Consider the following 57017-nt stretch of genomic DNA (forward strand, 5'->3'; position numbering starts at 1 on the left):
GCGGAGTGGCCACGTCTGACATGAAAGCACACCGGCGCGACGGCACGGATCGGCGCGGGAACGGCCGCGCCGGGCGGGGGCCCCCCCCCCCCCCCCCCCCCCCCCGGTCCCGGTCCCCGCGGACGCGGGGAGAACGCCGTCCACGTCCCTCACGGGCGTGGGGAGATCGCCGTTCCCGCCCTTCACGGGCGTGAGGGTGGTTCCGGCCCTCGCTCACACCAAGGGCTGACCCTGGTCCTCACGACCATGAGGATGGTTCCAGTCCTTGCTCACACCGAGGGCTGACCCTGGTCCTCACGACCATGAGGATGGTTCCAGTCCTTGCTCACACCGAGGGCTGGTTCCGGCCCTCACGGGCGTGGGGGTCGTTCAGGCGGGGGACCGGTCCCCCGCCTGAACGAGGGAAGGGCCGGGCCAGGGTCAGGGGCGCTTCTCCGGGCTCACGGTCTTGGAGGGGTCGCGCTCGACGACCGGGCCGAGAACGTCGTCGATCTTCTTCAGCACCTCGGCGTCCAGCTTCACGCCGGAGGCCTTGACGTTGTCGCGGACCTGCCCGGGCCTGCTGGCGCCCACGATGGCCGAGGAGACGTTCGGGTTCTGCAGCACCCAGGCCACCGCGAGCTGGGCCATGCTCAGCCCCAGGTCGGCGGCGATCGGCTGCAGGTCCTGGACACGGGTGAGCACGTCGTCCGTGAGCACCCGGGAGATGAAGGTGCCGCCCGAGGGGTCGGTGGCGCGGGAGCCCTCCGGGGGCGGCTGTCCCGGCAGGTACTTGCCGGTGAGGACGCCCTGGGCGATCGGCGAGAAGACGACCTGCCCGACCCCCTCCTTCTCGCTCAGCGGCACGACCTCGGCCTCGATGACCCGCCACAGCATGGAGTACTGGGGCTGGTTGGAGACCAGGCGGTCGAGGCCCATCTCGTCGGCGATCTTCAGCGCCCGGCCGATCTGCTCGGCGGTCCACTCGCTGACCCCGACGTAGAGGACCTTGCCCTGGCGTACCAGGTCGTCGAACGTCTTGAGGGTCTCCTCCAGCGGCGTCTCGTAGTCGAAGCGGTGCGCCTGGTAGAGGTCGACGTAGTCGGTCTGCAGGCGTCGCAGTGAGCCGTGCAGGGACTCGGTGATGTGCTTGCGGGACAGGCCGCGGTCGTTGGGGCCCTTGCCGGTCGGCCAGTAGACCTTGGTGAAGATCTCCAGGGATTCACGGCGGACGCCCTGCAGGGCGCGGCCGAGGACCTCCTCAGCCTTGGTGCCCGCGTACACGTCGGCGGTGTCGAAGGTGGTGATCCCCTCGTCGAGGGCCGCCTGTACGCACTGCTTGGCGGCGTCCTCCTCTACCTGAGAACCGTGGGTGATCCAGTTGCCGTAGCTGATCTCGCTGACCATGAGACCGCTGCGGCCAAGGTGACGGAATTCCATGGTCCGACACTAACCGGCCCGATGATTCACTAACCGGTGCGGTGATTCTCCATGATCCGGGATGCCCCGCCGGGCGTGCCGGAATCGGCGAGACGCCGTTCCCGGGGGGGACGGCCCGGTGTGTGGGAAGTCCCTGAGGTCGCCGTTCCCGGACGGCGGTGCCCGGCCCCGGACATGAGCCCGGCCCCTGGACCCCTGGGACACGAGGAGCCCCGCCCCCGGGGGTGGGGGACGGGGCTCGGAGGGCCGGTCTCCCGCGTCGTCGGCGGGAGCGGCCGTCAGTTCTTCGGCGGGACGGGCTTGCCGCCCGGCAGCACGGCGGGTGGCGGGAAGCGCAGCTTGCGGATCTGCAGCGCACGCATGGCGGCGTAGAAGCCGACACCCTTGAGGTTCTCGCCCGGGAACTTCTCGGCGGCGAGCTTCTTGACCTTCCACGACACCCAGATCGAGGTGAGCAGCACGCCGATCATCATGAGCGGCCAGCCGATCGTGATCACCGCGACGTAGACGTACCCCCGCACGCTCGCCGGGAAGGGGATCCAGGTCAGCAGCAGGATCAGGATGGAGAACGGCAGGAAGTACTGGCTCACGATGCGCCGGGAGTCGACCCAGTCGCGCGCGAACTTCCTGGCGGGCCCCTTGTCGCGGACGGGGAAGTAGCGCTCGTCGCCGCGCAGCATGCCCTCGCGCGCCTTGACGCGCTCGTTGGACTGCCGCTCGCGAAGCTGCCGGTAGGCCTCTTTGCGGTTCTGGGGCGCGTTCACCGGCTGACGGCGACGGCCTTCGGCGTCCCGCCGCTTGGGTGTGGGACGCCCCTTGCCCGCAGGCTTAGGATCGTTGGCGGAGGCGGGGGAGTCGTCCGCGGTGGTCTGGGTACGTCGGAACACAACGTCAGCCTACCGGGACTGCAACTTAGTGACGCCCCCGCGCGTTATGCGTAGGGTGAACCCTATGGTGGCTCCGGTGCTTTTCGGGGGCCGGGATCACTGGGTGGGCCCGAAGCGCACTTGAAGAAGGGGACGGCCGACGCGCATGAGCGTGATGAAGAGACTTTCGCTGATCTTCAGGTCCAAGGCGAACAACGCGTTGGACAAGATGGAAGATCCTCGCGAGACCCTGGACTACTCATATCAGCGCCAGCTGGAGTTGTTGCAGAAGGTGCGCCGGGGCGTGGCGGACGTCGCCACCTCCCGTAAGCGTGTGGAACTTCAGATCAACCAGATCGAGGCGCAGTCGCGCAAGCTTGAGGAGCAGGGCCGCAAGGCCCTCGGTGTCGGCCGTGAGGATCTGGCCCGCGAGGCGCTGACCCGCCGTGGCGGCCTGCAGACCCAGATCGCCGACCTGCGCGTGCAGCACGACAACCTCCAGGCCGAGGAGGAGAAGCTCACCACGGCCTCCCACCGCCTGCAGGCCAAGGTCGACTCCTTCCGTACGAGGAAGGAGACGATCAAGGCGACCTACACCGCGGCCGAGGCGCAGACGCGGATCAACGAGGCGTTCTCCGGCATCTCCGAGGAGATGGGCGACGTCGGCCTGGCGATCCAGCGCGCCGAGGACAAGACGGCCTCCATGCAGGCCCGCGCGGGCGCCATCGACGAGCTGCTGGCCAGCGGCGCGCTCGACGACTTCAGCGGCCAGCGCGGCGACGACATCCAGGCCGAGCTCGACCGCATGGGCGGCGGGCACGACGTGGAGCTGGAGATCGCGCGGATGAAGGCCGAGCTCGGCCAGGGCAGCGGCCCGCAGGGCGCGATCACGTCCGGCCAGGGCCAGCAGCACCCGCAGCAGCAGCCCCAGCACCCGCAGCAGCAGGCCCAGCAGTATCCGCCCCAGCAGCAGGACAACCAGACCCAGCAGCTGCGCCAGCCGGGGGAGGGCCAGTGATCGTCCGCATCATGGGTGAGGGGCAGATCGACATCGCCTCGGCCGACCTCGACGTGCTCAACACGCTGGACGCCGAGCTGGAGTCCGCCATCGAGGCCGGCGAGGAGGAGGCCTTCCGCACGCGGCTGCACGCCCTGCTCGACAAGGTCCGCCACGTCGGCAGGGCGCTGCCCGACGACAGCCTGGAGTCCTCGGAGCTGATTTTGCCGCCGGCCGACGCTTCCATGGATGAAGTGCGGGAGATGCTCGGTAATGAGGGGCTGATCCCCGGCTAGCGTGGGCGTATGGCACAGACCCGGTTCGCCCCGGACCGGGGACTGACCAGGCGCATGGTGGTGACCATGTTCCTGCTCGGACTGCTCTACGTGATCTTCGTGGCCGTGCTGGTCGCGTCGGGCGTCCGGGCCGTCCTGGTGCTGCTGATCGCCGGTGGCTTCCTGCTGACGCAGTATTTCATGTCCGACCGGCTCGCGCTGTTCGCGATGCACGGGCGTGTGGTCACCCCGCAGGAGGCCCCCGAGCTGCACGGCATGGTCGACCGGTTGTGCGCGCTGGCCGACATGCCCAAGCCGCGGGTGGCGATCGCCGACTCCGACGTGCCCAACGCGTTCGCCACCGGCCGCAACCGTAAGAACTCCGTGGTCTGCGTGACCACGGGGTTGCTGCGCCGCCTGGACGCCGGTGAGCTGGAGGGCGTGCTCGCCCACGAGATGTCCCACGTCGCCCACCGCGACGTCGCGGTCATGACGATCGCCTCCTTCCTCGGCGTGGTGGCCGGGCTCATGACCAGGGTGGCCCTCTACGGGGGCCTGGGCGGGCGCGGGCGCGACGACCGGGGCGGCCTGCCGATCGGCATGATCATCCTGCTCGTCTCGGCCCTGGTGTACGGGCTCGGCTTCCTGCTGACCAGGGCGTTGTCGCGCTACCGGGAGCTGGCCGCGGACCGGGCGGGGGCCCTGCTCACCCAGCGTCCCTCGGTCCTGGCCGGCGCCCTCGTCAAGATCAGCGGTGAGATGGCCCGCATCCCGACCAGGGACCTGCGCGAGGCCGAGCCGTTCAACGCCTTCTTCCTCGTGCCCGCCCTGTCCGGCAAGGCGGGCCTGTCCGCGCTCTTCGCGACCCACCCGCCGCTGGAACGGCGCCTGGAGCAGCTCGGCAGGATCTCCGCCCAGCTCGGCCGGGGCGGATGAGCCGGGTGGGCCGGACACGCTGGTGGGACAGGCTGCTGGGCCGCTCGGAGGTGGCCAGGCCCGACCTGGACGCGCTGTTCGCGCTTCCCTCGGCCGCGGTGACCCTGCGGGCGGCGACCGGGCTGGCGCCGACGGGACTGGGGGCGGTCTGCTTCCGCGCGGCCGAGGGTGCGGCCTTCGCCGAACTGGAGCGCGACGTCACCGGACTCCTGGACGCCGGGGGAGGGCCGCCGGTGCGGGTGTCCACGGACTCCTTCGGCTACACCTGGCTCCTGGTACGCCGCACGGGCGGTTCCTCCGGCGACCCGCTCGACGCCCCTTCCGGGGTCCTTCCCGGTGACGGTTCCCGGCGCCCCGCGGCCGGGTCTCCCGCCGACCCTTCCGAGGCCCCTCCCGGTGATCGGTCCGAGGTCCCTGCCGGTGACCCGTTCGACGGCTCCCCGGGCGACCCGCTCAGCGATCTCGTCACCGACCTGCACGCGGTCAACTCCTCCCTGGAGGCGGCCGGATTCGGTCCCTCGCTGCTGTGCTCGCTGGTCTCCTTCGCCGCTCCCGGCCCCGCCGCCTCCGATCCCGCCGTTTTCAACCCCGCCGCTCCCGCTCCTGCCGCCCCCGTCCCCGCCGCTCCCGACGGCCGCCGGCTCGCCCTGGTCTACCTCTACAAGCAGGGCACCTTCTACCCGTTCGCCCCGCTGCCCGACCGGGCGGCCGGAACCGGAACGGCGGCCGGAACCGGAGCGGGCGGTCCCGGCCGGCGCAGGGACAACGCGCTGGAGTTGCAGGTACGCGCCGCCCTCGGCGGTGAGCTCCGGATCGAGCAGGACCTGGGCCGCTGGTTCCCCCTCTGGGACGCCCCCGGCCTCTGAGCCGGGTCCCGCTCCCGCCCGCGACCCGGCGCGGACCGAGGCCCGTGACCCCGCGCGGACCGAGGCCCGTGACCCCGCGCGGACCGAGGCCCGCGACCCCGCCGTGCCGGGTCCCGCTGCCGCCCGTAACCCCGTGCGGGCCTGGGCTCACGGGCCCGGTGGAACGCGCCACAGCGGTCCGTCCGGCTTGCGGTTTGATGTACGTCCTGTGACCCTTTGCCCCCACAATGGGACCCTGAAGTCCATACGGGAGAAGGGTGTGACCATGGCGGACCTCGCGTCCTTGCGGCCCGGGGATCCCGAGCGGGTACGGGAGTACCGGCTCACCGCCCGCCTCGGCGAGGGTGGTCAGGGAACGGTCTACCTGGGCGAATCCCCCACGGGAGTCCGGGTCGCGGTCAAACTGCTCCGCGCCGACCTCACGCAGGACGAGGAGGCGATGGAGCGTTTCGTCCGCGAGGTCAGCACGACCCGGCGGGTCGCGCCGTTCTGCACCGCCGCCGTGATCGACACCGGCGTGGAGGCGCACCGCCCGTATATCATCAGCGAGTACGTCGACGGTCCCACCCTGGACGCGGTGGTGAGCGACGAGGGCCCCCGCGAGGGCGCGGCCCTGCACCGCCTGGCGATCGGCACGGTCACCGCGCTGGTCGCGATCCACCAGGCCGGGATCGTGCACCGCGACTTCAAGCCGTCCAACGTGCTGCTGGCCCCGGACGGCCCCCGCGTGATCGACTTCGGCATCGCCAAGGCCCTCGACCGCACCTCCACGCTGACCGCGATGGCGATCGGCACCCCCTCCTACATGACCCCCGAGCAGCTGGCCGGGGAGAACGCGGGATCCCCGGCGGACATGTTCGCCTGGGGGTGCACCATGGTCTTCGCCGCCACCGGGCAACCGCCGTTCGGCACCGACAGCCTCCCCGCGATCTTCAACCGGATCATGAACGCGGAGCCCGACCTGTCGGCGATCACCGATCCGGCCCTGCGCGACCTGGTCGGGCAGTGCCTGTCCAAGGACGCGGCCCAGAGACCCACGGCGGGCGAGGCGCTGCTGCGGCTGCTCGGTCACGCCGGCGGCCAGGCCGGCGCCCCGGCGCCCACCGCGCCCCGGGGCATCCTGGCCGAGGGCTCCGCCGCCGCGGCCCAGCGGACCGGCCCCGGCCCCGGCGGGTACGCGGCCGGCGACGAGCCCGGGCTCGCCGGACACGGGGGACCCCGCTCCACGGGCGGCGACCACACCTGGCAGGCGGACCAGGACCGGCAGGCGCTCGCCTGGCAGAGCGGCCCCGGCGGGGGCTACCCCGTCCAGGACCCGCGGAACTCCGACCCGCGGGGTTACCCGGGAGGCTCCGGCCCGGCCGGCCGGCCGGCCGGGCCAGGACCCGCGCAGACCTCCGACCCGCGCGGGTACGCGGGATGGTCCGGGCCGCAGGGACCCGCCCATCAGTCGGGCCCGCAGAACTCCCACGCCCACCCGGGCGCGCAGAACTCCCACGCCCATCCGGGCCAGTCCGGCCCGCAGCCCTACGCGGCGCAGTGGTCCGCCCCGCAGGGGTACGCCCAGCAGCCCGGCCCCGCCCAGAACTCACACGCCCACCCGGGGCAGTCGGGCCCGCAGGCCTACGCGCAGCAGTCCGGCCCGCAGGCGTACGCGCAGCGGCCGGGCCTGCCGCAGAATCCCGACCCGCGAGGCCGTCCGCAGGGCCCCGAGGCGCACGGCCACGCCTGGCAGCAGGGCGCCCCCGCGACCGGCCCCGGCGGGTACCCGGTCCAGGGGGGACATCCCCAGGACCCGCGGCAGCCGCACCAGGCGTACCGGGCCGAGCCCGGGGGCCCGGCGTACGGCGCCCCCGCGACCCGTCCCTCCGGCGCCCCCCCGTACCGGGGACAGGGCGTGCCGGCCCACCCCGGGCAGGCCGTGCCGGCCAGGAGCCGGCGCGGGACGTGGCTCGCGGTCGGGGGCGCCCTGCTGGCCACCGCCCTGGTGGCCGGTGGCATCGTGCTGGCCACGCGCGACGGCACCGACCCCGGTACCGGCGGGACGGTGGCCACCCGGACGGACGGCACGCCGACCCCGGACGTCTCCGCCACCCCGACGCCCGAGGCCCCCGAGGTGCCGCAGGACACCACCTCGATCAAGCTCCCCGGCAGCGCGCTCACCCTCCACGAGAGCGACCGGGACCCGATCAAGCTGAGCTCGTACAGCCTGGAGTGGGACAAGAACCTCTACGTCCGCAGGGCCGGGACCGGCCGGTTCCTCAAGAACGACAAGTACTTCCAGTACACGGTCAACGCGGCGGGCACCCAGGCGCTGGGCACCGACCGGGTGTACGACGCGCAGAGCTACTCGATCGTCTCGGTCGTCGACCACCGCACCGGCGCCGCGAGCAGGATCAGGGTCACCAAGGCGCCGGTCTACCCGACGCTGCCGCAGTGGTCGCCGGACGGCAGGCGCGGCCTGGTGACGCTCTACGAGGCCGTCGGCGACACCAGCAAGGCGTACGGCTTCGCGATCGTCGACGTGGCCGCCAAGAAGGCGAGGATCGTCCGGATCAAGGAGAGGGACGCCGGGAAGTGGAGCTACTTCTGGCGGGGCGACGGCCGCGCCGTGGGCACCTGGGCGCTGGACGGCAAGACCCAGCGCATCCGCTTCTACGACCTGCGGGGCACCGTGCTGCAGACCCTGCTGGACGTGGGCACCCCGATCACCGTCGAGGGTGACGACCTCTCGCCGTCCGGCTCGTCGCTGCTGACGTACTGCAAGAAGACCGAGCAGGAGATCTGCGTCTGGTCGACGGTGGCCGACGGCCCGCCGCAGGTGCGCATCCCGTTCCCGACGGAACGGCTGATCGGCTGGTACGACGATCGGCACATCGCGGGCTGGCGGCGCAAGGGCTCCGGCTACGAGGCCGTGGTGTTCGACTTCAAGGGCGAGGTGAGGCGGGTGCTGGCCACCACCACCGACGCCAAGGAGTACGAGAAGCAGTTCATGCGATTCACCCGGGGAGAATGACATGCGCGAGTGGACCCACGCCGAGCACGCCGAGGCCGTCGGGACGGAGATCGGCCGCATGGCCGGGGTCGTGCGGGGCCGCGACCTGTCGGTCCCGGTGGCGACCTGCCCCGGCTGGGACCTGGCGAAGCTCGTCGAGCACGCCGGCGGCGCGCACCGCTGGGCGGCCGCGATGGTACGGGACCTCACCCAGCGGCCCTACGGTCCCGACGAGATCGAGATGAACCTGCCCGCCGGCGTGGACGACCGCCCGGACTGGCTCGACGAGGGGGGCGCCCTGCTGTCGGGGATCCTGCTCTCCCGCCAGGGCGATGCGCCGATGTGGTCCTGGGCCGACGACCGGCGGGTGCGGTTCTGGTCGAGGCGGATGCTGCACGAGACGGTCGTGCACCGGATCGACGCCGAACTCGCGCTGGGCGTCCCGGTCTCGGTCGACGAGGACGTGGCGGCCGACGGGGTCCAGGAGTTCCTCGACCTGCTGCGGCACGTGCCCTGGCAGCCGGGCGTGACCGAGCTGAGGGGCGGCGGCGAGACGATCTCCCTGCAGGCCGACACCGGGGCGGGATGGGTGGTCACCCTCGATCCCGACCGCTTCCACCACCGGCGGTCCGCGCAGCCGGGGGACGTGACCGTCCGCGCCGCCACCTCGGCCGACCTGCTCCAGGTGCTGTGGGGGCGGCGCGGCGCCGACGACTACGCCGTCGAGGGCGACGCCGCGCTGCTGACCTGGTGGCGGGAGCTCACCCGGATCTGACCCGCGGACCCGGCCCGTCCGGCCTGTCCCGCGGACCCGGCCCGTCCGACCTGTCCCGCGGACCCGGCCCGTCCGGCCTGTCCCGGGGATCCGGCCCGTCCGGCCTGATCTGCGGATCCGGCCCGTCCGGCCCGTCCGGCCTGATCTGCCCGATCCTGCACGTCCGGTCGCCGGATCCCGCCCGTCCGCGTCCGGGTAAACATCCGGGCGGGATCCGGCCAGGACATGACAGAGCCGCGGCGGGCGCGGCGCCGTGGCCCGTGGCTCCGTGGTGGCATGATCCTATGATCAAGATGTCACAGGCGGTGGTCTCGGCCGTCCTGGCCTCCGCCGGGCTGTTCGGCGGTACCGCGCTCGCCGACTCCGAGCCCGTCGAGCCCGCAGGCTCCGGGCGCGTCACGGCCGCCGTGGTGGACCGGCCACAGATCGCGGTGATGGGAGAGGGTGTGATATCGGTCACCCCCGACGTCATGCGACTCGACACCGGCGTGGAGGTGCGCCGTCCCACCGCGAGCGAGGCGTTCACCGCCGCCCGCACCGCCGCCGACGCCCTGACGCGGGCGCTGCTCGCGGCCGGGGTCGCGGCCAGGGACCTGAGGACCGACGAGCTCTCCCTCGGCCCCGAGTACAAGGAATATCCCACGGTCTCCGGTTACCGGGCCGCGCAGGGTGTCGAGGCCATCATCAGGAACATCGACTCCGCGGACGACGTGGTCGACGCGGTGGCCGCGGTCGGCGAGGCCGTACGGCTGAACGGGGTCTCCTTCGAGGTCTCCGACAACCGCGTGCCGCTCAAGGCGGCCCGCGAGATCGCCTTCAGGGACGCCCAGCTCCGTGCCGTGCAGTACGCCAGGCTCGCCGGCCGCAGGCTCGGCATCCCCCTGGAGATCAGCGAGCAGAGCGTCACCCCGCCGACGCCGCGCTTCAGCGCCGCGAGCGCGGACAAGGCCTCGATCAGCCCCGGCCGCCGGAACGTCTCGGTCAGCGTCAAGCTGGTCTACGAGCTGGAGTAGGCCCGCCCGGGCCGCTCCCCGATCCCGGGTACGCGACAGGTTCCCGGCACACGACGGGCCCCGGCGGGTGACCACCCGCCGGGGCCCGTCCGCGCGACCGCGTGCCCACCCGCCCGGACCGGCCCCGCCTCGCTCGAAGCGGGGCCGTGGCGTGATCCAGGACCGGATCGGAGCCGGATCACAGCAGGGCAGGGCAGGATCAGGTCCGGATCAGGGCAGGGCCAGCATCCGGTCCAGCGCGACCCCGGCCCAGCGGGCGGTCTCCTCGTCCACGGTGATCTGGTTGACGACCTGGCCGGCCGCGAGCGACTCCAGCGCCCAGACCAGGTGCGGCAGGTCGATCCGGTTCATCGTCGAGCAGTAGCAGACGGTCCTGTCCAGGAACGTCACGTGCTTGTCGGGGAACATGGCGCCGAGCCGCTTGACCAGGTTCAGCTCGGTGCCCACCGCCCAGGAGGACCCGGCCGGGGCCTGCTCGATCTTCTTGATGATGTACTCGGTCGAGCCGACGTGGTCGGCCTTGGTCACCACCTCGTGCCGGCACTCGGGGTGGACCAGCACGTTGACCCCGGGGATGCGGGCGCGGACGTCGTCCACGCACTGCGCGCTGAAGCGGCCGTGCACCGAGCAGTGGCCCTTCCACAGGATCACCGTGGCCGCGGCCAGCCGCTCGGGCGTCAGGCCGCCGTTCGGCCGGTGCGGGTCGTAGACGACGCAGTCGTCCAGGCTCAGCCCCATCTCCAGCACCGCGGTGTTGCGGCCCAGGTGCTGGTCGGGCAGGAAGAGCACCTTCTCGCCGCGCTGGAAGGCCCACTCCAGGGCCTTCCTCGCGTTGGAGGAGGTGCACACGGCGCCGCCGTTGCGCCCGCAGAACGCCTTGATGTCGGCGCTGGAGTTCATGTAGGTGACCGGGACGGTGACGTCCGCGATCCCGGCGTCCTGGAGCACCTCCCAGCACTCCTCGACCTGGTCGAAGGTGGCCATGTCGGCCATCGAGCACCCGGCCGCGAGGTCGGGCAGCACGACCTTCTGCGAGGCGGAGGTCAGGATGTCGGCGGACTCGGCCATGAAGTGCACGCCGCAGAAGACGATGTACTCCGCGTCCGGGCGGGCCGCTGCCTCCCTGGCGAGCTTGAACGAGTCGCCGGTCACGTCGGCGAACTCGATGACCTCGTCGCGCTGGTAGTGGTGGCCCAGGACGAAGACCCGCTCGCCGAGCGCCGCCTTGGCCCGCCGGGCGCGCTCCACCAGCGCCGGGTCGGACGCCGCGGGCAGCTCACCGGGACAGTCGACGCCGCGCTCGCTGTGCGGGTCGACACCCCTGCCGAGGACGAAGAGCGGAAGCCCGGTCTCGGTGGTCGTCACGGCCACACCCCCTTATCGTCGAAGTGACGACTAATGATGACACACCCCTCACGGGTCCCGTTCGCCGGGAGGGGGTTTCCGGATCCGGGACGGAAGCGTGCGGCTTCCGAGGAATGTGTGCACCGGGACAGGTGTTGGTAGCGTCTGAGAAGGACGTCATTCACAGACAGCCGTTCCCGGGGAGCGGCCGACGCAGACGCGGGAGTCACCACATGTCGGTTGAGAGCAGCGAGACCACGGCGCAGGGCCTGATCCTCAGTTCCGCGGCCGCGGCGAAGGTCAAGAGCCTGCTGGAGCAGCAGGGCGAGGAGGGTCTCCAGCTGCGCGTGGCCGTGCAGCCCGGTGGCTGTTCCGGCCTGCGCTACCAGCTCTTCTTCGACGACCGTTCGATGGACGGCGACGTCGTCTCCGACTTCGACGGCGTGAGCGTGGTCACCGACCGGATGAGCGCCCCCTACCTCGTGGGCGCCACCGTCGACTTCGTCGACACGATCGAGAAGCAGGGCTTCACGATCGACAACCCGAACGCCACGGGCTCCTGCGCCTGCGGCGACTCGTTCAACTAGATCGGGTAGCACAGCCGGTCCGGACGGGGCGGCCCGTCCGCAGGGACGAGGTCGCGAAGGCCCCGCGAGATCAACGCGAGATGAAATTACTCGCCTCGCGGGGCCTTCGCGCGCCCGCGAGGTCGCGTATTCTTGCGAGGCTCGACGCCCACGTTCCCCGAGATGCCGACGACGAGGAGAAGAACCCCGTGCGCATCGCCGTCACCGGCTCCATCGCGACCGACCACCTGATGACCTTCCCCGGGCGCTTCGGCGACCTGTTCATCGCCGAGAAGCTCGACCGGGTGTCCCTGTCGTTCCTGGTGGACGACCTGCAGATCCGCCGCGGCGGCTGCGCGGCCAACATCTCCTTCGGCATGGGCTGCCTGGGACTGCGGCCCGTCCTGGTCGGCGCGGTCGGCGCGGACTTCGCCGACTACCGGTCCTGGCTGGAGCGTCACGGCGTCGACTGCGACTCCGTGCACGTCTCCGAGGTCCACCACACGGCCCGGTTCCTGTGCACCACCGACGAGGACCACAACCAGATCGCGTCGCTGTACACCGGCGCGATGTCCGAGGCCCGCCTCATCGAGCTGCGCCCGGTCGCCGACCGGGTCGGCGGCCTGGACCTGGTGGTGATCAGCCCCAACGACCCCGAGGCGATGCTCCGGCACACCGCCGAGGCGATCGAGCGGGGCATCCCGTTCGCGGCCGACCCCTCCCAGCAGCTCGCCCGCATGCCCGGGGACCAGATCCGCCAGCTCGTCGACGGTGCCGCCTACCTGTTCGGCAACGACTACGAGAAGGGCATCATCGAGCAGAAGACCGGCTGGAGCGACGAGGAGATCCTCGACCGGGTCGGCGTCCGCGTCACCACGCTCGGCCCCAAGGGCGTCGTCATCGACCGCAAGGGCGAGCCGTCCCTGCACGTCCCCGCCGCGCCCGAGCTCGGCAAGGCCGACCCCACCGGGGTGGGCGACGCCTTCCGCGCCGGTTTCCTGGCCGCCCTGGCCTGGGAGCTGCCCCTGGAGCGCTGCGGCCAGGTCGGCAACCTCGTCGCCACCCACGTCCTGGAGTGCGTCGGCGGCCAGGAGTACGAGCTCGGCCAGAAGGTCTTCCTGGAGCGCCTCGCCGGTGCCTACGGCGCCGACGCCGCCGCGGACGTGTCGGGCTTCCTGAAGTCCCACTACGCCTGACCGCGCCGCCGCACCGCCACGACCCCGCCGGGGCCACGCCTCGCCGTCCTTCGGGCGGGCCCCGGCGCGGCCCTGTCGCGGGCATGGCACCCGATGTGGCGTGGCCTCCGTCGGGGAAGAGCGGGCCGTCAGCCGCCCGCGTAGACGCGGTGCACGAACTCGGCCATCTTGTCGTCGGGCAGGTGCCTGGCCAGGTCGGCCTCGCTGATCATGCCGATGATGCGGCCGTTCTCGATCACCGGCAGCCGCCGGATCTGGTTCTGCTCCATCTTGGCCAGCGCCTCCGCGACATCGGCGTCCGCCGAGACCCAGACCAGGCCCGTGGCGAGATCCCCGGCGGTGATCTTGGAGGGGTCCTGGCCGTGGGCCACGCACTTCACCACGATGTCGCGGTCGGTGATGATCCCCTTGAGCCGGTCGTCGCTGCCGCAGATGGGCAGGGCGCCCACGTTCATGTCGCGCATCATCTGCGCAGCCCGGTCGAGCGTCTCGTGCGCCTCGACGCACCGCACCCCGGCGTGCATCAGATCTCTGGCGGTCTCACCGCTCATGTCGTCCCCCCGGATCACTGGTCGGATTGTCCAATGAGGACATACCCGACTTATAGCCAGATCAGTGATGAAAAGGGGCGGATCAGTAATTACGTCGCACGTGGATGGCCCAGCCCCGCTGCGGGAGCTCGTAGCTGGCCACGTGGCGGTGCGACTTCAGCCGGCACCAGGCGGGGATGTCGGTGAAGGCGGCGGGGTCGTCGGCCAGCACCTCGACGATCGCGTTGAGCGGGACGTAGTTGATCTGCTCGGCCAGCATGATGATGGGGATCGGGCACTTCCTGCCCAGCGCGTCGATCGTCAGGGCAGGGGGCTGGGCGGCACCCGCCGAGGTGGCCTGGCTGGACGTCATGACCTCTTCACTCCCCGAATGTTGATCACAGTTTTACCCCCGCCTCCTCCCGGATACGGCGCACCGCCTCCGGCAGGACCGACAGGAATCGGTCGACATCCGTCGCCGAGGCGCCCCGGGGGAGCGACACCCGCACGTTCCCGTGGGTGAGCACGCCCATGGCCTCCAAAACATGCGACGGACGAAGCGTACTCGCCGTGCACGAGCTGCCGGAGGATACCGAGAACCCCGCTCTGTCCAGTTCGGTCAGAAGTGCCTCACCTTCCACGTAAAGACACGAAAAGGTGACGATGTGTGGTGCCCGCGCCACCGGGTCGCCGATCACCTCGACATCCGGGACGCTCCGGGCCACCTCGGTCCTGATCCGGTCCACGAGCGCGGCGAGCCGGGCCGACTCGATGGCCGACTCGGCCACCGTGGCCCGCAGCGCCGCCGCCGCCGCGACGATCGCCGGGACGTTCTCGAAGCCCGGCACCCGCCGGCGCTCGCGGTCGTCGTCGGGCAGCGGGCTGCGCCAGCGGGTGCCCTTGCGCACCACCAGCACCCCCACCCCGGCCGGGCCGCCCCACTTGTGCGCGCTCGCGGCCAGCACCGACCAGCCGCCGGGCAGCGCCGTCCTGCCCGCGGTCTGGGCGGCGTCCACCAGCAGCGGCACCCCCGCCTCCGCGCAGGCCTCCGCGACCTCGGCCACCGGCTGCAGGGTGCCGACCTCGTGGTTGGCGCTCTGCAGGCAGGCCAGGGCCGTGCCCTCGACGCGCACCGCCTCGGCGAACGCGCCCGCCTCGACCGCGCCCGTGATGCCGACGCCGACCGTCTCGACCGCGCCGCCGTCGCGCTCGTGGATGCCCGCGGCGTGCAGCACGCTGGAGTGCTCCACCGCCGAGGTCACCAGGCGCCGCCCGGCCCGCCGCCGCCCGTGCAGGGTGCCCAGCACGCCCAGGTGCACCGCCTGGGTGCCCGAGGAGGTGAACGAGACCTCGTCGGGCCTGGCGCCCAGCGCCTCGGCCACCTCGGTCCTGGCCTGTTCCAGTAACATTCCGGCTCGCCGGGCCGAGCCGTACAGTCTCGCGGGATCGGCCCAGCCGACGTCCAGGGCCGCGATCAGAGCCTCGCGGGCCTGGGGGTGCAGCGGCTCCGTGGAGGCCGCGTCGAAGTACGCCACGCCCCCAATCGTCGCACCACGCGCGGTGCGGGCGGGGGCTGGGAGGGAGGGCGGCCCTTGGTCGCGCTAATGTGTCCCCCAGCGTGAAGCTACTGACTACGAAAACCTGAACGTGAACAAACGACCTCCCAGGAGCGACTCCTGGGCTTCATCTGTGGGGTAGGCGATCCGTGAGTCCGACCCGCCGTTCTGCACGGCGTCCGTTGGCACGCCGCCGGGTGCCACGCGCCGCCGCTCTGGCGCTGTCGCTGGTTTCCCTGACGGCGTGCAGCGCCCAAGACTGGTCGCGAGGCGGCCTGCCCGAGGGCATCACCGAGCAGTCCAATGCCGTCCAGAGTCTGTGGAACGGATCGTGGATCGCGGCCCTCGGCACCGGTGTGGTCGTGTGGGGGCTGATCCTGTGGTCCGTCGCCTTCCACCGCAAGAGGAAGAACTCCCCGGACGAGCTGCCGCCCCAGGTGCGGTACAACCTGCCGATCGAGATCCTCTACACGGTGATCCCGATCATCATGGTCGGTGTCTTCTTCTTCTTCACCGCGCGTGACCAGAACTACATCACCACGATGTCCGGCAAGCCTGACGTGACGGTCAAGGTGGAGGGCTTCCAGTGGAGCTGGCGCTTCACCACCGAGGCCGGCGGCAAGACCGTCCAGGTGGCGGGCATGCCGGCGGAGAACTACCTGAAGGGCCCGCAGCTCGTGCTGCCGACCGGCAAGAACATCAAGTTCGAGCTCGACTCGCCCGACGTCATCCACTCCTTCTGGGTCCCGGCGTTCCACTTCAAGCTGGACGTGATCCCGGGCGTGGACAACAGGTTCGAGGTCCGGACCCTGGACAAGCCCGGCGTCTACGCCGGACGCTGCGCCGAGCTGTGCGGCGTGGACCACAGCCGGATGCTCTTCTCGGTGAAGCTCGTGCCCGCCGCCGAGTTCGACCAGTACATCGCCAGTCAGGCCGGTGCCCAGTGACAGCGCTCAACGATCCCCTCGTCATCTCCCCGTCCCCGGTGACGCCGACCCGCAAGGGCTCGATCGTCACCAAGTGGGCCTCGTCCACCGATCACAAGATCATCGGACACCTGTACCTCATCACCTCGTTCGTCTTCTTCCTGATCGGCGGCGTGATGGCGCTGGTCATGAGGGCGGAGCTGGCCCAGCCGGGTCTCCAGATGATCAGCAACGAGCAGTTCAACCAGCTGTTCACCATGCACGGCACGATCATGCTGCTGATGTTCGCGACCCCGCTGTTCGCCGGGTTCGCCAACGAGCTGATGCCGCTGCAGATCGGCGCCCCCGACGTCGCCTTCCCGCGGCTGAACATGGTCAGCTACTGGCTGTTCGCCTTCGGCAGCACGATCGCGCTGGTGGGGTTCATCACCCCGGGCGGCGCGGCGAGCTTCGGCTGGACCGCCTACGCCCCGCTGTCGGACGCGATCTTCTCTCCCGGCATCGGCGCCGACCTGTGGATCGTCGGCCTGACCATCAGCGGTCTGGGCACGATCCTCGGCTCGGTGAACTTCATCACCACGATCGTCTGCATGCGCGCGCCCGGAATGACCATGTTCCGGATGCCGATGTTCACCTGGAACGTCCTGCTCACCTCGATCCTGGTGCTGATGGCCTTCCCGGTGCTGGCCGCCGCGCTGCTGGCGCTGGAGGCCGACCGCAAGCTCGGCACGCACATCTTCGACCCCCAGAACGGCGGCGCGCTGCTGTGGCAGCACCTGTTCTGGTTCTTCGGTCACCCCGAGGTGTACATCATCGCGCTGCCGTTCTTCGGCATCATCACCGAGGTCATCCCGGTCTTCAGCCGTAAGCCGCTGTTCGGCTACATCAGCCTGGTCGGCGCCACCATCGCCATCGCGGGCCTGTCGATCACGGTGTGGGCGCACCACATGTTCGCCACCGGCCAGGTGCTGCTGCCGTTCTTCTCCTTCATGACGTTCCTCATCGCGGTGCCCACCGGGGTGAAGTTCTTCAACTGGATCGGCACCATGTGGCGCGGCCACCTGTCGTTCGAGTCGCCGATGCTGTTCTCGATCGGCTTCCTGGTGACGTTCCTGTTCGGCGGCCTGACCGGCGTCATCCTGGCCTCCCCGCCGCTGGACTTCCACGTGGCCGACTCCTACTTCGTGGTCGCGCACTTCCACTACGTGGTCTTCGGCACCGTGGTGTTCGCGATGTTCGCCGGGTTCTACTTCTGGTGGCCCAAGTTCACCGGCAAGATGCTGGACGACCGGCTGGGCAAGATCCACTTCTGGACGCTGTTCATCGGCTTCCACACCACCTTCCTGGTCCAGCACTGGCTGGGCGCGCAGGGCTTCCCGCGCCGGTACGCCGACTACAGCCCGATCGACGGCTTCACCGACCTGAACATGGTCTCGTCGGTGGGCGCGTTCCTGCTGGGCGCCTCGACGCTGCCGTTCCTGTACAACGTGTGGAAGACCGCCAGGACCGCGCCGCAGGTCACGGTGGACGACCCGTGGGGTTACGGCAACTCCCTGGAGTGGGCGACCTCCTGCCCGCCGCCGCGGCACAACTTCACCTCGCTTCCCCGCATCAGGTCCGAGCGCCCCGCGTTCGACCTCAAGCGACCGTACAAGCCGGCCCCCCGTGAGCTGGAGGAGAACGAATGAAGGTTCAGGGCTGGCTCTTCATCCTCTGCGGCGTCTTCTTCGCCGCCGTGGACGTCGTCTACTGGTACTGGTCCAAGGAGCCGGTCGGCACGACCGCGATGGCCATCTCGGTGGGCTTCGCGTTCATGATCGGCTACTACCTGATGTACACGGCCCGCCGCATCGGCGACCAGCCGGAGGACGACAAGCAGGGCGAGATCAGCGACGGCGCAGGGGAGCTCGGCTTCTTCAGCCCGCACAGCTGGTGGCCGCTGTTCGTCTGCCTGGCGGTCGCGCTCACCGCGGTCGGCCTGGTCATCGGCTGGTGGCTGTTCCTGATCGGCGTCTTCGCGGTCCTGATGGCCACGATCGGCTTCGTCTTCGAGTACTACCGGGGCCACTTCTCGCACTGACCCCCTCCCGGAACCCCCGGGCACCCGCGCGGGACCGGCCCCACCGGCTCGCGCCGCACTCCCGGCAGGCGGACCACGGAAATCTTCCGTGGTCCGCTTTTTGGTTTTTATTGGACGCTCCGGGTGGATGTCGCCTGTGGTGGACCGCTTACACCGGGTAATAACTGAATCAGTGGTTCGTTCCGGACAGGGGAGTTCATGTGGGGCACGCGATCCGTGGTTCGAGCCGGGGGGCCGGACTGCTGGCCCTCGCCCTGGTGACGGCCTCCTGCTCGACGAGCACCGCTCCGCCCGCCGGCTCGGCGGGATCGACGGGGCCCGCGGGGTCCGCGACGGCCTCGCCCGCGACGGCGGCCGTCGTGACGGTGGTGCCCCTGAACGGGGCGGCCGGCGTCCCCACCGACGTGCCGATCGTGGTCGCCGCGCAGGGCGGCACGCTGAAACAGGTCAGCGTCATAGCCCTGAAGGGCTCCAGGAAGCCCCTGACGGGCGTTCTCAGCGCCGACGGCACCCAATGGCGCAGCCGGGGCACGGCGGCTCCAGGGGCCGCCTACGAGGTCAGGGCGACGGCCACCGACGCGGCGGGCACCGAGACCCGCACCATCACGTCCTTCTCCACGGTGAAGGCCCGCGAGACGTACGCGATCCAGAACTTCATGCCGAGCCGCTACGACACCGGCCTGACCGTCGGCGTCGGCATGCCGATCATGATCACCTTCGACCGGGCCGTCACCGACCGGGTCTCGATCGAGCGCAACCTGACCGTCAGGACCTCCACGCCGGTCCTGGGCGCCTGGCACTGGTTCGACGACCGCAACGTGCACTTCCGCCCGAAGAAATTCTGGCCCGCCGGCACCAGGGTCCGCGTACAGGCCCGCCTCGCGGGGGTGCGCGGCGGCCCCGGCCTGTACGGCGCGGCGAACCGGACCGTCGACTTCAAGGTCGGCCGCTCGCAGATCACCCGCGGCAGCGTCCTGTCCCACCACCTCACCGTGCGGCGCAACGGCAGGGTCGTCCGTGAGATGCCGATGAGCGCCGGTCAGGGGGGCGTCTGGAAGTACCACACGACCAGCGGCGTGCACCTGGCCATGTCCCGGGAGAACGTCACGGTCATGGTCTCGCCCGGGATCGGGCCCGGCTCGTCGGGCTACTACCGGCTGACCGTCTACGACACCGTCCGCATCTCCAACAGCGGCGAGTACATCCACAGCGCCCCGTGGTCGGTCGGCTCCCAGGGGTACTCCAACGTCAGCCACGGCTGCGTCAACGTCAGCCCGTCCAACGCCAAGTGGTTCCTGGACAACACCCTGATCGGGGACCCGATCGTGATCACCGGCTCGCCCCGCGTCCTGGAGCCGACCAACGGCTGGGGGCACTGGCAGGAGAGCTGGCGGCAGTGGCTGAAGTGGAGCAGCCTCAAGCACTTCACCACCGACGACGTCTGAGCGCGGGGCGGCCCGGGCGTCCTCCGGGAGGTGGCGGGGTCAGGGAGGCGGGGTCCGGGAGAGCGGTGCGCACGAGCCCGCGAGGGCCGGGACGCACGACGAGGGGGCCCGGACACCGATGTGGTGTCCGGGCCCCCTCGTCGTTCCGCGTGGCCTCCGGCGGCCCCTCAGCCCCTTCGGGGGCCCGCCCGGCGGACCGGGCGGGGAGCCCCGGGGGATCGGGGACCGTGTCAGCGGGTCAGGGACCTGTCGTCGTCGCCCTGGCCACTCTGGCCGCCCTGGCCGATGGCCGCGTGCTCGCCGTGGCCGAGAGCGTGACCGTCGTCGTGGCCGTCTCCGTGACCGGCCTCCAGCGGGATCTTCTCGCCGCCGTAGGCCCGGCTCATCTTGAGACGGAGCCTGCCCAGCGGGCCGCGCATCGCCTTGGACGGGATGCCGTCCCGGCCCGCCGCGCCCCGGTCGGAGATGACCGGGACGATCTCCCTGTTGCGCATGTGGGCCTCGATGGCCTCGTGCGGCGGGACGTGCACCTCGATGTACTCGCCGTGGGGGAGGCGCTTGATCACGCCGGACTCCACGCCGTGGCCGAGGACGGCCGCGTCACCGCGCTGCAGCCCCAGGCAGACCCGGTAGGTGATCATGTAGGTCGCCACCGGGGCAGCGATGATCAGGAATCGGCCGATGTAGGTCGTCCAGTTCAGCGACACCTGGAAGAACGCGGCGATCTCGTCGTTGGCGCCGAGCAGCCACAGGACCCCGTAGAAGGAGACCGCGGCCATGCCGATCGAGGTGCGGTGGGGGTTGTTGCGGGGACGCTCGGCGATGTGGTGCTCGCGCCGGTCCCCGGTGACCCACTGCTCGATGAACGGGTAGAGCGCCAGCCCCGTCATGATGATGCCCATCGGCAACAGGGCGGGGATCAGCACGCTCATCGCGAGCGTCCCCCCGGACTGGCCGAAGAGGTTGAGCTCCCAGGCGGGCATCAGGCGGAGCGAGCCCTCCAGGAAGCCCATGTAGAAGTCGGGCTGCGAACCGGCCGAGATGTCGGCCGGGGTGTAGGGGCCGAACAGCCAGATCGGGTTGATCTGGGCGAAGGTCCCCAGCAGCGCGATGACCCCGAACGTGAACATGAAGTAGGCGCCGGCCTTGATCATGAAGGCCGGGTAGAACGGCGAGCCCACCACGTTCTCGTTCGTGCGTCCCTTGCCCGGCATCTGCGTGTGCTTCTGCACCCACATCAGGATCATGTGGGCGCTGATCAGCGCCAGCAGGATGCCCGGGATCAGCAGGATGTGCAGCGAGTAGAACCGGGAGACGACGTCCTCGCCCGGGTACTCGCCGCCGAAGAGGAAGAAGGTGATCCAGGTGCCGACCAGCGGCAGCGAGATCGCCACGCCCTCGGTGATCCGCAGGCCCGCGCCGGAGAGCAGGTCGTCGGGGAGGGAGTAGCCGGTCAGGCCCTCGGCCAGCGCCAGCGTCAGCAGCAGTACGCCGATGATCCAGTTGAGCTCGCGCGGCTTGCGGTAGGCGCCGGTGAAGAACACCCGCAGCGCGTGCACCATCATGCCGCCGATGAACAGCAGGGCCGCCCAGTGGTGCATCTGGCGCATCAGCAGGCCGCCGCGCACGTCGAAGCTGATCTCCAGCGTCGACGCGTAGGCCTCGGACATCGTGACGCCGTAGAGCGCCTTGTAGGAGCCGAGATACTCCACGTGGGCCATGCTGGGCTTGAAGAAGAGGGTCAGGAACGTGCCGGTCAGCAGGAGGATGATGAAGGAGTAGAGAGCGATCTCACCGAGGAGGAACGACCAGTGGTCGGGGAAGACCTTGCGCAGGTTGCGCCGGAGGAAGTTTCCCGCCCCGATCCGGTCGTCGACGAAGTTACCCGCGCCCACGATGGGCTTGGGAACGCTTTCGACACTCATTTTTGTGTGGCTCCGTTCTCACGGGCCTCGGCCTCGGCGTCGCCACGCTCCCAGAAGCTGGGACCGACAGGGACGGCGAAGTCCGCCGTAGCAACGAGGTACCCCTCATTATCCACGGCGATGGGCAGCTGGGGCAAAGGCCGGGCGGCCGGGCCGAAGATGACCTTGGCGCCGTCGGCGGCGTCGAAGGTCGACTGGTGGCACGGGCACAGGATGTGGTGGGTGGTCTGCTCGTACAGGGCCGCGGGGCAGCCGACGTGCGTGCAGATCTTGGAGTAGGCCACGATCCCGTTGCTCGTCCAGTTCTTGTTGACCCCGGACTTGAGCTCCTCGGGCCGGAACTTGATCAGGATCAGCGTGGCCTTGGCCAGCGCGTTCAGGTCGTGCTCGTAGCCGTCGGGCACGACCGACAGGATGCCGCCGGGGGAGTTGAAGTCGGCCGCCCTGATGGGGTCGCCGGTTCCCTCGACGAGCAGCCTGCGGGGCTTGCCGTCCTTGGTCTTCTCCCCCCAGACGGTGTGCCGCAGCTTCCCGGGGAAGTTCGTGTGGCTCGGGCCGAGGTCGCGCAGCAGCACCAGCGGGGCCAGGCCCAGCGGGGCGGCGGCGAGGAGCAGGCTGCGGCGCAGCAGCGGGCGCTTGGTGATCCCGCTCTCGGCCGCGCCCTGCATGAAGGTCTCGCCGACGTAGGACCTGGTCGCCGGGTCGGAGGCCATCGGGTGGCGCTCCTGGACCATGCTGTACTTCGGCATGACCATGCGGACCCAGGTCACCATGCCCGCGGCCAGCGCGAGCAGCGCCAGGGTCAGCGTGCCGCCCAGCGCGAGGTTGGAGACCTGCGTCTTGGCGATGTCGCCGACCTGGAAGACCACGTACGAGACGACGAAGCCGAGACCCGCCAGGGCGGCGACGGCGAAGCAGAGGGCGGAGTAGCGCTCGCCCTTCTTCGCGGTCGCCTCGTCCTGCGGGACCACTCCGGGCACCTGGACGTCCGCGGCGGTCCCGGCGGACGGGGCCGCCGTGGCGTCGCGGCCGGTGCCGAGCAGCGAGCCGCTCGTCGCGGGCGAGGGGGTGCCGATGACGCGCTTGGGCGCGCGCTCCTCGGGCTGTTCGGTGTCGTGATTGTTCTCAGTCATTTGGTGGCCTGTCGCCTCTTCGCGGTGATCCAGATGGCGGCCAGGGAGAGCAGGCTGAGGCCGACGACCCAGGCCACCAGCCCCTCGGTGACCGGGCCGATACGGCCGAGACCCGAGCCGCCCGGGTCGGGCTCGTTGCGCACGCCCACGATGTAGGCGATCATGTCGCGCTTCTGCTCGGGCGTGATGATGCTGTCGTTGAAGACCGGCATGGCCTGCGGGCCGGTGACCATGGCCTCGTAGATCTGCCGCTCGGTGGCCTGGTTCAGCGACGGGGCGTACTTGCCCTGGGTGAGGGCGCCGCCCGCGCCGACGAAGTTGTGGCACTGGATGCAGTTGGCCCGGAAGAGCTCACCGCCCTTGACCGGGTCGCCCTTGCTCGCGTCGACCGTCTCGGCGTCCGGCGTGGTCGGACCGCCGCCCAGGGACTGGACGTAGGCGCCGAGCTGCCGCAGGGTGTCCTTGGTGACCCAGGGGGCCACGGGCTTGCGCGGGGCCTGCGACGAGGGGTTGGCCAGGGGCATGCGGCCGCTGCCGACCTGGAAGTCGACGGAGGCCGAGCCCACGCCGACCAGCGTCGGTCCCTGGCCGGTGCCCTCGGCGTTCTGCCCGTGGCAGCTGGAGCAGCTGCGCTCGAAGAGCTTCTTGCCCTCGGCCACGTCGTCGGCCCTGCCGGAGGCGATGGCCGCGTCGGCCTGCCGCGGGGAGGAGGCCGCCAGGGCGACGGTGTAGAGCCCGCCGATCAGCCCCAGCGCCATGAGCAGGACGGCGTATCTCGCGAGGGGATGCCGCCGCCCAGCGGTGATCCTATTCACAGAGATCCCCGATTCCTTATTGAATTCCATAGATGGTCACGAAAAGGCCGATCCAGACCACGTCCACGAAGTGCCAGTAGTAGGACACGACGATCGCGCTGGTCGCCTGCTCACGGGTGAAGCGCTTCGCGGCGTACGTGCGTCCCAGCATGAGCAGGAACGCGATCAGCCCACCGGTCACGTGCAGGCCGTGGAAACCCGTGGTCAGGTAGAACACCGAGTCGTACGCGGAGTGCGACAGCGTGTGCCCCTCGTGGACCAGCTGGCTGTACTCGAACAGCTGGCCGCCGACGAAGACGGCGCCCATCAGGAAGCTGACGATGTACCAGAAGCGCAGCTTGGCGACCTGGCCCTTCTCGGCCGCCCACACGCCCAGCTGGCAGGTCACACTCGACAGGACCAGGATGATCGTGTTGGCCAGGGAGAACGGGACGTTCAGGTGAGCCTCGGGCCAGGGTTGCCCCTGGCCGATGGTCACCGACCGGATGGTGAAGTACATCGCGAACAGCGCCGCGAAGAACATGAGCTCGGAGGACAGCCAGACGATCGTCCCCACGCTGACCAGATCGGGCCGGCGGGACGAATGTGCTGTCGTCGTCGTTGAGATTGCGGATGCTGTCGCCACGGGCAGCATTATTGCGGCTCTCCTGCTCGGGTCGCCGCACGACCCCCCGATAGGGGGCCCGTACGTCCCCTCAAAGGGGATCTATAGGGCAATTCGCCCGGCAACGGCTCCGGCCTGGGTGCCGGGGGCGGCCGACCGGTAGCATCCCAGGTGACCATACATCGACGTGCGAGGGACAGTGAGCGCGACCGTGAGCACCGGCGAGAGCACCGACGACACGATGAGGATCCTCGTCTACAGCGACGACGCGAGCACCCGCGAGAAGGTCCGGCAGGCCATCGGCCGCCGCCCGGCCGCCGACGTGCCCTTCGTGGAGATCGTGGAGTGCGCCACCCACGCCAAGGTCGTGCAGTACTTCGACTCCGGTGAGATCGACGTCGCCGTGCTCGACGCCGAGGCCAAGCCGGCCGGCGGCATGGGCGTGGCCCGCCAGGCCAAGGACGAGGTCCACGACTGCCCGCCGATCTGCCTGCTGATCGCCCGCCGCGACGACCGCTGGCTGGCCGAGTGGTCGCGCGCCGAGGCCGTGGTGCCGCGCCCGATCGACCCGGTCGTGCTCGCCGAGACCGTCGCCGACCTGATGCGCCGCCGCCTGTCCACCCGTCTGACCGCCCAGTAGCGACCCCCCAGGAGACCCCCATGGACGCGCGTACCACCTGGCCCGCGCTGCTGTCCGCCCTCATCGCCGGCGAGCACCTGACGGCCGACGAGGCCGCCTGGGCGATGGATCAGATCATGTCGGGATCGGCCACCTCCGCCCAGATCGCCGGGTTCGCCGTGGCGTTGAGGTCCAAGGGCGAGACGGTCGCGGAGGTGGCCGGCCTGGCGCGCATCATGCTGGAGCGGGCCGTCCCGCTGTCGGTCGAGGGCCCCCTCGTCGACGTCGTCGGCACCGGGGGGGACCGCGCCCACACCGTCAACGTCTCCACCATGGCCGCGATCGTGGCCGCGGGGGCCGGGGCCAGGGTCGTCAAGCACGGCAACCGGGCGGCCTCCTCCTCCTGCGGCGCCGCCGACGTCCTGGAACACCTCGGGATCGTGCTCGACCTGCCACCCGCCGAGACCGCCAGGGTCGCGGTGGAGGCCGGGATCGCCTTCTGCTTCGCGCCCGTCTACCACCCGGCGCTGCGTTTCGTGGGACCCACCCGCAAGGAGCTGGGCATCCCCACGATCTTCAACTTCCTGGGCCCGCTGACCAACCCGGCCAGGCCCGCCGCCCAGGCGATCGGCATCTTCGACGCGGGCATGCTCCCCGTGGTGGCCGGAGTGTTCGCCGAGCGCGGCGCCTCCGCGCTGGTGTTCAGGGGCGACGACGGGCTGGACGAGCTGACCATCTCCACGACCTCCACGGTCTGGGTGGTGCGCGACGGCCAGGCCGAGCGGACCGTGTTCGACCCGGCCGTGCTGGACATCCCCAGGGCCGCGCCCGACGCGCTGCGCGGCGGGGACGTGGTCTTCAACGCCCAGGCCGTCCGCGACCTGCTCGACGGCCGCACCGGCCCGGTCCGCGACGCCGTCCTGCTGAACGCCGCCGCCGCCCTGGTCGCCTTCGACGGCGTCACCGGGGGCGCGAGCGCCGCAGGGGCGGGGAGTGCCGTCGAGGACCTGGACGCCGCGATGGCCGCCGGGTACGAGCGCGCCGTGCGGGCCGTCGACTCCGGCGCCGCCGCCGGTGCCCTGGAGCGCTGGATCGAGGTCAGCCGGCCGAGCGGTCAGCCGTCCTGACGGCCCCTCCTGACGCCCCCTCCCGGGGCGGGCCGGTGGCGTGAGCCGTCCAGGGCCCGCGTTCCGGGGCGGTCGCGCGAGCGTTCCCGACGTCCGGTCCTGACGCGGGAATCCCCTCGTGGGCTGATCGAGGATCAGCCCACGAGGGGATGTCGCCCCCGAGGGGGCGTTCTAGATTGCGTCCATGTGGCGTGCCTACTCTTTGACCGGGCAGATGTTCCCCGTCCTGCTGGTGTGCGCGACGCTGGGCCTCTGCCTGGCCGTCGCCCTCCTGGTGCGCGAGCGCAGGCTGCTTCTGCTCAGGCTCAGAGCCCAGGAGGCCGGTCTGGCCGACCAGGGGCGGGAGCTGGCCCGCGCCCGCTTCACCGAGCGCCGGGCGCGCATCGCCCGGGAGCTGCACGACATCGTCGCGCACGGGATCAGCATGATGACGCTCGGCGTCGGCGCCGGGCGAATGATCATGGAAAAGGATCCCGGCCGGGCCAGGGAGACCCTGCGCATGGCCGAGGAGTCGGGGCGCCAGGCGCTGGTCGAGCTCCAGCGCGCCCTGTCGCTGCTGGACCTCGACGGACCCTCCACCGGCAGGACGCCGCAGCCCAGGCTGTCGGACCTGGAGGACCTGCTCGACGAGGTCAGGGCCGAGGGCCTGAGCGTGGAGGTCGTCGTGGACGGCCGTGCCGCCGAGGTCGGGCTCGCCCTGGAACTGGTGGCCTACCGGATCGTGCAGGAGGCGCTCGGCAACACCCTGCGGCACGCGGGCGCCGGCCGGGCCCGCGTCACGCTGCGCTGGCGGCCGGGCTTCCTGGAGGTGCTGGTGCGCGACGACGGCCGGTCCGCGCCGCCGGGCGCCGCCGGGCACGGCCTGCTCGGCATGCGCGACCGCGCGACCCTGTTCGGCGGGACGCTGGAGGCCGGGGTCCTGCGCGGCGGGGGGTTCGAGGTACGGGCCAGGCTGCCCACCGCCGGCGAGGTGGGTCCCCGCCGGGTCCCCGGGCAGACCGACGAGATCCCCGGCCGGGCCGATGGGACGGGTCCCGGCCGTGCTCCCGAGCGGGCCGACGGGGTGGGCCCCGGCCTCGTTCCCGGTGGGACGGGTCCCGGCCACGGCCCCGGGCGGGCCGGCGAGGCGCGTGCCGCCCTCACCCCCGTGCCCGGCCCCCCGCGTGCGCGGGAGCTAGTCGGACTCGCCCAGGCCGATCGAGAAGGCGGCGTCGAGGTCGTGCCGGGAGTAGGCCCGGAAGGCGATGTGCGTCTCGGTGTGCAGCACCCCGGCCACCTTGTTGATCCGCCCGGGGACCAGCTCGGCGATCTCCTCGTAGGCGCTCACCCGGATCATGGCCATCAGGTCGTACTCCCCGGTTATCGAGTAGACCTCGCTCACCCCGTCGATCTCGGCGATCGTCTGGGCGATCTCGGGGATCCGGTCCACCTCGGCGTTGATGTGCACGATCGCGGTGACCACGAGCTTCCTCCTCGTTGAGTGCTGCCTGCCGCCTCAGAAGCTACCAGTGCGGCCCCGCGCGCGGCGGACGGCCCGCGCCCCGGGAACGGCGACCGGACCGGCGGGGGGGCCGGCGACGGGAGCGCCGGGGAACCGGCGGGGGGACCGGCTGTGCCCGCGGGCGTCGCCGCGCGGGATCGACGGCGCCCGGCGGGCGTCGCGTGGCGAGGCGGGAAGCTCAGCGGGGCGGGAGCTCAGCGCAGCGGGCGGCCCTCACGCGGCCGGCGCGGCTCACCCCCCTGGTAGGCGCGGTCGATGCGGGCCTTGAGCCTCCCGGCGCCCGAGACGGGCAGGCTCCAGGTGCCCTCCACCTCCACCAGCCGGACCCCGGGCGTCTCCAGCCAGCGCAGCACGCACTCGGTCTCCTCGGGGCTGGCCGCGTGGACCGGCCCGATCCCCGGCGGGACGGTCTCCGCGGTGGCCGTCAGCGCCTCGACGAACGGGGTGGGGTGGGCGCCGGAGGGCATCACCCCCGCCGAGGCCAGGCGGCCGTAGCGCACCACGTGGATCTCCCACCGGCCGCCGGAGACCGGGGCCGCGGCGACCAGCTGGGGGATCGTGGTCAGCGACCGCAGCCGCTGCATCCGGGCCGAGGTGCGGACGTAGGCGGCCAGCCGGTCACGGTCGGCCGCGGCCTCCTCGTAGCGCTGGTCGAGCGCCAGGCGCTCCATCCGGGCCTCGATGGCCGAGAAGACCGGTGCCGCGTCCAGCTCCAGCGCCCGGCGGGCCGCGATCACGTGGACGGCGTACTCGCCGGGGGTCTGGCGGCCCTCGCAGGGTGCCCCGCACCTGCCGATCTCGGCGAGCGCGCAGGCCGACCGCCGGGTGCGGACGGTGATCCGCTCGCTGCACTGGCGCAGCGGGATCGTCTCGTGCAGCGCCGCGCGGGCGTCCTCGGCCGTGCGGGTGCTGGAGAAGGGGCCCAGGTAGGAGGCGTCGTCGTCCTTGATCTCGCGGACCACCGACAGGCGGGGGAACGGCTCGTCGGTCAGCTTGAGCCAGAACATCTTCTCCGGGGAGCGCGACCTGCGGTTGTAGCGGGGCTTGGCCGAGCCGATCAGCCGCAGCTCCCTGACCTCGGCCTCCAGCGGGGTGGCGCAGGAGATGGACCTGACCCGCGCGGCGATGCCGACCATCTCCCGGATGCGGGGCCGGGTCTCGCCCGCGGTGAAGTAGCTGCGCACGCGGTTGCGCAGGTCGACGCTCTTGCCGACGTAGAGCGGGTCGCCGCCCTCGTCCTCGAACACGTACACGCCCGGCCCCGAGGGAACGGAGTCGGCCAGGTGCCTCTTGCGGCGCTGCTCGGGCGTGGGCGCCCGGACGAAGCCCTTGAGCTCCTCCAGCGTGTGCACCCCGAAGGAGCCGGCGCGTTCCAGCAGGGCGTGCAGCACGTCGGCGGTGGCCCGCGCGTCGGCGAGCGCCCGGTGGCAGGGCTCGGTGTGGCTGAAGATCCTCGCCAGGGTGGAGAGCTTGCAGTTGGGCGCCTCGTCGCGGGTCAGCAGCCGCCGGGCCAGGCCGACGGTGTCGACCACCTGGTGCCCGGGAGGGGGGTAGCCGTGGGCGGCGCAGGCCGCCTTGAGGAAGCCCATGTCGAACCCGGCGTTGTGCGCCACCAGGGTGGAGCCCGCGGCGAACTCCAGGAAGGACGGCAGCACCGCCTCGATCCTGGGCGCCGCCGCCACCATGCCGTCGGTGATGCCGGTCAGCACCGAGATGAACGGCGGGATCGGCCCGCCGGGGTCGACCAGGGTGCCGAACTCGCCGAGCGGCTCACCACCCCTGACCTTGACCGCGCCGATCTCGGTGATCGCGTGCTCGCCCGCCGAGACGCCGGTGGTCTCCAGGTCGAACACGACGAAGGTCACCTCGCTGAGCGGCGTGCCCAGCTCGTCGAGCGTTCCCTGTACGGCGTAGTCCACGATTCACGACCCTAGAAGCCCCGACCGACATTTAGCGCACCGCCTCCCCCCTCCGGGAGGCCTCCCCGCGGACCCCGGGCGTACCGGGCGGGGGGCCGCTCAGCCGCGGTGATCTCCCTCGATCATCCGCTCCAGCCGCCGGCGGTGGAACACCAGGTCATCGGGGTCGGCGGGCATGGGCTGCTCGCCGAAGTGGATGCGGCGGTGCCAGACGCGGGCCATGATGACGCCGTGCCGCAGCGCGGCGTAGACCTCGTAGAACTCCATGTCCCGAGGTGTGTATCCCGTCATTTCCTCATATGTGCGGCACACGTCCTCGGACCTCATGAAGTCCGGCAGGCCGGGCAGGCCCATGGACTCCGCCACGTCCTGGAAGAACCGGTGCAGGAAGATCATCCAGCCCAGGTCCAGCTCCCGGGGGGCGACCGTGGCCATCTCCCAGTCCAGCACCCCCACCGGGGTGAAGTCCCGGTACATCACGTTCCCGATGCGCGCGTCCCCCCAGCTCAGCACGTCGGGCCCGGGATCGGCGGGCCAGTGCTCCTCCAGCCAGCCGAACGCCCGCTCCAGCAGCGGGAGCCGCATCGCGCCGTGCGCCCACTCGTAGTAGGCGCGCTGCTCCTCGAAGTGCCTGCGCAGCGCCGGCCCGCCCGTCCCCGGGGACCGCAGCGCGTCCACCTCCCCGGCGGTGAACGGGGCGTCGTGCACCCTGGCCAGGATCTCCACGCTCCGCCGCTGCAACCGCGCGCGGTCGGCCGGGGAGGCCTCCAGCAGCCAGCCCTCGAAGGTGTACGGCAGCACGTCCGGCGGCACGTCGCCCTCCAGGCGCTCCATCACGAAGAACGGCGCCCCCAGCGGCCCCGGGTCGGGCTCGTACCACAGGGTCGCCGGGACGGGCACGCCCGCGCGCTCCCTGACCAGGCGCATGACGTCGAACTGCCTGCCCAGGTCGTAGTCGGGGAAGACCGGCACCGCCTCGCTCGCCGGCGCCATCCGGGCCACGCACCGGACCTCGTGCACTTCGCCGTCCGCGCCGTCCGCGCCGGACCCACGGCCCTCGCCGGAGGTCCACCGCGCGTCGAAGATCAGGGTCTCGCTGGACATCCCGTTCCCCGAGGGAGGGGTGAGCCGGGAGATCGTCACGGGAGCCCCGACCCGGCCGGTGAGCCAGGAACGGAACCGCTCGCGTAACTCCTCCAGGTCACGGGTCGAGGTGCGCATCCCCTCGGCCTGCCGGCGTTGCTCGTCCATCGCTCTCCCGGGTGGCGTGGGTCACAAGGTGATCCGCACAGTCGTAACCTATGAGCAATCGCTTGTCCACAAGGGGTTCACCGGCGGGCCGGGCGCCCGCCGTCCTCGGTCAGGTCGGGGTCAGGGTGCGCTAGCCGTACCCTTGACGTGAATGCCGATCCGAGTAGGGGCCGTGATGAGTTCAGCCGGAGAGGGCCTGTCTCGTCCGTTACCCGAGCAGGTCCGTTCGCATGTCGTGGAGCTGGCGTCCCAGATTCTCGGGTCGATGCCCGCCGCCTCGGTGCCGCCGCCGCTCAAGGGGATCGCCAGGTTCGACCCCCGCAAGCGCGCCAAGCTCGGCGGCACGCCGATCGCGGCGCAGCTGGAGACCGACAAGAAGTTCCGCGAGCTGGTCGCCGAGACGCTGACCGCCGGCTGGCCCGAGCTGGTCGCGAGCCTGGCCGAGGGCACGGTGCCGCCCGCCGCCGAGCCCGTCATGGTGGCCGCCGCCGCCTACCTGACCCGGCCGCCGGGCTGGGCGGAGATGGTGGAGACGGCGCGGGCGGACCTGGAGCGGTCGGCCGCCGTCGCCGAGGGGTCGGCCCAGGAACAGGCGGTCGCCCGGCTGCGCGACCAGCTCGCCACGCAGAAGACCGCCGCCAAGGACGAGACCGACCGGCTGCGCGAGCAGCTCAAGTCCTCCCGCTCGGAGGTGTCCGACCTGCGCCACCGGCTGCACGACGCCCGGGAGCGGGCCAGGGCCGCCGAGGCGCGCGCCGCCGAGGCCGCCGAGGCCGCCGCCGAGGCGAAGACCGCCGCGGTCTCGGCCGGGAGCACCATGGAGAGCGAGACGCGCCGCCTGCGCGAGCGCCTGGCCGACGCCGAGCGCCAGCTTGAGGCCACCCGCAGGGCCGCCCGCGAGGGCCGCAGCGTGGAGGACACCAAGGTGCGCATGCTCCTGGACGCCCTCCAGGACGCCGCGGCCGGGCTGCGCAGGGAGCTCGCGCTGCCCTCGGGCATCCACCGGCCCGCCGACTCGGTGGCCGCCGTGGCGCCGGGCAGGCAGAGCGTCCAGGGGGTCCCGGCGCGGGCGCTGGCCGACGACGACCCCGCGCTGCTCGACCAGCTCCTCGCGCTGCCGCAGATCCACCTCATCGTGGACGGCTACAACGTGACCAAGTCCGGCTACGGCACGTTCACCCTCGCCGACCAGCGCAGCCGCCTGCTCACCGGGCTCGGCGCGCTCTACGCGCAGACCCGCACCGAGCTGACCTGCGTCTTCGACGGCGCCGAGCTGAACGGGCCGGTGCCGGTGTCGGCGCCGCGCGGGGTGCGCGTGATGTTCAGCGCCCCGGGGCAGATCGCCGACGACCTGATCCGCCAGCTGGTGCGCGCCGAGCCCACCGGGCGGGCCGTCGCGGTGGTCTCCTCCGACCGCGAGGTGGCCGACTCGGTCCGCAGGATGGGCGCCCGCCCCGTGCCGGCGGTCCTTCTTCTGAGACGTCTCGGCCGTGCGTGAACCTTTCGGGTGATTCGTGCATCGAATACCCGGGAGGATGTCTCAATGAAGAAGATCATAGCGCTCGCCCTGACCGTCCTGGCGGGCGGCGCGCTCACCGCCGCGCCCGCCGCCGCGGCCCCCGCGACGCCCACCGGGCCCGCGGCGTCCGCAGTGTTCGCGGCGTCCGCCCCGTCCGTGATCCCCCGGGGCTTCCTGCTGTACGAGAGGGACGCCGCGAAGAAGGACGACGACCCCGAGACGAACTGGAAGGTCAGCGGCTCGGTGAAGGCCGGGCTCGCGGTGAACCCGTGCGACCGGAGCACGCTGGCCAGGACCGGCCGGCAGGCCGCGCGGACGGTGACGTACACCGCCGTGCCGGACTTCATGAAGGTCGAGCAGGTCGTGCTGTACCGGACGCCGGCCGACGCCGTCAGGGCGGTCTCCCAGGTGCGCGCGGCGCTGAGGGCGTGCCGTTCCGGGCCCGGGTCCGGCGCGACCTACCGCTACGCCTCCTCGCGGCTGAGCGGGCTCGGCGACGAGGCGCTCAGGGTGTCCGGCCAGGTCTACTACCGCGGTAAGGCCGGGGTGGGCGGTGACCGGAGCGTCCTGGTCAGGAAGGGCAACGCGGTCCTGATCTACCTGTGGGCCGGGGAGTACGCCAGGCCCGCGGCGACCGACTGGGCCACCCAGCTGCGCGACGCGAGGAGGATGACCGCCAAAATCTGCGGCGTCGCCACCTGCGGGTAGCCGGGGCAGCCGTCCGGCGGACGCGACCTGCGGCGGAGGAGCGGCCACATCGTTTGGGGCAAACCCGGCGAAAAGGTGAGCCAATCATTACTTCTTCTGTACTATTCGCCGCAGGTCTGTGTATCTGGGAGGCGTTGACGTGGCCGTGGCGGGCATGCCGGTTGGACTGAGTCGGATACCGGTGGCTGCCGGTCTCGCCCTCGCGCTGGTGATGGTGCCGGTGGGCGGGGCGGTCGCGGAGCCCAAGCCCACCCTCTCCCAGGCGAAGAGGAAGCTGGCCAAGCTCAACGAGCAGGCCGACCAGGTCGTGGAGAAGTACAACCAGGCCTCGGAGAAGTGGAAGCGGGCCAAGAAGAAGTACCGGACGCTCAACGGCGAGCTGACCCGTCAGAGCGAGCGCGTCTCCGGGCTGCGCAAGGAACTCGTCACGATGGCCGTCAGCACCTACCAGACCGGCCCGGTCGGCGGCTGGGAGAGCATGATCGCCCAGCCCGACCCCTCGGGGCTGCTGAGCGGCCTGGCCGCCGCCGACCAGCTCGCCGCCTCCCGGGCCCGGTCCCTGGAGGCCTTCAACGAGGCCACCGCGGAGCTGCGGACCGGGCGCGACGAGGCCAAGGAGGTGCTGGTCGAGGCCGACGAGGTCCGCGACGAGCTGGCCGAGGAGAAGGCCAAGGCCGACAAGATGGTCAAGGAGCAGACGAAGCTCCTGCGCGAGCTCGGCGCCTTCCGGACGGGCAACCCCGACAGCGCCGGGATCCAGTACGACGGCTCCGCCTCGGGCAACGCCCGCGCCGCCCTGCAGTTCGCCTTCGCCCAGGTGGGCAAGCCCTACCGGTACGGCGGCACCGGCCCCGGCGGCTGGGACTGCTCCGGCCTGGTGCAGGCGTCCTGGCGCAGCGGCGGGGTCGGCATCCCCCGTACGACCTGGGAGCAGTGGAGCTGGGGCGCGAGCCGCAAGGTGTCGCTGGACGCCCTGCAGCCGGGCGACCTCATCTTCAGCGAGGGCCTGGGACACGTCAGCATGTACGCGGGCGACGGCAAGATCGTGCACGCCCCGCAGACCGGCGACGTGGTCAAGGTCGTCCCGATGTCGGCCTACGGCCGCCGCCTCGTCGGGGCCGTCCGCCCCTGAGGTCGTGTACCCGCGTCCCGGTGGGGCTCGTGCGCGGGCCTCTGGCCGTCCCCGAGGGGGCCGGGATTCCCAAGGGACTCCGCCGTGCGAGGGCCGCTCGTTCGTCTCCGGGGGCGTCCCCCGGGCGCCGGTGAGGACATTTCGTGCGCGGGCGACGATTCCGGGGCCTCGCGGGAGTCATCCTCATGGACCACCGGCCCCTCCGCGTCCGCGGGGGGTACGCCGCGACACACGACCCGGGAGACGACGACCATGCCCACGCCCACGACCCCGCAGCCGCTCGACCACATCTTCACCGCCCCGATCGAGAAGGACGGCACCTTCGCCACCTTCGTGACCGTGCCGGACTCGGCCGAGGTCCTCGGCACGAGGCGGGCCGTGAAGGTCGCCGGGACGATCGACGGCCACCCGTTCACCGCCACGCTCATGCCCTCGGGCTCCGGCCCGCACTGGCTGCCCCTGCGGGCGGAACTGTGCAGGCTCATCGGCAAGCACGCGGCCGGCGACGAGGTGGCGTTCCACCTCGACCGGAGGCTGAGCTGACCCGCCGGTCCCTCGCGGGCCCGGGGCGGTGTCTTCCCCGGATCCGGCCGGCCGGGTTTTCCGCCGAGCCGGAACGGGGGCACGGCGACCCGGGCCAGGGCCCTCCCGGGGGATCACCGCGGAAGAAGGCGCGGTGTGATGAAGATAACAAAAATCGTGATTTCCGAGGGCGCGAGTCCGGTGTGACGAGAGTCATATCTCGATCGCATAAATAGGCATCACGCAGCGGTAACGGTGAGATCAAGATGCCTTCTCGATCCCCCGTTTCGAGGAACCCTTTGCCGAAACGTGGCGATCGGAGTAACTTCTGGCTGCGCGACGTGCAAGCCATGCCGCCGCGGTGAACGACGGTCTTCGGGCCGTCTGCCCCAGAGAAATCCAACCGGCCACCGTGCCCCCGCAAGGGGCGACGTCATCGCGGTGGCCCGCCGAATTCATGCAGCCAGGAGCATGGAACCGGGGACCCAGAAGGCCCCTAACGGTGGCCAGGGGTGAATCGGCACATTTGTGTCGTAGGGCATCTTCCAAGCCCGAATCCGTCAGCTAACCCGGTAGGCATCAGTGGAAGCACCAAGGAGAAATCCTGTCTACCACCCCGCGCAACCCCCGTCTGTCACGCCTTTTCCGCCTTTCCCTGGGCGGCGTCGCCCTTACGTTGACCGCCTCGGCCGGAGCGGTCACCCTGGGACCCACCACGGCGCAGGCGATGACGGACAATCCCCCTGAGATTCTGGTCAGCGGCACGACCGGCGTCTCCGAGCAGGCCTCCGACACGGAGGCGGCGAGCGCCGGGGGTGCGAAGAGCACCGACCGGATCGCCAGGAACGTCAAGGTCAAGGCCAGGACGAAGAGGGCACCGGCCACGGCGAAGAAGACCGGGACGAGCAGGGCGGCACTGCAGAAGGTCCGGGCCGTCAAGGCCGTGACGGAGGCCAGGAAGCAGGTCGGCGATCCGTACCGGTGGGGAGCCTCCGGTCCCGGCGCGTTCGACTGCTCCGGGCTCGTCCGCTACGCCTGGCGCAAGGCGGGGGTGTCCCTCCCCAGGATCACGCAGAGCCAGTACCGGTCGATCAGGAAGAAGGTCTCGTGGAGCAGGCTGCTCCCCGGTGACCTGCTGTTCTTCAGCGGAAAGGGCCACGTCGGCATGTACGTCGGCAAGGGCAGGATGGTCCATTCGCCGAGTAGCGGCAAGACGGTGCGGATCGTGAAGCTGCAGGGCCACTACAGGTCCACCTTCGCGGGAGCGGTCCGTCCCGGCGTCTGACCCCGGGCGTCGCGACAGCGGCCCCGTCCCCCTGCCCGGGGGACGGGGCCGCTTCCGCGTGTTCGGCTACCATCGGCTCACATGTCCGTCCCGAACGGGTCCCCGCCGCGCGGATCCGTCCCGCGTGGATCCGTCCCGCGCGGACGCCGCGCCGTGCTCGCCGGGACGCTGGCGCTGCTGAGCGCCGGCCCGCTCACCGGCGCCGGGCCCCTGCCCGCCGGCCTCCGCGACCTCTGGCCGGACGGCACAACCGTCGTCCGCGGCCGGGACTCCGTGGTGGCCGGCCACCACGTGCCGCCCGCCGTCCTGCGGGACCTGGCCGCCAGGGCCGACCGGGCCTGCCGCACCGTCGCGGCCGTCTGGGGGCCGGTACGCGCGGTGGTCCTGTTCCCGGCCACCGACGCCGAGGCCGCGGCGCTCGCCGGGGCGCGCGCCACCCCCGCCCCGGCCTCGCTGGCCGCCCTGGCCACCGCCGACCGGGTCGTCGTCCTGCCGTCCGGCTACGCCAGGCTCACCGAGACGGGCCGGGACGTGGTGATCACGCACGAGCTCGTCCACGTGGCCACCGGCGCCACCCGTGGCGGCCGGGTGCCGATGTGGCTGTCGGAGGGGTTCGCGGACTACGCCGGGTACCGCGACGCGGGCCTCCCCGTGCGGACGGTCGCCGCGGAACTGGCCGCCGAGGTGCGCGCGGGCGTCCTGCCCGCCCGCCTCCCCGTGGCGGCGGACTTCGCCCCGGGCGCCGCGAGGCTCGCGCAGGCCTACGAGGAGGCATGGCTCGCCTGCGCGTTCGTCGCGGAGCACTTCGGGGAGAAGGCGCTGACGAGGCTCTACGGTAGCGATGTCGGGAGCACGCTCGGCCTGTCCGCGGCCGGGTTCACCCGGGCCTGGCGCGACTACCTCCGGAGGGAACTGGGATGACGCTGAGCAGGACGGACGCGCCCCCGGGCACGCGGCAGGCCGGGTGGGCGCTGGTCGCGCTGGGCGCGGTCACCCTGGCGGTCGTGGCGTTCACCACGCCCTGGCGGGCCCTGCCCCCGGCGGCGCCCGCGGTCGTCCCCTCGCCGGAGCGGGACTTCACCGCCGCGCAGATCGCCCGGTCCGAGACGTTCGACGCGCTGGTCGGTGTCCCGGGCTACCTGTCGCTCGGCCTGACGCTGGTCGTGGCCGGGGTGCTGGTGGCCACCCCGCTGGGCGCCAGGCTCGCCGACCGGCTGCCGGGGCCCTGGTGGGCGCGGGTGCTGCTCGGCGTACTGTCGATCTCGGCCGCCACGGCGGCACTGCGCTGGCCGCTGGGGATGTGGTCGGAGACCTACCTGCGCGAGTTCGGGCTGTCCACCCAGCAGTGGCCCGCGTGGGCGGCCGACCGCCTCAAGAGCGCGGGCGTCGGCGCGGCGCTCACCGCGATCATGGTCCTGGCGGTGGTCGCGCTGGCGCGGCGCTACCGGCGCTGGTGGATCCCGGCCGCGGCCGGCGCGTTCGTCCTGACGCTGGGCGCGTCCTTCGCCTACCCGGTGCTCGTCGAGCCGATCTTCAACGACTTCCGGCCGATGGAGGCCGGGCCGCTGCGCGACGACCTGCTCGCCATGGCCGCCCGGGACGGCGTGCCCGTGGAGGACGTGCTCGTCGCCGACGCCTCGCGGCGGACCACCGCGCTCAACGCCTACGTCTCCGGGTTCGGCGCCACCCGCAGGATCGTCGTCTACGACACGCTGCTGCGCGCGCCCGCCGACGAGGTCGAACTGGTGGTCGCGCACGAGCTGGGCCACGCCGAGGCCGGCGACGTGCTCTGGGGCACGCTCGTGGGCGGCCTGGGCGCGGCGTGCGGGGCCTGCCTGCTCTACGTGGTGGCCTCGGCGCCGGTCCTGCGGCGGCGGACCGGGGTGAGCGCGCTCGGCGACCCGCGGGCGACGGGGCTGATCATGGGCCTGGTGAGCCTGGCCACGGTCCTGTCGGGACCCGTCCAGAACGTGGTGAGCAGGCACGTCGAGGCCCGCGCGGACGTGCACGCCCTGGACCTGACCCGGGACCCGGCGACGTTCGTCGCCATGCAGAGGCGCCTGGCCGCCACCAACATCTCGGACCTGTCTCCCGACCCGTTCGAGTACGTCCTCTACTCCTCGCACCCCACGGCCCCGCAGCGCATCGCCTCGGCGCGCTCCTGGGCCCGGCTGAACGCCCTGCCCGAACCGTGAGCCGGACCCTGGTCGTCACCAACGACTTCCCGCCCCGCGCCGGAGGGATCCAGTCGTTCGTGCAGGGTCTCGTCGCCCACCGCCCGCCAGGCTCGGTCGTCGTGTACGCCCCCGCCTGGCCCGGTGGCGAGGCCTTCGACCGCGGGCGGCCCTACCCGGTCGTGCGGCACTCCGGCTCGCTGATGCTGCCCCTGCCCGCCGTGGCCCGCCGGGCCGCCGCCCTGGTCTCCCGCTTCGGCTGCGACACCGTGGTCTTCGGGGCGGCGGCGCCGCTGGGCCTGCTCGCGCCGAGGATGCGCGAGGCCGGGGCGCGGCGCGTGGTCATGGTCACCCACGGTCACGAGGCGGGCTGGGCCCACGTCCCCCTCGCCCGCCGGATGCTCGCCAGGATCGGCGCGGAGGCCGACGTGGTCACCTACCTGGGGGAGTACACCCGCAGGCGGCTGGCCGGGGTGATCCCCGGGGACAGGCTGGTGCGGCTGGCGCCCGGCGTCGACACCCGGACGTTCCACCCGGGCGCGGGCGGGGAGCGGGTCCGCGCCGCGCTGGGCCTGGGGGAGCGGCCGGTGGTGGTCTGCCTGTCCCGGCTGGTGCCGCGCAAGGGCCAGGACACGCTCCTGCGGGCCTGGCCGGTGGTGCTGCGGGACGTGCCCGACGCGGTGCTCCTGATCGTCGGCGGCGGCCCGTACCGCGCGACCCTGGAGCGGCTCGCCCGGCCGCTGGGCGGCTCGGTCCGGATCGTCGGGCCGGTCCCGGAGTCGGCGCTGCCCGGCCATCTGGCCGCGGGGGACGTGTTCGCCATGCCGTGCCGCACCCGCCTGGGCGGCGTGGACGTCGAGGGCCTCGGCATCGTCTACCTGGAGGCCTCCGCCACCGGGCTGCCCGTGGTGGCGGGGTCCTCCGGGGGCGCCCCCGACGCCGTGCTGAACGGCGAGACGGGCCTGGTCGTCGACGGCACCCGCCCGCGGGAGGTCGCGGCGGCCCTGACCGGCCTGCTCAAGGACCCGGCCGGCGCGCGGGTCATGGGGGAGCGGGGACGCGAGTGGGTCGCGGACGAGTGGAGCTGGGAGCGGACCGCGGCGCGCTTCGCCCGCCTGCTGGAGCCCGCGGAGACGCCGTAGACCCAGGAGACCCAGGAGACCCAAGAGACCCAAGAGAGCCCGTAGACCCCGGAGACCGTTGTCCCCGGCCTCGTCCGGGCACCCTGCTCGACGCCCTGCGCGAGTGCCCGGTCCGGCTGCCCGAGTGCCTTGTCCGACGCCCTGCCCGGACGTCCCGTCCGGCTGCCCGGGCCGGGCGGCCGGGCCGTGTCCTAGCCGTAGAGGGCGTTCACCCGGTCGGAGAAGTCGCGCATGACCACGTTGCGCTTGACCTTCAGCGTCGGGGTGAGGTGCCCGCTCTCCTCGCTGATGTCGATGTCGAGCACGGTGAACTTCTTGATCTGCTCGGCCTTGGAGACCGTCCTGTTGGCGTCGTCCACGGCCTTCTGCACCTCGGCGACGATCGCCGGGTCGGAGCTGAGGGCGGCCAGGCCGGCGTCGGTGCGGCCGTTGGCGGCCTTCCACTGCTCCAGGGCCTCGGGGTCGAGCGTGACGAGCGCCGCGACGAACGGCCTGTCGTCGCCCACCACCATCGCCTGGCTGACCAGCGGGTGGGCGCGGATGCGGTCCTCCAGCGGGCCCGGGGCCACGTTCTTGCCCGCGGCGGTGACGATGAGCTCCTTCTTGCGGCCGGTGATGCTGAGGTAGCCGTCCCCGTCGAGCTCGCCGATGTCACCGGTGTGGAACCAGCCGTCCGCGTCGATCGCCTCGGCGGTCGCCTCGTCGTTGTTCCAGTAGCCGCCGAAGATGTGCCGGCCCTTGACCAGCACCTCGCCGTCCTCGCCGATGCCGACGGTGACCCCGGGGAAGGGCTTGCCGACGGTGCCGATCTTGTTGGCGCCCGGGATGTTGACCGAGGACGGCGCGGAGGTCTCGGTGAGCCCCCAGCCCTCCAGGACCTCGATGCCCGCGCCGCGGAAGAAGTGGCCCAGCCGCTCTCCCAGGGCCGAGCCGCCGGAGACCGCGTTCGTCAGCCTGCCGCCGGTGGCGGCGCGGAGCTTGCGGTAGACGAGCTTGTCGAACACCAGGTGCCGCAGCCGCAGGGCCACTCCGGCGCCGCCGGCCGACTCCGCCCTGCTCCAGGCGACGGCGGTCTCGGCCGCCGCGCGGAAGATCTTCCCCTTGCCCTCGGCGGCGGCCTTCTGCTCGGCCGAGTTGTAGACCTTCTCGAAGACGCGGGGCACGCCCAGCAGGAAGGTCGGCCGGAAGCCCTGCAGGTCGGGGCCGACGTTCTTCATGGTCGGGGTGTGCGCCAGGACCGTGCCCGTCTCGATCAGCACGACCTCGATGATGCGGGCGAAGACGTGCGCGAGGGGCAGGAAGAGCAGCGCCGACCTGCCCTCGACGCTGAAGAGGCGCTCCAGCGGGCCACCCGCGACGTTCCTGGCGGTGAACAGCAGGTTGTCGTGCGTCAGCCGGCAGCCCTTGGGCCTGCCCGTGGTGCCCGAGGTGTAGACGACCGTGGCCAGGTCGGAGCCCTGGCGCCCGGTCCTGCGCTCGGCGAGCGTGTCGTCGGAGACCTCGGCGCCGCGCGCGGTGAGCTCCTCCAGCGCGCCGCCCTCGATGCGCCAGACGTCCTTGAGCCCCGGCAGGTCGGCCGCGCCCTCGCGGACGGTCGCCTCGTGGTCGTCGAGTTCCGCGAAGACGGCCACGGCGCCGCTGTCGGAGATGATCCAGGAGACCTGGTCGCCCGAGGAGGACTCGTAGATCGGTACCCCGACCGCGCCCGCGGACCAGATCGCGTAGTCGACGACCGTCCACTCGTAGCGGGTGCGCGACATCAGGGCGACCCGGTCGCCGGGCTCCACGCCGGCCGCGATCAGGCCCTTGGCCACTCCGGCGACCTGGTCGCGGAACTCCGCGGCGGTGACGGCGGACCAGTCGTCGCCGAGCTTGCGGCGCAGCGCGACGGCGCCCGGCTCCTCCTCGGCGCGACGGAACACCGTGTCGGTCAGGTTGGCGGATGAGGGGACATCCACCAGCACGGGGACGCTGTACTGGCGCACGGATCACTCCCGGAGACACACGGATCGATGGGCTGCCTGGAAGTTATCGCGATAAGTTACGCACGGGTAAATTCGTCATCCAGGCGTTACCAACGGGAATGTCACCGTACCAAGCGCCTGGCCTCCCGGACGAGGGCCGCACCGCGCTCCGGAGCATGTGAGGTTTGTTACTTATATCGGCATTTATGGGTAGTTAGGATGGTCGGCATGCGGGTTCATGTCGTCAGCGACGTGCACGGAAGAGCCGACGCGCTGGCCCGCGCCGGGGAGGGCGCCGACGCGCTGATCTGCCTGGGCGACCTGATCCTCTTCGTCGACTACGAGGACCACTCCCAGGGCATCTTCGCCGAGCTCTTCGGAACCGAGCGGGCGGCGGAGTTCATCGGCCTGAGGACGGCCAAGCGGTTCGACGAGGCACGGGCGATGTCCGCGCAGCTGTGGGCGTCGCTGGAGGGCGACCCGCGCGAGCACATCGAACGCTCCGTCCGGCGGCAGTACGGCGAGATCTTCGCCGCGATGCCGACCCCCGCCTACCTCACCTACGGCAACGTGGACCTGCCGCTGCTGTGGCCCGAGTACGTCCGCGAGGGCCACCGGGTGCTCGACGGCGAGACCGTCGAGATCGGCGGCCTGCGCTTCGGCTTCGTCGGCGGCGGCCTGCGCACGCGCTACCGGACCCCGTACGAGATCGACGACGAGGAGTACGCCCGCAAGGTGGAGGCCGTCGGCGAGGTGGACGTGCTCTGCTGCCACATCCCCCCGGCCGTCCCCGAGCTGCTCTACGACGTGGTGGCCCGGCGCTTCGAACGGGGCAGCGAGGCCACCCTGGAGGCGATCAGGCGCACCCAGCCGCGCTACGCGCTCTTCGGCCACGTGCACCAGCCGCTCGCCGCCCGCACGCGCATCGGCAGGACCGAGTGCCTCAACGTCGGGCACTTCCGCGGCAGGGGGGTCCCGTTCGTCCTGGAGTGGTAGGCGCGCCCGGCGCACGTCCCGGAACGGCGGGCGCGCCCGGCACGGCGAGGACGTACACGGACGATCGTGAGGCAGTACGCTCGGCCCATGGCTGATCGCACCACCTCCAGCATCACGATCGGCGCGGACCGGTCGACCGTCATGGCGGTCATCGCCGACTTCCCCTCCTACCCCGGGTGGGCCGGCCAGGTGAAGGCCGCCAGGGTCCTGTCCGAGGGGGCGGACGGGCGGCCGGAGACGGTCCGCTTCGTCCTCGACGCGGGCGTCATCAACGACGAGTACACCCTCCGCTACACCTGGCACGGTGACGAGTCCGTCGACTGGGTCATCGCCGAGGCCGGGAAGATGGTCTCCGGGCTCACCGGGAGCTACCGTCTCGCCGAGGTGGGCGGCGGCACCGAGGTGACCTACGAGCTCGCCGTCGACCTCAAGGTCCCGATGATCGGAATGATCAAACGCAAGGCCGAGAAGGTCATCATCGACACCGCCCTGAAGGGGCTGAAGAAGCGCGTCGAAACGTCATGACGGGCCCGGCCGCCGGACGCGGTCCGGTGCCGTCCCGGGAGGCGTCGTGAGCCGGATCCTGCTCTTCACCGGCAAGGGCGGGGTCGGCAAGACGACGGCCGCCGCGGCCACGGCCACCCTGGCCGCCCGGTTGGGACTCAAGACGCTGGTGGTCTCCACCGACACCGCCCACTCGCTGGCCGACGCCCTCGGCGTGCGGGTCGGCGGCGAGCCCACCGAGATCGCGCCCGGTCTCTCCCTGCACCAGGTCGACACCCAGCGTGCGCTGGAGCGCCAGTGGGGCGAGCTGCGCGACTACGCCAGGGGCCTGTTCGCCGAGCTCGGCCTCGACGAGGTCACCGCCGAGGAGATCACGGTCCTGCCCGGCGCCGAGGAGGTCATCGCGCTGCTGGAGCTGCGCGAGCAGGCGCGCACCGGGCTGTGGGACGTCATCGTCATCGACTGCGCCCCGACCGCCGAGACGCTCCGGCTGCTGGCCCTGCCCGAGGCGCTCGACTGGCACGTGAGCCGGCTGCTGCCCGTCGGCAGGCGGCTGCTGCGCACCCTGTCCCCGCTGGTCCGCCACCTGGCGCAGGTCAGCGTGCCCGAGGACCACGTGATCGGGGCCGGGGAACGGCTCCACCGGGGCCTGATGGAGGTGCGCGAGCTGCTCACCGGGCCCGGCGCGAGCGTCCGGCTGGTGCTCACCCCCGAGGCCGTCGTGCTCGCCGAGGCCCGCCGTACCCTCACCTCCCTCAGCCTGTACGGCTACCGGGTCGACGCGGTGATCGCCAACCGGGTCTTCCCCTCCGAGGGGGCCGACCCGTGGCGGCGGCGGTGGGTGGACGCCCAGGCCCGTCATCTGGCCGAGGTGGAGGAGTCCTTCGCGCCGCTGCCCGTGCGGATCGTCCCCTACCTGGAGACCGAGCCTGTGGGCCTGGAGGCCCTCGCCCGCGTGGCCGGGGCCATGTACGGCGAGAGCGACCCCTTCGCCCCGCCCGCCGTCGACGCGCCGCTGCGGATCACCGCCGAGGGCGAGCTGATCCTGGCCCTGCCGCTCGCGGACAAGGAGGACGTCGACCTGTCGCGCAAGGGCGACGAGCTGATCGTCAACGCGGGCTCCTACCGCCGGATCCTGGCCCTGCCCGCCGCGCTGGCCCGCAGGCCGGTACGCGACGCCGCGCTCCGAGATGGCTTTCTCCGGGTACGGTTCGAATCGGGAGGGCCTGATGACCGATAATACGAACGACGAAGAGAAGACCCCTGTATCACGTACGCCCGGTAAGCCGGGCACGCCGGGCAAGCCGCGTGCGCCCCGAAGGCCGGGGAAGACCGCCGCGTCCGCCGCGTCCGCCACGTCCGCCGTTCAGGACGCCGGTGCGGCCGGGGTTCCCGAGCCCGGGGCGCCGGTGGAGGTGCCGGAACCCGCCGCCCGGGCCGACGCGCCCGCCAAGGGCACCGCCCGGGCCAAGGGCGCCGGGCAAGCCGCTAAGGGAACCCGCAGGTCCGAGAGCGCGAAGCAGACCGAGAGTGCGAAGCAGGCGAAGAGCACGAAGCAGCCCAAGAGCACGGAACCGGCCGAAAGCGCGAAGCGGGCCGGGAGCACGGAACCGGTCGAGAGCGTGAAGCAGGCCGAGGGCACGGGATCGGCCGAGAGCGTGAAGCAGGCCAAGAACACGGGATCGGCCGAGAGCGTGAAGCAGGCCGAGGGCACGGGACCGGCCGGGAGCGCCAAGCGGGCCAAGAGCGTGAAGCGGGCCGAGAGCGCGGAACCGGCAGAGGGTGTGAAGAAGGCCGGGAGCGCGGGACCGGCCCGGAGCGCCGCTCAGGGCGAGGACTCCGTACCGGCCCAGGATTCGGCCCAGGATTCCGCCCAGGAGGAGCGGGCCGGGAGCGCCGCACGTGACGCGCGCGCCGAGTGGTTCGAGCGTGCCGAGCGGGCCCGGCGCGAGGAGCGGGCCGCGCAGGTCCCGTGGAGCTGGCCCGGACGGCGCGACGACCGCCCGGAACCGGACGAGCGCGCCCGGGCCGGAAGCGCCCAGGCGGGAGGCGGCCAGGCCGGAAGCGGCGGGGACGAGCGGGCCCGGGACGAGCGCGTCAGGGACGTGCGGAGCCGGAGCGAGCGGGGCCGGGACGAGCGGGGCCGGGACGAGCGCGTCCATGCCCGGGGAGTCGGGGAGGACCGCGCCGGGGACACCGGCAAGGACCCGCTGAGCGCCGCCGGCGAGGAGGCGTTCAAGCTCTTCGAGACCCTGCAGCAGAAGGCCACCAGGGAACTGCGCAAGAATCTGATCAAGGGCAGCATGACCGGGCTCGGCGGCGCCTTCTCCGGGGGCGGCCGGGGCAGGGAGCGCGACGTGTGGGAGGAGGCGGTCTCCGATCACGAGGAGTACATCTGCCGCGCCTGCCCGGTCTGCCGCGCGATGGCGGCGCAGCGCGAGTCCGGCGGGGCGGCGGTCACCGACCACCTCCTGCAGGCCGGGACCGAGCTGTTCGCCGCCTTCAAGTCGGCCGTCGACGGGATCGGCAGGCCCGCGTCCGGAGATCGGACACGGGAGCGCGAACGCGAACGCGAGGACACCCCCGTGGAGCACATCGACCTGGGGTGAGCCCAGGGGGAGAGGAAGAACGGACAATGGCGCTGACCATCGGCGTGGACATCGGCGGTACGAAGGTCGCGGCGGGAGTCGTCGACGAGGACGGCAAGATCGTCGCGAACCTTCTGCGGCCCACCCCGGCGGAGGACCCGGACCGGGTCGCCCACACGATCGGTGAGGTGATCCTGGAACTCGCCGAGGGCCGGGAGATCGAGGCCGTCGGCCTCGGTGCCGCCGGATTCGTCGACGAGACCCGGTCCGTCGTCCGGTTCGCCCCCAACCTCGCCTGGCGTGAGGAGCCCCTGCAGGAGAAGGTCTCCGACATGGTCGGCCTGCCGGTGGTGGTGGAGAACGACGCCAACGCGATGGCGTGGGGCGAGGCGAGGTTCGGCGCCGGTCGCGGCGAGACCCACGTGGTGTGCGTGACCGTCGGCACCGGCATCGGCGGCGGCCTGGTGTTCGAGGGCTCGCTCTACCGGGGCCGCTGGGGCATGGGCGCCGAGCTGGGCCACATGCAGGTGGTCCCCGAGGGGCGCCAGTGCGGGTGCGGCAACCTCGGCTGCTGGGAGCAGTACGCCAGCGGCAGCGCCCTGGTCAACGAGGCCAGGAGGATCGCCGAGGCCGACCCGGAGCGGGCCGCCACGCTCCTGAAGATCGCCGGAACCCCCGAGCAGATCGAGGGCCAGGAGATCACCGACGCCGCCCGGCAGGGGGACCCGGCCGCGCTGGCCGCGTTCGCCTCGATCGGTCACTGGCTCGGACAGGGACTGGCCGATCTCGCGGCCGTCCTCGACCCGGGGTGCTTCATCCTCGGCGGCGGCGTCTCGCGCGCCGCGGACCTGTGGATCGACAAGGCCAGGGAGTCCTTCGCCACCCACCTGAGCGGCCGCGGACACCGGCCGCTGGCCGACATCCGCCCCGCCGAGCTCGGCGCCTCGGCGGGCCTGGTGGGCGCCGCGGACCTGGCCCGCAGGCGCTGACCCGGGGCCTCGGGCCCGGTAGGCGTGCGCTGGCCCGGGGCCCGGGCCCGGTGCGCGGGCGCCGGCCCGGGGCCTCGGCCCCGGTCCGCGGGCGCTGACCGGGGCCTCCGCCGGACGAAGGGCGAATCCCCGCATCCGCGGGTATGGGTCCGCCTCGCCGGGGTACCCGTCGTGGGGCCGTGGGTCGCGGCGTGTCCTGAGGTGAGGTGACCGTGGTGCTGAGGATCGCCAGCTACAACGTGCGTTCGATGAAGGACGACCAGGCGGCGCTGGAGCGGGTGGTCTCCGCGCTCGGCGCCGACGTGCTCTGTGTGCAGGAGGCGCCCCGGTTCCTGTTCTGGCGCCGCAGGCGCAGGCGGCTGGCCGCCTTCGGCGGGCTGACCGTGGCCGCCGGGCGCCGCAGGGGCGGGGTCGCCGTGCTGACCGGCCCCGGGGTGCGCCTGCTGCACGGGGAGGGACGCCTGCTGGAGTCCTTCTTCCCGCTGGAGCGGCGCGCGGTCGCCGTCGCGGTGGTGGAGGCGCGGGGGCAGCGGGTCGCGGTCGGCTCCATCCACCTGGACCTCGACGAGAAGGCCCGCATGCGGCACGCGGCCGAGGCGTTCGCCGTCGTGCAGGAGGTGGCCGACCGGTTCGACGCGCTGCCGGTGCTGGCCGGGGACATCAACGAGCAGTCCGGCAGGCCGAGCTGGGATCACCTGGCCGAGCGGCTGACCGACTGCTACCCGGTCTCGCCCAGGGGCGACGGCTTCACGTTCCCGGCCAGGAACCCGCACAAGCGGATCGACGCGATCTTCGCGCGGGAGGGCCTGTCCGTGCTCTCCTGCGGCGGGGTCGAGGCCGACCCCGCCGATCTGGCCGCCGCCACCGACCACCTGCCGGTGATCGCCGAGCTGGAGGGCCCGCGCGGGTCAAGTGGGGAGACCGGCACACGGAGGGGCGACGAGCCCCGTACCATCTGATGCATGACCCGTCGCCTTCCGCGGCGTGCGCTGGTTGTCTGCGCGGGAGGCCTGCTCCTGCTGTCCTCGCACACGTTCCCGGTACACGCCGATCCCGTCAGCCCGCCCGAGGCCGGAGCCTGGCAGGCTCCGGTCAGCGCGGGCCTGAGCAGTGACGGGTCGCTCTCCGACGTGGTGGGCGTCTCGGCCACCAGCGTGTGGGCCGTGGGCCAGCAGAGCGTCTGGGACGTCTCGCGGAGCCGCGGTGCGATCACCCACTGGGACGGCTCGTCCTGGAACGAGGTCGGCATCCGCAACGACCCGACCGGTGCCGGGCTGCTCCGCTCGGTCGCCGCGGCCTCGGCCACCGAGCTGTGGGCCGTGGGCGAGGGGCACGACGACCTGCCGTACCTGGCCAGGGGCGACGGCTCGGCCTTCGTCAGGGTCACCCTCGACCGGCTGCACGCGGGCGACTGGCTGGGCGGGGTGGCGGCCGTCCCCGGCCGGATGGTGGCCGTCGGCCGTCGCGACAAGGTGCCGTTGATCGTGACCGGCACCGCCTCGAAGTGGAGGCTCACCCGGTTGCCCGACCACGGGACGCTGTCGGGGGTGGCGTTGTCGGGCAGGAACGACGGATGGGCGGTCGGCGACGCCGACGGCAGGCCGCTGGTGATGCGGCAGTCCGGCGGGCGCTGGAAGCCCTTCGCGATCCCCGACATCCCCGGCGGCTACCTGCGCGACATCCACCTGGACGGGCCGAAGCGGGCCCTGGCGGTCGGCGGCGTCCGGCGCGGGGCCGGGGGGACCGTCCCGCTGGCCCTGTCGTGGAACGGCAGGAAGTGGTCGCGGGTCTCCCTCCCCGAGGGGGACGTCCGCCTGTACGGGGTGACCGGCGACCGCAAGGGACGCTTCTGGATGTCCGGGACGGACCTGGAGCGGCCGGGCGCGGCCCTCCTGCTCCGCTACGACGGGCACCGGGTCAAGACGCTGCGCGGCCCCGAGGGCGCCGCGCCCCGGACGGTCAGGCTGCAGTCCGCGTCCTACCTGCCCGGCACCGGCACCGTGTGGACCGTCGGCCACGTGGTCGACGCCTCCGGCACGTACACCGACGTGATCGAACGGTTCGGCGGTCCGGAGCGCGCCAAGTCGTGACCCCGTCGGGCACCGTGACCGTGGTCGATCCCGTCCACCGGGAGCCGCGGCCGCGGGTGACCGGGACCGTCCGGCGGGTGTGGCCGGGCGGGGCGTGCGGTCCCGGGCTCAGATGACCGCGCCGTCGTCCCAGCCGGAGTCGTTGGGCGGCCCGTCGCCCATGCGGACCACCAGTGCCACGAACCCGCCGACGAACGCCGCGACCGCGGTGAACAGCATCCAGCCCTGGAGGTTCCAGTTGAGGGCGGCACTGAGCAGCAGGTAGGCGGGCCCGCCGAACAGGGCCGTCCAGGCGATCTTGGTGGTGGCGTCGGTCCTGGGCAGCGGGGGAGGGGGCGGGGGCACGTAGTGGCCCTCCCCGTCATCGCCGTCCTCGCCGGGGGAGTCCTCGTCGCCGGAGTCCTCACCGGCGGACCCCTCCGCGCCGGAACCGCCGCCCGGCCTGTCCAGGAGGTCGCCGGCCGGGTCGTCCTCACTGAGGAGGTCCTCCTCGTCCGACTGTTTGATCACCCGCCGCGGGGGCTCCGCGGGCAGGTTCTCGCTGTCCGGCCACGGCTGATCCGCCGAGTCGTGCCCGGCGGTGTCGTTGAAGGACGCGACGATCTGACGCCAGACCTCGTCCTCATCGCTTTGAGGTGTCACCTAGCTTGGCCCGTTGTTCATCGGCCGATCACTTTCTCCCGGAGACCGCGCCATCCCCCGCTCACGATCAGTCTCTCTGCAAGGGTACAGACGCGTTCGTCGTGATGAACTCCAGGCTCCCCGCAAAGATCCGATCCGCGTCGTTGTCGAGCGTCGCGACGTGATAGCTGTCGGACAGCTCCACCACATTCAGGTTCCCTCCGGTCAGCCTCTCCCGCAGAATACGCACACTCGCCGGTTTCACAACATGATCCTGGGGACTATGAAAAATCAGGATAGGTTGCGTGACCTTGTGCAGTTCCGACCGGGTCAGCGTCCAGAGCCGGAGCAGGCCCGCCGCGGCCTTGACGGGGGTGCGCGAGTAGCCGAGCTCGGTCGCCCCCTCCTTCTTGATGTCCCCCGCGACGCCCGGCACCGAGCTCACGAGGTACTTGAGCACGGGTGAGAGCCACAGCAGCGGCACGTCGTTGACCACCGAGGGGTTGACGACCACCACCCCCTTGATCCCGTCGCCGTGCACCTCGGCGAGGCGCAGCGCCATGCAGCCCCCCAGGGACAGCCCCATCACGAAGACCTCGTCGCACCGGCCGCGCAGGTCCGCCAGGGACTTGTCCAGCTCGGCGTACCAGTCCTCCCAGCGGGTGCGGTTCATCTCCTGCCAGGTCGTGCCGTGACCGGGCAGCCGGGGCAGCGCCACCGTCATGCCCGCCGCCGCCAGGTACTCGCCCCAGGGGCGGAGCGACTGCGGGGAACCGGTGAATCCGTGGCAGAGCAGGACGCCGATCCGTCCTCCCGCGTGGTGGTACGCCTCCGCACCGGGCATGACTGGCATCGTGGCTCCTTGTGAGGTTCGCCCGATCGTCGCACGACCGGGACGTGTTTTGCGAGGGGTCGTTTCGGGTGGTTCGGTGGGGTATGTGGGTGCGATCGGAAGTGGGAGGATAACTCCGGGTCCTCGCCCGCGACCGAAGGAGCGTCGAGTGTTCTACTGGGTGGTCAAAGCCGTCGTCGGGCCCCTGCTCCATCTGATCTTCCGCCCGTGGTCGGAGGGCGTGGACAACGTGCCGAAAGAGGGCCCGGTGATCCTCGCCGGCAACCATCTGTCGTTCGCCGACCACTTCTTCGGCGCGCTCTTCCTGCGGCGCAAGGTGATCTCCCTCGGCAAGTCCGACTACTTCACCGGCAGCGGCTTCAAGGGCCTGATGAGCAGGGCCTTCTTCAGCGGTGTCGGCACCGTCCCGATCGACCGCTCCGGCGGCAAGGCCAGCGAGGCGGCGCTGCGCACGGGCAAGCGCATCCTCGCCGAGGGCCAGGTGCTCGGTATCTACCCCGAGGGGACCCGCTCTCACGACGGCCGCCTCTACAAGGGCAAGACCGGCGTGGCCCGGCTGGCCCTGGAGGCGCGGGTGCCGGTCGTCCCGTGGGCGATGGTCAACACCTTCGAGATGATGCCCCCGGGCAGCGTCCTGCCCAGGCTGGGCCACGACCCGGGGGTGAGGTTCGGCAAGCCGCTCGACTTCTCCCGCTACCACGGGATGGAGGAGGACCGCCTGGTGCTGCGCGCCGTCACCGACGAGATCATGTACGCGCTGATGGAGCTCTCCGGCCAGGAGTACGTCGACAAGTACGCCGCGAGCGCCAAGGTCGAGGCCGCCCGCGCGGCCAAGGAGGCCAGGGAGATCGCGAAGAAGGAGGCCAGGGAGGCCGCCAGGGAGGCGTCCAAGGCCGCCAAGGAGGCCTCCAGGAAGGCCCGCAAGCACGACTGAGAGGCCGCGCGGACACCGCCGGGATCCTTTCCCCGGAAACCCCTCCGGGCCCCTCTGGGGCGGGACGAGGAGAGACGGGCCCTGTGGACCCGCAGGACCCGCAGGGCCCGCGCGTCAGCGGGTCGACTCGCGGACGATCAGCTCGGGCTGGAACGTGACCTGCTGGTGGGCGTGCGAGGCGGGGTTGTCGCACTCGTCCAGCAGCAGGTCGGTGGCGACCCGGCCCAGCCGGTGGGTCGGCTGCCGGATCGAGCTCAGCGACACCGCCGACGCCGACGCGAAGTCGATGTCGTCGTAGCCGATGAGGGAGACGTCCCCGGGCACCCGCACGCCCGCCTGGAGCAGGCCGCGCAGCATGCCGAGGGCCAGCAGGTCGTTGGCGCAGAACACGGCGTCGGGCAGCCGCCCCTCGGCGATCAGCTTCTCCGCCGCCTGCTGTCCCGACCGGGCGTTCATCTCGATCGTCTCGATCGTCTCCAGCGCCTCCGCGGGGTCGCGGCCCGCCGCGGCCAGGGCCTGCCCGGCGCCGATCAGGCGGTCGGCGCACTGGCGGACGGCCAGGGGGCCGGTGACGTAGGCGATCCGGGCGGGGCCGGACCCCAGCAGGTGGGTGACCGCCATCGAGCCGCCGGCGACGTCGTTGACCGCCACCGAGCACTGGTCGGCGCGCTCGGCGGGGTGGTCCACCAGGACCACGTTGATGCCGCGGTCCTTGAGCTGCCCGAGCCTGGTCAGGTCCGGCCCCGAGGGGGTGATGAGCACGCCCCTGACCCGCTGCTCGGCGAAGACCAGCAGGTTGCGCTCCTCCTTGAGACGGTCGCCCGAGGAGTTGCCCAGGATCACCGCGTACCCGCGCTCGCTGGCGACCTCCTCGACCCCGGCGGCCACGTCGGTGAAGAACGGGTTGCCGATGTCGATGACCGAGAGGCCGACGGTGCGGCTGTGCCCGGCGCGCAGGCTGGAGGCCGAGCCGTGGCGGACGAAACCGAGCTCGCGGATGGACTCCTCGACCCGCAGGCGGGTGGAGGTGGCCACCTTCTCGGGACGGTTGAGCACATTGGAGACGGTCCCGGGGGACACTCCGGCCCGCGCCGCGACTTCCTTGATGCTCACCGAACTCATGAGCATTCATTAAAACGTAACAACGTTCCGTGCGCCAGCCGGGACGATATCCCGCGCGCTTCCGGGGCTTTTGTATAAAACGTTTTTATGATAAAAGGAGCGACCGGCCCGGCTCGCGTCCTTCCCCCGCGGCCGGGTTTGCGCGCTTCACGCCCGGCCCGGCCGCCCCTGTACGCGGCCCGGTCCTGCCGGGCGCGCAGGGGCGGCTCCCGCCCTCCGCGACGGGCGGGGCGGTCGCCGGACCGGACCCGGGCTCAGCCCTCCAGCAGTCTCCTGGCGGTCCTGAGGTGTTCGGCGACCTGCTCGGACTCGCCCCCCTCGTGGCCGTTGAAGGCCCACACCCGGATGTCCTTGGGGCCCGCGTGGTGGTTGTAGGCGGCGAAGACCGTGGAGGCGGGGGTCACGCCGTCGCGCAGGCCGACCGAGAAGAGCGCCGGGGTGGTGTTGCGGGCCGCGAAGTTCACCCCGTCGAAGTGGTCGAGGGTGGCGAAGACCTCCTCGACCCGGTGACGGTGGCTCTTGAGGAACCGGCCGAGCTCGCCGTACGGGTCCTCGTCGGTGATCACGGCGGCGCGCCGGATGTGGGACATGAACGGCACGTCGACGAAGGCGAAGAGCAGGTCACCGACCAGCGCGCTCACCGCCAGCGCCAGGGCGCCCCCCTGGCTGCCGCCGGAGACGACGACGCGGGAGGCGTCCACCAGCGGGTGGGCGCGGGCGGCCTCGACCGCCCGGACCCCGTCGGTGTACAGGCGCCGGTAGTAGTAGTCGTCGGGGGAGGACACGCCCTGGGTGAGCTTGCCGCTGACCTGCGGGCCGGTCCCGCCCACCGGGTCGGGGGTGTCGCCGGTGCGCCAGCCGCCGCCCTGCCCGCGCGAGTCCATGACCAGGACCGCCCATCCGGCCGCGGGCCAGGTGAGCCAGTCGTGCGGCAGGCCGCGGCCGCCGTTGTAGCCGATGTACTGCACCACGCAGGGCAGCGGCCCGGTGGCGGTGGCGGGCAGCAGCAGCCAGCCCCTGATCTCGTGCCCGCCGAACCCCGCGTAGCGGACGTCGAGGCAGCGCACCAGGGACAGGTCCGTCTCGACCTCGGTGAAGACGGCGTTCAGGTCGTGCTCGCGGGTCTCGGCCAGCGTCCTGGCCCAGAAGGCGTCGAACCCGTCAGGTTCGCGGCGCTCGGGCCGGTAGTCCAGGAGCTGGTCCAGCGGCATGTCGACGAACAAGGCATCTCCCCGGGTCGGGACGGCGCGCGGCGGCCTGAGGCGGGACCGGCCGGTCGCCCGTGGGGTGGCCGGTCGCCGATCCCCGGCCGCCGGGTGGCAGGTCGGTGGCAGGTCTGTGGCGGGCCGGACCTCGGTGGCCGGCCGGTGACCACCGTAGGGCGCCGCCCTCGCACGTGCCAGGGTGGGTACGGGTGGTAAAAACGCAGCAATTCAGTAATCCCGCCCGGCGGCGTTGACAGTTCCGGACGTGCCGCGTAACTTCGTCATCGCTATTAAAACGTTTTTAACCCCTGCTCGCGGCGGTGCACCCGCGTTCCGGCGCGCCGCCGGACGGGCGGTGGGCACACGAGTGGGGAGATGTCATGACGTCGCCGGTTGAGGACCTCCTGCAGCGGTCGCGCACGCTGGGAGCCGACCCGCGGAACACGAACTTCGCGGGCGGGAACACCTCGGCCAAGGGGGCGGTGACCGACCCGGTGACCGGGGAGCCCGCCGAGGTCATGTGGGTGAAGGGCTCCGGGGGGGACCTGGGCACGCTCACCGAGCGGGGACTGGCGGTGCTCCGGCTGGACCGGCTGCGGGCGCTGACCGGGGTGTACCCGGGCGTCGGGCGCGAGGACGAGATGGTCGCGGCCTTCGGTTTCTGCGCCTTCGGCCCCGGGGGCGCGGCCCCGTCGATCGACACCGCGATGCACGGCCTGGTGGACGCCGCGCACGTGGACCACCTGCACCCGGACGCGGGCATCGCGATCGCCACCGCCGCCGACGGCGAGGACCTGACCGCGCGGATCTTCGGCGAGCGGGTCGTGTGGGTGCCCTGGCGGCGTCCCGGCTTCCAGCTCGGCCTGGACATCGCGGCCGTCAGGGCCGCCAACCCCGCCGCGATCGGCTGCGTCCTGGGCGGGCACGGCATCACCGCCTGGGGCGACACCTCGGCCGGGTGCGAGGCCAACTCGCTGGAGATCATCCGTACCGCGGAGGCGTACATCGCCGAGCACGGCCGCGCCGAGCCGTTCGGACCGGTGCTTCAGGGGTACGAGCCGCTGGAGGCGGCGGCGCGGACCGGACGGGCGGCGGCGCTGTTCCCGGTGATCCGGGGCCTGGCCTCGACGGACGCCCCGCAGGTCGGCCACCACAGCGCCACCGGCGAGGTGCTGGACTTCCTGTCGCGCGAGCGCCACCCCGCGCTGGCGGCGCTGGGCACCTCCTGCCCCGACCACTTCCTGCGCACCAAGGTGGCCCCGCTGGTGGTGGACCTGCCCGCGGCCGCGCCCCTGGAGGACGTGATCGCCCGGCTGCGGGAGCTGCACGCCGCCTACCGCGAGGAGTACGCGGCCTACTACCGGCGGCACGCGAACGAGGACTCGCCCGCGATGCGCGGGGCCGACCCGGCGATCGTGCTGGTGCCCGGGGTCGGCATGTTCTCCTTCGGCAGGGACAAGCAGACCGCGCGGGTGGCCGGGGAGTTCTACGTCAACGCGATCAACGTGATGCGCGGCGCCGAGGCCCTGTCGTCGTACGCGCCGATCGAGGAGGGCGAGAAGTTCCGCATCGAGTACTGGGAGCTGGAGGAGGCCAAGCTGCGCCGGATGCCCCCGCCCCGGCCGCTGGCCACCCGGGTGGCGCTGGTGACCGGCGGAGGGTCCGGCATCGGCGCGGCGACCGCGCGCAGGCTGGCCGCCGAGGGGGCCTGCGTGGTGGTGGCCGACCGTGACCTGGACGCCGCCCGCGCGGTGGCCGGGGAGCTGGGCGCGGGCGCGTACCGGCCCGAGGACGTCGCGGTGGCGGTGCGGGCCGACGTCACCGACGAGGAGCAGGTCGGCGCCGCGCTGCGGGAGGCCGTGCTGGCGTTCGGCGGGGTGGACCTGGTGGTCAACAACGCCGGGCTGTCGCTGTCGCGCTCGCTGCTGGAGACCACGGTGGCCGACTGGGACCTGCAGCACGACGTGATGGCCCGCGGCTCGTTCCTGGTCTCCCGTGAGAGCGCCCGGGTGATGATCGCCCAGGGCATGGGCGGGGAGATCGTGTACATCTCCTCGAAGAACGCGGTGTTCGCCGGGCCGAACAACGTGGCCTACGGCGCGGCCAAGGCCGACCAGGCCCACCAGGTGCGGCTGCTCGCGGCCGAGCTGGGCGGGTACGGCATCCGGGTCAACGGGATCAACCCCGACGGGGTGGTGCGCGGCTCGGGCATCTTCGCCTCCGGCTGGGGCGCCAACCGGGCGGCGGTCTACGGGGTGGAGGAGGAGAAGCTGGGCGAGTTCTACGCGCAGCGCACGCTGCTCAAGCGCGAGGTACTGCCCGAGCACGTGGCCGGGGCGGTCTTCCAGCTCACCCAGCTGACCCGGACCACCGGCCTGCACATCCCGGTCGACGCGGGCGTCGCCGCCGCCTTCCTGCGCTGACCCGGTCCGCCCTCCCCGCGCCGGCAGGGCGCGGCGGACGTACCCCGAGAGGAGCTTGCATGCAGTCGGCACCGGGGACCCGGCGGTACGCCGCGGTCGACCTCGGCGCGTCGAGCGGGCGGGTGGTGGTGGCCGAGATCGGGCCCGGCACCCTCGACCTGCGCGAGGTGCACCGTTTCGCGAACGTGCCCGTCCGGGCCGGCGGCACGCTGTACTGGGACATCCTGCGCATCTACCGGGGCGTGCTGGACGGCCTGCGCGCGGCCGGGCCCGTGGACGGCATCGGGATCGACTCCTGGGCCGTCGACTACGGGCTGCTGGACGAGCGCGGCGCGCTGCTCGGCAACCCCGTGCACTACCGCGACGCGCGCACCGAGCACGCGAACAGCGACGTCCCCTTCGAGGAGCTGTACGCCCGCACCGGCATCGCCCGACAGCCGTTCAACACGATCCACCAGCTCGCCGCCGAGCCCCGGCTGGCCACGGCCGCGACGCTGCTGCTCATCCCCGACCTGATCGCGTACTGGCTGACCGGAGAGATCGGCGCGGAGCTGACCAACGCCTCCACCACCCAGCTGCTGGACGCCAGGACCCGCGAGTGGGACCCGGCGCTGGCCGCACGTCTCGGCCCCGCGGCCGCGATCCTGCCGCCGATCCGGCGCCCCGGCGAGGTGATCGGCCCGCTGCTGCCCGAGGTGGCGGCCGAGATCGGGATGCCGGCGGCCACCCGGGTCATCGCGGTCGGCTCCCACGACACCGCCTCGGCGGTGGCCGCGGTCCCCGCCGCCGACGGGCGGTTCGCCTACATCTCCTGCGGCACCTGGTCGCTGGTCGGCGTCGAGCTGGACCAGCCCATGATCAGCGAGGAGGGGCGCAGGGCCAACTTCACCAACGAGGCGGGCATCGACGGCACCGTGCGCTACCTGCGCAACGTCACCGGCCTCTGGCCGCTGCAGGAGTGCGTCCGCGTCTGGTCCTCGGCCGTTCCCGCGGATCCGGCCGCCCCGGCACCCCCCGGCGCCTCCACGACGGGGGCGCCGGGGCCGGGCGGGCCGGTGGACCTGGCGGGGTTGCTGGAGCAGGCGGCGCGCGAGGAACCGTTCCGGTCGGTGGTGGACGCCGACGACCCGATCTTCCACGCCCCCGGCGACATGCCGGCACGCATCGCCGACGTCTGCCGTCGCAGCGGGCAGCCCGTCCCGGACACCCGGGCGCGGACGGTGCGCTGCGTGGTCGACTCCCTGGCCCTGGCCCACCGGGCCGCGATCGGTGAGGCCCTGCGGCTCACCGGGCGGGCGGTGGACACCGTGCACATCGTCGGCGGAGGCTCCCGCAACGCCCTCCTGTGCCGGCTCACCGCCGACGCGTGCGGCCTCCCCGTGGTGGCGGGCCCGGTCGAGGCCACCTCGATCGGCAACGTCCTCGTCCAGGCCAGGGCCGACGGGGCCGTCTCCGGCACGCTGACGGACCTGCGCGCCCTGATCCGGCGCGGCCGGCCGCTGGAGCGCTACGAACCTCGTCCCGGGGCGGTGATCCCGGAGGTGGGGAGGTTCGGCCGGTCGGCGGG

The 57017-nt window shown here is 72.2% G+C and carries 51 protein-coding genes, 1 pseudogene and 1 riboswitch (1 of these 53 running past the window's edge); of the genes and pseudogenes, 34 read left to right on the plus strand and 18 right to left on the minus strand.

Annotation, left to right across the window (positions count from 1 at the left end; genetic code table 11):
* Positions 1 to 420: 420 nt before the first annotated feature.
* Positions 421 to 1419, minus strand: coding sequence for an aldo/keto reductase family protein (locus ACLQ2R_RS24090; protein ID WP_425962777.1), 999 nt, complete (start codon positions 1417 to 1419; stop codon positions 421 to 423).
* Positions 1420 to 1697: 278 nt separating this feature from the next.
* A complete protein-coding gene (locus ACLQ2R_RS24095; protein WP_425962778.1) occupies positions 1698 to 2306 on the minus strand; it encodes a DUF3043 domain-containing protein in 609 nt (202 codons plus the stop codon).
* Between the two features lie 145 nt (positions 2307 to 2451).
* Between ACLQ2R_RS24095 and ACLQ2R_RS24100 the strand changes: the two genes are divergently transcribed.
* The 7 genes from ACLQ2R_RS24100 (at position 2452) to ACLQ2R_RS24130 (ending at position 10142) form a co-directional block, all read left to right on the plus strand.
* Positions 2452 to 3303, plus strand: coding sequence for a PspA/IM30 family protein (locus ACLQ2R_RS24100; protein WP_425962780.1), 852 nt, complete (start codon positions 2452 to 2454; stop codon positions 3301 to 3303).
* Positions 3300 to 3578, plus strand: a complete 279-nt coding sequence (gene pspAA / locus ACLQ2R_RS24105) for a PspA-associated protein PspAA (RefSeq protein WP_425962782.1) — start codon at positions 3300 to 3302, stop codon at positions 3576 to 3578. Before ACLQ2R_RS24100 ends, pspAA begins: the two co-directional genes overlap by 4 nt.
* 9 nt (positions 3579 to 3587) lie before the next feature.
* Positions 3588 to 4493, plus strand: coding sequence for a zinc metalloprotease HtpX (gene htpX, locus ACLQ2R_RS24110; RefSeq protein WP_425962783.1), 906 nt, complete (start codon positions 3588 to 3590; stop codon positions 4491 to 4493).
* Between the two features lie 5 nt (positions 4494 to 4498).
* Entirely contained in the window at positions 4499 to 5359 is an 861-nt protein-coding gene (pspAB, locus tag ACLQ2R_RS24115; RefSeq protein WP_425962784.1) for a PspA-associated protein PspAB, read from the plus strand.
* Positions 5360 to 5624: 265 nt separating this feature from the next.
* Positions 5625 to 8375, plus strand: a complete 2751-nt coding sequence (locus ACLQ2R_RS24120) for a protein kinase domain-containing protein (protein ID WP_425962785.1) — start codon at positions 5625 to 5627, stop codon at positions 8373 to 8375.
* Position 8376: 1 nt separating this feature from the next.
* Positions 8377 to 9129, plus strand: coding sequence for a maleylpyruvate isomerase family mycothiol-dependent enzyme (locus ACLQ2R_RS24125; RefSeq protein WP_425962787.1), 753 nt, complete (start codon positions 8377 to 8379; stop codon positions 9127 to 9129).
* Between the two features lie 284 nt (positions 9130 to 9413).
* Positions 9414 to 10142: an SIMPL domain-containing protein gene (locus ACLQ2R_RS24130; RefSeq protein WP_425962788.1), complete on the plus strand. Its 729-nt coding sequence runs from the start codon at positions 9414 to 9416 to the stop codon at positions 10140 to 10142.
* A 210-nt stretch (positions 10143 to 10352) separates the two neighbouring features.
* On the opposite strand, the gene nadA is transcribed toward ACLQ2R_RS24130, so the two are convergent.
* The gene (gene nadA / locus ACLQ2R_RS24135) at positions 10353 to 11507 is read right to left on the minus strand and encodes a quinolinate synthase NadA (protein ID WP_425962789.1); all 1155 of its coding nucleotides are present in this window, start codon (positions 11505 to 11507) and stop codon (positions 10353 to 10355) included.
* Positions 11508 to 11719: 212 nt separating this feature from the next.
* On the opposite strand from nadA, the gene ACLQ2R_RS24140 reads away from it, so the two are divergent.
* Positions 11720 to 12073 (plus strand): HesB/IscA family protein, encoded by a 354-nt coding sequence (locus tag ACLQ2R_RS24140; protein ID WP_030910261.1) that lies wholly within the window; start codon positions 11720 to 11722, stop codon positions 12071 to 12073.
* Between the two features lie 188 nt (positions 12074 to 12261).
* Complete coding sequence (locus ACLQ2R_RS24145) at positions 12262 to 13248, plus strand: carbohydrate kinase family protein (RefSeq protein ID WP_425962790.1); 987 nt, start codon at positions 12262 to 12264, stop codon at positions 13246 to 13248.
* A 128-nt stretch (positions 13249 to 13376) separates the two neighbouring features.
* Here ACLQ2R_RS24145 and ACLQ2R_RS24150 read toward each other — a convergent pair whose 3' ends face one another.
* The 3 genes from ACLQ2R_RS24150 to ACLQ2R_RS24160 form a co-directional block, all read right to left on the minus strand.
* Positions 13377 to 13799: a CBS domain-containing protein gene (locus ACLQ2R_RS24150; RefSeq protein WP_425962791.1), complete on the minus strand. Its 423-nt coding sequence runs from the start codon at positions 13797 to 13799 to the stop codon at positions 13377 to 13379.
* Positions 13800 to 13881: 82 nt separating this feature from the next.
* A complete protein-coding gene (locus tag ACLQ2R_RS24155; RefSeq protein WP_425962792.1) occupies positions 13882 to 14151 on the minus strand; it encodes a sulfurtransferase TusA family protein in 270 nt (89 codons plus the stop codon).
* A 25-nt stretch (positions 14152 to 14176) separates the two neighbouring features.
* Positions 14177 to 15313 (minus strand): cysteine desulfurase family protein, encoded by a 1137-nt coding sequence (locus tag ACLQ2R_RS24160; RefSeq protein WP_425962793.1) that lies wholly within the window; start codon positions 15311 to 15313, stop codon positions 14177 to 14179.
* A 218-nt stretch (positions 15314 to 15531) separates the two neighbouring features.
* On the opposite strand from ACLQ2R_RS24160, the gene coxB reads away from it, so the two are divergent.
* The 4 genes from coxB (at position 15532) to ACLQ2R_RS24180 (ending at position 19785) form a co-directional block, all read left to right on the plus strand.
* Entirely contained in the window at positions 15532 to 16281 is a 750-nt protein-coding gene (gene coxB, locus ACLQ2R_RS24165) for a cytochrome c oxidase subunit II (RefSeq protein WP_425962794.1), read from the plus strand.
* Complete coding sequence (ctaD, locus tag ACLQ2R_RS24170; RefSeq protein WP_425962795.1) at positions 16278 to 17948, plus strand: cytochrome c oxidase subunit I; 1671 nt, start codon at positions 16278 to 16280, stop codon at positions 17946 to 17948. Before coxB ends, ctaD begins: the two co-directional genes overlap by 4 nt.
* Positions 17945 to 18340 carry a cytochrome c oxidase subunit 4 gene (locus ACLQ2R_RS24175; protein ID WP_386232569.1) on the plus strand — a complete coding sequence of 132 codons (396 nt, stop codon included), beginning with the start codon at positions 17945 to 17947 and terminating at the stop codon, positions 18338 to 18340. The genes ctaD and ACLQ2R_RS24175 overlap by 4 nt, the downstream gene beginning before the upstream one ends.
* Before the next feature lie 200 nt (positions 18341 to 18540).
* Entirely contained in the window at positions 18541 to 19785 is a 1245-nt protein-coding gene (locus ACLQ2R_RS24180) for a L,D-transpeptidase (protein WP_425962796.1), read from the plus strand.
* A gap of 230 nt (positions 19786 to 20015) precedes the next feature.
* On the opposite strand, the gene ACLQ2R_RS24185 is transcribed toward ACLQ2R_RS24180, so the two are convergent.
* From ACLQ2R_RS24185 to ACLQ2R_RS24200, 4 genes are all read right to left on the minus strand, one after another.
* Positions 20016 to 21710, minus strand: a complete 1695-nt coding sequence (locus ACLQ2R_RS24185; RefSeq protein ID WP_425962797.1) for a cytochrome b — start codon at positions 21708 to 21710, stop codon at positions 20016 to 20018.
* Positions 21707 to 22843 (minus strand): Rieske 2Fe-2S domain-containing protein, encoded by a 1137-nt coding sequence (locus ACLQ2R_RS24190; protein WP_425962798.1) that lies wholly within the window; start codon positions 22841 to 22843, stop codon positions 21707 to 21709. The genes ACLQ2R_RS24185 and ACLQ2R_RS24190 overlap by 4 nt, the downstream gene beginning before the upstream one ends.
* On the minus strand, positions 22840 to 23601 hold the full coding sequence (locus ACLQ2R_RS24195) for a c-type cytochrome (RefSeq protein WP_425962799.1): 762 nt from the start codon (positions 23599 to 23601) through the stop codon (positions 22840 to 22842). Before ACLQ2R_RS24195 ends, ACLQ2R_RS24190 begins: the two co-directional genes overlap by 4 nt.
* Positions 23602 to 23674: 73 nt before the next feature.
* Positions 23675 to 24292: an aa3-type cytochrome oxidase subunit III gene (locus ACLQ2R_RS24200; protein WP_386232581.1), complete on the minus strand. Its 618-nt coding sequence runs from the start codon at positions 24290 to 24292 to the stop codon at positions 23675 to 23677.
* Between the two features lie 211 nt (positions 24293 to 24503).
* Between ACLQ2R_RS24200 and ACLQ2R_RS24205 the strand changes: the two genes are divergently transcribed.
* The 3 genes and pseudogenes from ACLQ2R_RS24205 to ACLQ2R_RS24215 all read left to right on the plus strand — a co-directional run.
* Entirely contained in the window at positions 24504 to 24902 is a 399-nt protein-coding gene (locus ACLQ2R_RS24205) for a hypothetical protein (protein ID WP_425963042.1), read from the plus strand.
* A gap of 20 nt (positions 24903 to 24922) precedes the next feature.
* Positions 24923 to 26008, plus strand: coding sequence for an anthranilate phosphoribosyltransferase (trpD, locus tag ACLQ2R_RS24210; protein WP_425962800.1), 1086 nt, complete (start codon positions 24923 to 24925; stop codon positions 26006 to 26008).
* Between the two features lie 214 nt (positions 26009 to 26222).
* Positions 26223 to 26957, plus strand: a pseudogene (locus tag ACLQ2R_RS24215) (sensor histidine kinase); the annotation flags it as partial.
* Positions 26958 to 27182: 225 nt separating this feature from the next.
* Here the strand turns inward: ACLQ2R_RS24215 and ACLQ2R_RS24220 are convergent.
* The 3 genes from ACLQ2R_RS24220 to ACLQ2R_RS24230 form a co-directional block, all read right to left on the minus strand.
* A complete protein-coding gene (locus ACLQ2R_RS24220) occupies positions 27183 to 27470 on the minus strand; it encodes an Lrp/AsnC family transcriptional regulator (RefSeq protein ID WP_425963043.1) in 288 nt (95 codons plus the stop codon).
* Between the two features lie 233 nt (positions 27471 to 27703).
* Positions 27704 to 29428, minus strand: a complete 1725-nt coding sequence (locus tag ACLQ2R_RS24225; RefSeq protein ID WP_425962801.1) for a DEDD exonuclease domain-containing protein — start codon at positions 29426 to 29428, stop codon at positions 27704 to 27706.
* Between the two features lie 99 nt (positions 29429 to 29527).
* Positions 29528 to 30679 carry a phosphotransferase family protein gene (locus ACLQ2R_RS24230; RefSeq protein ID WP_425962803.1) on the minus strand — a complete coding sequence of 384 codons (1152 nt, stop codon included), beginning with the start codon at positions 30677 to 30679 and terminating at the stop codon, positions 29528 to 29530.
* A gap of 265 nt (positions 30680 to 30944) precedes the next feature.
* Here ACLQ2R_RS24230 and ACLQ2R_RS24235 point away from each other — a divergent pair, with 265 nt between their 5' ends.
* The 8 genes from ACLQ2R_RS24235 (at position 30945) to ACLQ2R_RS24270 (ending at position 39161) form a co-directional block, all read left to right on the plus strand.
* A complete protein-coding gene (locus ACLQ2R_RS24235; protein ID WP_425962804.1) occupies positions 30945 to 32177 on the plus strand; it encodes an NYN domain-containing protein in 1233 nt (410 codons plus the stop codon).
* A 45-nt stretch (positions 32178 to 32222) separates the two neighbouring features.
* A complete protein-coding gene (locus ACLQ2R_RS24240) occupies positions 32223 to 32906 on the plus strand; it encodes a hypothetical protein (protein ID WP_425962805.1) in 684 nt (227 codons plus the stop codon).
* A 181-nt stretch (positions 32907 to 33087) separates the two neighbouring features.
* Complete coding sequence (locus ACLQ2R_RS24245) at positions 33088 to 34038, plus strand: NlpC/P60 family protein (RefSeq protein ID WP_425962806.1); 951 nt, start codon at positions 33088 to 33090, stop codon at positions 34036 to 34038.
* A 252-nt stretch (positions 34039 to 34290) separates the two neighbouring features.
* Positions 34291 to 34581, plus strand: a complete 291-nt coding sequence (locus ACLQ2R_RS24250; protein ID WP_425962807.1) for a DUF1905 domain-containing protein — start codon at positions 34291 to 34293, stop codon at positions 34579 to 34581.
* A 416-nt stretch (positions 34582 to 34997) separates the two neighbouring features.
* Positions 34998 to 35154, plus strand: a riboswitch (cyclic di-AMP (ydaO/yuaA leader).
* Positions 35155 to 35287: 133 nt separating this feature from the next.
* Complete coding sequence (locus ACLQ2R_RS24255) at positions 35288 to 35845, plus strand: C40 family peptidase (RefSeq protein ID WP_425962808.1); 558 nt, start codon at positions 35288 to 35290, stop codon at positions 35843 to 35845.
* A gap of 81 nt (positions 35846 to 35926) precedes the next feature.
* Positions 35927 to 36766, plus strand: a complete 840-nt coding sequence (locus ACLQ2R_RS24260) for a hypothetical protein (RefSeq protein WP_425962810.1) — start codon at positions 35927 to 35929, stop codon at positions 36764 to 36766.
* On the plus strand, positions 36763 to 38040 hold the full coding sequence (locus ACLQ2R_RS24265) for a M48 family metallopeptidase (RefSeq protein ID WP_425962811.1): 1278 nt from the start codon (positions 36763 to 36765) through the stop codon (positions 38038 to 38040). Before ACLQ2R_RS24260 ends, ACLQ2R_RS24265 begins: the two co-directional genes overlap by 4 nt.
* Positions 38037 to 39161: a glycosyltransferase family 4 protein gene (locus ACLQ2R_RS24270; RefSeq protein WP_425962812.1), complete on the plus strand. Its 1125-nt coding sequence runs from the start codon at positions 38037 to 38039 to the stop codon at positions 39159 to 39161. The genes ACLQ2R_RS24265 and ACLQ2R_RS24270 overlap by 4 nt, the downstream gene beginning before the upstream one ends.
* A gap of 191 nt (positions 39162 to 39352) precedes the next feature.
* Here ACLQ2R_RS24270 and ACLQ2R_RS24275 read toward each other — a convergent pair whose 3' ends face one another.
* Entirely contained in the window at positions 39353 to 41146 is a 1794-nt protein-coding gene (locus tag ACLQ2R_RS24275; RefSeq protein ID WP_425962813.1) for an AMP-dependent synthetase/ligase, read from the minus strand.
* A gap of 207 nt (positions 41147 to 41353) precedes the next feature.
* Between ACLQ2R_RS24275 and ACLQ2R_RS24280 the strand changes: the two genes are divergently transcribed.
* The 7 genes from ACLQ2R_RS24280 (at position 41354) to ACLQ2R_RS24310 (ending at position 48292) form a co-directional block, all read left to right on the plus strand.
* Positions 41354 to 42121, plus strand: a complete 768-nt coding sequence (locus tag ACLQ2R_RS24280) for a metallophosphoesterase family protein (protein WP_425962814.1) — start codon at positions 41354 to 41356, stop codon at positions 42119 to 42121.
* An 87-nt stretch (positions 42122 to 42208) separates the two neighbouring features.
* Positions 42209 to 42646, plus strand: coding sequence for an SRPBCC family protein (locus ACLQ2R_RS24285; protein ID WP_425962815.1), 438 nt, complete (start codon positions 42209 to 42211; stop codon positions 42644 to 42646).
* 46 nt (positions 42647 to 42692) lie between these two features.
* Positions 42693 to 43865, plus strand: a complete 1173-nt coding sequence (locus tag ACLQ2R_RS24290) for an ArsA family ATPase (protein WP_425962816.1) — start codon at positions 42693 to 42695, stop codon at positions 43863 to 43865.
* A gap of 169 nt (positions 43866 to 44034) precedes the next feature.
* Entirely contained in the window at positions 44035 to 45234 is a 1200-nt protein-coding gene (locus ACLQ2R_RS24295; RefSeq protein ID WP_425962817.1) for a hypothetical protein, read from the plus strand.
* A 26-nt stretch (positions 45235 to 45260) separates the two neighbouring features.
* A complete protein-coding gene (locus tag ACLQ2R_RS24300) occupies positions 45261 to 46202 on the plus strand; it encodes an ROK family glucokinase (RefSeq protein WP_425962818.1) in 942 nt (313 codons plus the stop codon).
* Positions 46203 to 46408: 206 nt separating this feature from the next.
* The gene (locus ACLQ2R_RS24305) at positions 46409 to 47161 is read left to right on the plus strand and encodes an endonuclease/exonuclease/phosphatase family protein (protein ID WP_425962819.1); all 753 of its coding nucleotides are present in this window, start codon (positions 46409 to 46411) and stop codon (positions 47159 to 47161) included.
* A gap of 3 nt (positions 47162 to 47164) precedes the next feature.
* Positions 47165 to 48292: a hypothetical protein gene (locus tag ACLQ2R_RS24310; RefSeq protein WP_425962820.1), complete on the plus strand. Its 1128-nt coding sequence runs from the start codon at positions 47165 to 47167 to the stop codon at positions 48290 to 48292.
* Positions 48293 to 48400: 108 nt separating this feature from the next.
* Here the strand turns inward: ACLQ2R_RS24310 and ACLQ2R_RS24315 are convergent, their stop codons facing one another.
* A complete protein-coding gene (locus tag ACLQ2R_RS24315) occupies positions 48401 to 48934 on the minus strand; it encodes a hypothetical protein (RefSeq protein ID WP_425962822.1) in 534 nt (177 codons plus the stop codon).
* Positions 48935 to 49001: 67 nt separating this feature from the next.
* A complete protein-coding gene (locus ACLQ2R_RS24320) occupies positions 49002 to 49766 on the minus strand; it encodes an alpha/beta hydrolase (RefSeq protein WP_425962823.1) in 765 nt (254 codons plus the stop codon).
* 148 nt (positions 49767 to 49914) lie between these two features.
* On the opposite strand from ACLQ2R_RS24320, the gene ACLQ2R_RS24325 reads away from it, so the two are divergent.
* Positions 49915 to 50700, plus strand: a complete 786-nt coding sequence (locus ACLQ2R_RS24325; RefSeq protein ID WP_425962824.1) for a lysophospholipid acyltransferase family protein — start codon at positions 49915 to 49917, stop codon at positions 50698 to 50700.
* A 114-nt stretch (positions 50701 to 50814) separates the two neighbouring features.
* Here ACLQ2R_RS24325 and ACLQ2R_RS24330 read toward each other — a convergent pair whose 3' ends face one another.
* Positions 50815 to 51822: a LacI family DNA-binding transcriptional regulator gene (locus ACLQ2R_RS24330; RefSeq protein WP_425962826.1), complete on the minus strand. Its 1008-nt coding sequence runs from the start codon at positions 51820 to 51822 to the stop codon at positions 50815 to 50817.
* 254 nt (positions 51823 to 52076) lie between these two features.
* Positions 52077 to 53045: an acetylxylan esterase gene (locus ACLQ2R_RS24335; protein ID WP_425962828.1), complete on the minus strand. Its 969-nt coding sequence runs from the start codon at positions 53043 to 53045 to the stop codon at positions 52077 to 52079.
* A gap of 302 nt (positions 53046 to 53347) precedes the next feature.
* Here ACLQ2R_RS24335 and ACLQ2R_RS24340 point away from each other — a divergent pair, with 302 nt between their 5' ends.
* Entirely contained in the window at positions 53348 to 55450 is a 2103-nt protein-coding gene (locus ACLQ2R_RS24340) for a bifunctional aldolase/short-chain dehydrogenase (RefSeq protein WP_425962829.1), read from the plus strand.
* A 59-nt stretch (positions 55451 to 55509) separates the two neighbouring features.
* Positions 55510 to 57017, plus strand: the 5' portion of a protein-coding gene (locus ACLQ2R_RS24345) for a rhamnulokinase (protein WP_425962831.1). 4 nt of this gene lie beyond the right edge of the window; only the first 1508 of its 1512 coding nucleotides appear in the window; the start codon lies at positions 55510 to 55512; the stop codon falls past the right edge of the window.

The organism is Streptosporangium sp. DT93, assembly GCF_049844535.1.
In the GTDB taxonomy this organism is placed as follows: domain Bacteria; phylum Actinomycetota; class Actinomycetes; order Streptosporangiales; family Streptosporangiaceae; genus Streptosporangium.

Bases quoted from the DNA above. Each gene is read 5' to 3' on its own strand.
- ACLQ2R_RS24090 (WP_425962777.1), bottom strand. From the start codon at position 1,419: ATGGAATTCCGTCACCTTGGCCGCAGCGGTCTCATGGTCAGCGAGATC.
- ACLQ2R_RS24100 (WP_425962780.1), top strand. From the start codon at position 2,452: ATGAGCGTGATGAAGAGACTTTCGCTGATCTTCAGGTCCAAGGCGAAC.
- htpX (WP_425962783.1), top strand. From the start codon at position 3,588: ATGGCACAGACCCGGTTCGCCCCGGACCGGGGACTGACCAGGCGCATG.
- ACLQ2R_RS24120 (WP_425962785.1), top strand. From the start codon at position 5,625: ATGGCGGACCTCGCGTCCTTGCGGCCCGGGGATCCCGAGCGGGTACGG.
- ACLQ2R_RS24125 (WP_425962787.1), top strand. From the start codon at position 8,377: ATGCGCGAGTGGACCCACGCCGAGCACGCCGAGGCCGTCGGGACGGAG.
- ACLQ2R_RS24130 (WP_425962788.1), top strand. From the start codon at position 9,414: ATGATCAAGATGTCACAGGCGGTGGTCTCGGCCGTCCTGGCCTCCGCC.
- ACLQ2R_RS24140 (WP_030910261.1), top strand. From the start codon at position 11,720: ATGTCGGTTGAGAGCAGCGAGACCACGGCGCAGGGCCTGATCCTCAGT.
- ACLQ2R_RS24150 (WP_425962791.1), bottom strand. From the start codon at position 13,799: ATGAGCGGTGAGACCGCCAGAGATCTGATGCACGCCGGGGTGCGGTGC.
- ACLQ2R_RS24155 (WP_425962792.1), bottom strand. From the start codon at position 14,151: ATGACGTCCAGCCAGGCCACCTCGGCGGGTGCCGCCCAGCCCCCTGCC.
- ACLQ2R_RS24175 (WP_386232569.1), top strand. From the start codon at position 17,945: ATGAAGGTTCAGGGCTGGCTCTTCATCCTCTGCGGCGTCTTCTTCGCC.
- ACLQ2R_RS24185 (WP_425962797.1), bottom strand. From the start codon at position 21,710: ATGAGTGTCGAAAGCGTTCCCAAGCCCATCGTGGGCGCGGGTAACTTC.
- ACLQ2R_RS24190 (WP_425962798.1), bottom strand. From the start codon at position 22,843: ATGACTGAGAACAATCACGACACCGAACAGCCCGAGGAGCGCGCGCCC.
- ACLQ2R_RS24195 (WP_425962799.1), bottom strand. From the start codon at position 23,601: ATGGCGCTGGGGCTGATCGGCGGGCTCTACACCGTCGCCCTGGCGGCC.
- ACLQ2R_RS24200 (WP_386232581.1), bottom strand. From the start codon at position 24,292: ATGCTGCCCGTGGCGACAGCATCCGCAATCTCAACGACGACGACAGCA.
- ACLQ2R_RS24205 (WP_425963042.1), top strand. From the start codon at position 24,504: ATGAGGATCCTCGTCTACAGCGACGACGCGAGCACCCGCGAGAAGGTC.
- trpD (WP_425962800.1), top strand. From the start codon at position 24,923: ATGGACGCGCGTACCACCTGGCCCGCGCTGCTGTCCGCCCTCATCGCC.
- ACLQ2R_RS24230 (WP_425962803.1), bottom strand. From the start codon at position 30,679: ATGGACGAGCAACGCCGGCAGGCCGAGGGGATGCGCACCTCGACCCGT.
- ACLQ2R_RS24235 (WP_425962804.1), top strand. From the start codon at position 30,945: ATGCCCGCCGCCTCGGTGCCGCCGCCGCTCAAGGGGATCGCCAGGTTC.
- ACLQ2R_RS24240 (WP_425962805.1), top strand. From the start codon at position 32,223: ATGAAGAAGATCATAGCGCTCGCCCTGACCGTCCTGGCGGGCGGCGCG.
- ACLQ2R_RS24250 (WP_425962807.1), top strand. From the start codon at position 34,291: ATGCCCACGCCCACGACCCCGCAGCCGCTCGACCACATCTTCACCGCC.
- ACLQ2R_RS24255 (WP_425962808.1), top strand. From the start codon at position 35,288: ATGACGGACAATCCCCCTGAGATTCTGGTCAGCGGCACGACCGGCGTC.
- ACLQ2R_RS24260 (WP_425962810.1), top strand. From the start codon at position 35,927: ATGTCCGTCCCGAACGGGTCCCCGCCGCGCGGATCCGTCCCGCGTGGA.
- ACLQ2R_RS24265 (WP_425962811.1), top strand. From the start codon at position 36,763: ATGACGCTGAGCAGGACGGACGCGCCCCCGGGCACGCGGCAGGCCGGG.
- ACLQ2R_RS24280 (WP_425962814.1), top strand. From the start codon at position 41,354: ATGCGGGTTCATGTCGTCAGCGACGTGCACGGAAGAGCCGACGCGCTG.
- ACLQ2R_RS24285 (WP_425962815.1), top strand. From the start codon at position 42,209: ATGGCTGATCGCACCACCTCCAGCATCACGATCGGCGCGGACCGGTCG.
- ACLQ2R_RS24300 (WP_425962818.1), top strand. From the start codon at position 45,261: ATGGCGCTGACCATCGGCGTGGACATCGGCGGTACGAAGGTCGCGGCG.
- ACLQ2R_RS24310 (WP_425962820.1), top strand. From the start codon at position 47,165: ATGACCCGTCGCCTTCCGCGGCGTGCGCTGGTTGTCTGCGCGGGAGGC.
- ACLQ2R_RS24320 (WP_425962823.1), bottom strand. From the start codon at position 49,766: ATGCCAGTCATGCCCGGTGCGGAGGCGTACCACCACGCGGGAGGACGG.
- ACLQ2R_RS24330 (WP_425962826.1), bottom strand. From the start codon at position 51,822: ATGAGTTCGGTGAGCATCAAGGAAGTCGCGGCGCGGGCCGGAGTGTCC.